Origin of the sequence: Bradyrhizobium algeriense, assembly GCF_036924595.1 — a bacterium.
GTDB classification, from domain to species: domain Bacteria; phylum Pseudomonadota; class Alphaproteobacteria; order Rhizobiales; family Xanthobacteraceae; genus Bradyrhizobium; species Bradyrhizobium algeriense.
Genome location: NZ_JAZHRV010000001.1, coordinates 1773436 through 1827573, shown reverse-complemented (window position 1 = coordinate 1827573; position 54138 = coordinate 1773436). Strand labels below are relative to the sequence as shown.

Below are 54138 nucleotides of genomic sequence, written 5' to 3'. Positions count from 1 at the left end.
CGCCGACGGGCGCGGCATGAACGTCGATAGCCGCCGCGGACGCGTGCAGACATCCAGAGGCTCTTCGCCGGTCGCGGCGAGCCGGCCGAGCCGCGCCGCGCCGAGCGCAGCCCCTACCTCGCCCTCCTCGACGCGGTGGACGGGAATGCCGAGCACGTCGGCGCAGATCTGCGCCCACAGCGCCGAGCGCGATCCGCCGCCAACGAAATCGACCTCCGTAATATTCGAACTGGCGCTTCCCAGCGCATTGAGATTATCGCGCGCCGCAAACGCCACGCCTTCGAGCACGGCCTGTACCATCTCGTTACGCCCGCTCGCGCTGCGAAGCCCGACGAACGTACCGCTCGCCGCCGCATCATTGTGCGGCGTGCGCTCGCCATCAAGGTAAGGCAGGAATTTTACGGGGCTCGGCCGGTCTGCGACGTCGCCCAACGGCGCGAGCAGCGCCGGTGCCGGCGTGGCCATCACATCCGACAACCAGGCCAGCGACGCCGCCGCCGCCAGCATCACGCCCATCTGGTGCCAGCGGCCGGGCAGCGCATGGCAGAAGGCATGCACGGCTGACGCCGCCGCCGGCGCAAACCGGTCGGTGACGCGGAACAAAACGCCCGATGTTCCCAGCGACAGGAAGGCGTCGCCCGGCGCGATGGCGCCAAGCCCGATCGCACTCGCGGCGCAATCACCGGCGCCTCCGGCAACCACGACGCTTTGTGTCATGCCCCAGCGCTGCGCGAGTTCAGGTGAAAGCATCGCGCTTGCCTGGCTGCCTTCGACGAGGCGCGGCATGTGGCTGATGTCGAGACCGGTGGCCTGCAGCAGTTCTTCGGACCAACGGCGCCGGCCGACATCGAGCCATAGCGTTCCCGCCGCGTCCGACATGTCCTCGACGATCTCGCCCGTCAGGCGATAGCGGACATAGGCCTTGGGTAGCAGCACCTTGGCCAGTTTCCTGAACGTCTCGGGCTCGTGCCGCGCCACCCACAACAGCTTTGGCGCGGTGAAGCCGGGCATCGCGAGGTTGCCCGCGATCGCGTGCAACGCGGGACAATGCCGCTCCAGTTCGGCGCATTCGGCATGCGAACGGCCATCGTTCCAGAGGATGGCCGGACGCAAGGGACGGCCGGCGGCGTCGAGCAGTGTCGCGCCGTGCATCTGGCCGGACAGTCCGATGCCGCAGACAGCAGCCGTTTCGCGCGGATGCGCGGCCGCGAGATCATCGACGGCGCCGATCGCGGCATCGACCCAGGCATCGGGGTCCTGCTCGGACCACAGCGGTGCGGGATGCGACAGCGCAAGCTCACGCGCGGCAGTGGCGATAACGGCGCCAGCCTCGTTCACGAGTACCGCCTTCACACCGGACGTGCCGATGTCCATTCCGAGATACACGAACCATCCTCCCTTCCGGCTCTGCGCGGTGTGCGAACTGCGTCGCCTTTCCCGCACGAGAGCCGTCTTGCAATGTCGCCTGTCGTCCGGCCGCTCCGATTACGGCAGATTGTCCCGCATCACGATGTCGATCCGGATCTTCTCCTGCTCACTCAAGATCGGCTCGCCGCGCGCAAGCGCCAGCAGCACCCGCACGGCGGCGCGCGCTTCATGTCCCGGGTTCTGCGAGATCGCGGCATCCATCACGCCCTGCAGCAGCAGCTTGCGTGTCAGCACTGTGACGTCGTGGCCGACGAATACGACCTGCTTGTCGCGCCCGGACTCGATCAGCGCCTTGGCGACACCCGGCGTCCCGGCGCCGACATTGTAGAGGCCGACCATGTCCGGATGATCACGCAGCAGGCGTGCGGTCAGCTCTTCCGAGCGCGCATCGTCGTCGCGGCCTTCGAGCACCGGCAGCACATCGAGGCCTGCGAATTCGGACGCCATCACCTGGTTGAAGCCGAAGATGCGTTCGGCGTGGTCGCGCAGGCCTTGCGAGCCCGCGATGATCGCGACCTTGCCCTGGCGCGCGCGCACCAGGCGGCCAACCAGCGCGCCCGCGGAGCGGCCGGCCGCGATATTGTCGATGCCAACATAGTGGTGACGCCGCGAAGACGGCACGTCCGATACCAACGTCACGATTTCGGTACCGCTATCGACGAGATCATTGATCGCTGCCCGCACGCTCGGATGATCGAGCGCGACTACCGCCACGCCATCGAAATCCCCGGCGAGCTGCTCAAGGCAGTCGGTCAGCACCATCGGATCGAACACGTCGGTTGCGATTACCTCGACCGAAAGACGGCGCGCCGAAAGCCAGCCCGACATCTCGCCGAGATAGGCCTCGATCTGCTGCATGAAGAGGTTCGGGCCCGACGGCATCACGAAGGCAAAGCGCCGCGCACGGCCGCGGGCGAGTTCGGCCGCCGCGACATGCGGCTGGAAGGCGTTACGCTCGATCGCCTCCCTCACGCGCCGCACGGTGTCCGGCCGCACGCCGGGGCGGTTGTGCAGCACGCGGTCGACGGTGGCGAGGCTGACGCCGGCCTGGCGGGCGATGTCCCTCAGCGTCAGCGGCGCGCTCGCGACCTCTTCCTTCATGGCGGTAACCTAGCAGAGGGTTTTTGAGGTACGCAACTCATTTTGAGGCGGAATTTTTACTACCCTGCAGAAGTATCCCTAGAACCAGATCTGCATCGGCAGGCCGTGCACGTCCAATGGCGGCGCCCCCTCCGGAACGCAGCCCTGCGGCTCCCGTGCTGCAATCGCAACCGCGCAGGCGTCCAGCACATCGTCGCGCTTGGCGCCGGTGCCGATGCGTGCCTCGCTCAGCCACTCGTCGATCTCGCGAAAGCCAAAGCGCTTGAGCAGCCTGCGGCGGAGCGCATCGCCCTCCTCCGACTTCTTCGGCGGAAGCGGCTCGCAGCCGTTCATCCGCAGGAAGACAAGTTCAGGATGGACCTCGCGGATATCGCGTGCGGGATGCGCGCGAACGAAGGCGTCGACCTCCGAAATCTTCGGGCCGAGATGCCAGAGCTGCCGCGACACTCGTTTCTGGCCGCGGCCTAGCGCGTCCTTGTTGGCCTTGTCCGGATCATCGAACTCCTGCCAAAGCCAGCGCCGCGCGCCCGTGAAGACGCGCGACGTATGCGGGCGGAGTCTTTCACGCGCGAGTCGATCACAATCACGCTCGCCGTCATCGGTCATGCCGACCGGGATATCGATGCCGGCACGGTGGAACGGGCGCGCCAGCGCATCCACAATATCAGCGTGGAAGGAGATTGTTTGCCGGTTGCCATCGAGGCATACGGCGACCCACCCCTTGCTGAACCCGTCGAGGCCCAGCGCCCTCACCCCAGATTCAATTCCTTGAAGAAGTCGTTGCCCTTGTCGTCGATGATGATGAAGGCCGGGAAATCCTCGACCTCGATGCGCCAGATCGCTTCCATGCCGAGTTCGGGGTATTCGACGACCTCGACCTTCTTGATGCAGTGCTCGGCGAGGTTCGCCGCAGCACCGCCGATCGAGCCGAGATAGAAGCCGCCGTGCTTCTTGCAGGCCTCACGCACCGCGACCGCACGGTTGCCCTTGGCCACCATCACCATCGATCCGCCAGCCGCCTGGAACTGGTCGACGAAGGAATCCATCCGACCTGCGGTAGTCGGACCGAACGCGCCGGAGGCGTAGCCGTCGGGCGTCTTGGCGGGACCGGCGTAATACACCGGATGGTTCTTGAAGTAATCCGGCAGCGGCTCGCCCTTCTCCAGCCGCTCGCGCAGTTTGGCGTGCGCGGAATCGCGGGCCACGATCATAGTGCCGGTCATCGAGACGCGCGTCTTGATCGGATATTGCGACAGCGTCGCCAGAATCTCCTTCATCGGTTTGTTGAGATCGATCTTGACGACCTCGCCGCCGAGCGACTGTTCGACGGCCGGCAGATATTGCGCCGGATTGTGCTCGAGCTCCTCAAGATAGACGCCGTCTTTTGTAATTTTGCCGAGCACTTGGCGATCCGCCGAACAGGACACGCCGAGTCCGATCGGCAGCGACGCGCCATGGCGAGGCATCCGGATCACGCGCACGTCGTGGCAGAAATACTTGCCGCCGAACTGCGCGCCGACGCCGAGCGACTGCGTCATCTTGAGAATTTCCTGCTCCATCTCCAGGTCGCGGAACGCGTTGCCATCCGCCGAGCCTTGGGTGGGCAGCGCGTCGAGATAACGCGCGGATGCAAGTTTTACGGTCTTCATGCAGAGCTCGGCGGAAGTGCCGCCGATCACGATCGCAAGGTGATACGGCGGGCACGCCGCGGTGCCGAGCGTGAGCACCTTCTCTTTCAGGAACGCCAGCAGGCGATCCTTGGTCAGAACGGATGGAGTCGCCTGGAACAGAAAACTCTTGTTGGCGGAGCCGCCGCCCTTGGCCATGAACATGAACTTGTAGGCGTCATCTCCCTCGGCGTAGATCTCGCACTGCGCCGGCATGTTGTTGGCGGTGTTCTTTTCCTCATACATCGACAGCGGCGCCACCTGCGAGTAGCGCAGGTTACGGCGCAAGTAAGCGTCGCGCGCGCCTTCCGAGAGCGCGGCCTCATCGTCGCCGTCGGTGATGACGTTGCAGCCCTTCTTGCCCATGATGATCGCGGTGCCGGTATCCTGGCACATCGGCAGCACGCCGCCGGCTGCGATGTTGGCGTTCTTCAGGAAATCGAACGCAACGAACTTGTCGTTGTCGCTGGCTTCCTTGTCTTCCAGGATCGAGCGCAACTGCTTCAGGTGGCCCGGCCGCAGGTAATGATTGATGTCGCCGAACGCAGCCTCCGACAGCGCCCGCAACGCCTCGCGCGACACGACGAGCATGTCCTTACCGAGCACCTTTTCGACACGCACGCCCTCGGCCGTGATCTTCTTGTAGGGCGTGGTGTCCGGTCCCAGCGGAAACAGCGGCGTATGCTTGTAGGGCGGAACGGGTTTTTGGTCAGGGAAGGCGGTCGGGGCGTTCATGTCGACATCTCGGGTTGGAGCTGGCGGCGGCCAGAACGGCGCCGCGGCGATAGACCCGTTCTAAGCATTTTTCGACCAAAAGGAAGGTTTTGCTTGCCCGCCAGATGCGGCCGAAGCAGGCCATTACGGCCGCCCATCGGCGGTTGAACCGTTCCGGGCCCTCTTCAGACAAATCCGAGATTTCCAATGGTCCCTGAATCGATTGCGAACGTAATGAACTCCGCCATATTGCCTGACGCAGCCTCTCGCCCCATCCGCGCGCCGCGGCTGCTCGGGCTTTATCTGCTTCTGATCATCATCGCTGCCATCGAAGCCTTCGACGGGCTGTCGCACGTGCCGATCCTGTTCGACGACATGTCGAAAATTCCGGGTCCCGGCGTCGGCGGCGCGATCATCAAGGCTTACATTGCGAGCCATCCCCTGCTGGCGCTGGCCGCACTGGCGTTTGCCACCGTCGGCCGGCTGCGTTACGCGATCATCACGCTGGGCGCGCTCGTGCTCATGACCTGGCTGAACTTCATGCCCTCGGTGGTACGACACGGACTGGATTTTCGTGGTGTCTCCGCCTTCGAGACGCCGGTCCGGATCGTCGCGTTTCCGCTGATGGCCGCCTGCGGCATCGCACTTGCCGCACGCAGCCAGCGGCTGGGACTCGCCACCATGCTGGTCAGCATTCCCACGCTGTACAATGTCTTCGCCGTGATCGCCTTCGGGATCGGCGTCATCCTCTACGGTTTCTGAGAAGCAGTTGACTTCCGCGCGCGGCCCTTGCAGGAAATCCGCGCGCGGGGTTCAATGGCGCAAAGGGGCATTCACAATGGCTTTGGGATCACAATTTCGCCGACCAACCTTGCTTGCCGCCACGCTGGCGCTGGTTGCTGTGGTCGGCGCATCGCCAGCGCAGGCCGACCGCTGCGACGATATCGCCAAGGAATTGAAGAACCAGATCGACGGCCTCAAGATCAGCGTCAATACCGGCAACATGATCTATCTGACGCATCCGGCGGCGAAGGAGCTGTCGCTCGGCTGCCGCGGCCGCAACTATTCCAACGAGCTCTACGCCAAGGCGGACCGCAAGCCGAAGCCGCAATTCTTCGAACTGATCGCCTCGGCCGGCGCCATCATTTTCACGATTCCGAAGCCCGATGTTGCGACCGGCTCCTCGCGCTGCATCAAGCGCATGGGCATCCTGCGCGGCGACAAGGTCTCGATGCGCTTCCGCCGGCTCAACATGGAATGCACGCGCACCAAGACCGAGGCTTCGATCGTGGTGACCCGCGGCAAGGACGAGTAGGTGCTATAGCCTTTTCGAGCGAAAGCCTGCCCCGGACTTGATCCGGGGTGGACGCCGGTTCGCGTCAAGAAAACGCGTCAAAACAAGAATCCAGAGCTCCCGGTCCGTTGCATTCTAACGATTTCGCGAGCCGCCCGTTCACCATTGGCCGCGATTGACGGCGTCGGCGCGGAACTGCCGCACGGAATTCACCAATCGTTCGCTTCAAGCCGGCCAGTGTCGGAGGCAACCAAAAGGACGCTTCCGATGAATGTCTCTGCTGTCCCCGCAACGGTGGTGGTCAAACCGCCTGAAGTCCCCGTGTTCAAGGCTCCCGACAAGACCCCCGTCGTGCAGAACGGCGCTGCCGCCGACGGCACCCGCACGCCGAAGCCGACGCTGGTCGCTCCCCTGCCGCCAGGTCAGGGAACACGGATCGACCAACTGGCGTAGCGTTTCACGTTCCGGCCAGGACGAAACCAACGCCGCAAGTTTGCCGGAAAATCGCGCGATCATGCTGTCACGGGCGAATGGAACCCGAGCATGATCGCAAAGCTTCTGCTGCAAAACACCATCGTCGTCATTGCCATGGGCGCGCTATTGTTCGGCGCGGCGGGTTCGCTGGACTGGCCGGCGGCGTGGGTAATGCTGATCGTCAGCGCGATCCTTGGTCCTGCCTGCGGATTGTGGCTAGCCAAGACCGATCCGGCGCTGCTCGCCGAGCGCATGCGACCGACATTTCAGGCCAACCAGCCTACCGCCGACAAGATATTCATGCTGATCTTCTTCCTGGCGCTGTTGCTATGGCTTGTTGCGATCGGCCTCGACCGGCGCGCGAACGCCTCCGACGTTCCGCTGCTGCTGCAGGCGCTCGGCCTTGCGATGTACTTGGCCTCGATCGCCTTCATCATGTGGGTGTTCCGCGAGAATTCGTTCGCCGCGCCGGTTGTCAAGGTGCAGGCCGCGCGCCACCAACGCGTGATCTCGAGCGGGCCCTACGCCTTCGTCCGTCATCCCATGTATAGCGGCGTCATGCTGTACTTCCTTGGAATACCGCTGCTGCTAGGGTCGTGGTGGGGCGTGGCGATCGCGCCGGTGTTCGCCGTCCTGTTCGCCATTCGCGCCCGCATCGAGGAGCGCGCGCTGGTCGAGGGATTGCCTGATTATGCTGACTACGCCGCACGCGTGCGCTATCGTCTGGTGCCCGGACTTTGGTGAAAAAGAGGATGGCGAAGCGGAATGCCCGATAGCAAGACCTACACCGGCGGCTGCCATTGCGGCCAGGTACGATTCGAATGCACCAGCGATCTTTCGATGGTCACCGCCTGCAACTGCTCGATCTGCACCAAGAAGGGGCTGCATTTCACCTTCCTCGACCCGAAGAGTTTTCAGCTCCGCGCCGGCGAGGAAAACCTGAAGGAATACCTCTTCAACAAGCACGCGATCCACCACCAGCTCTGCGTCGATTGCGGCGTCGACGTCTTCGCGCGCGGCAAGAAGCCCGACGGCAGCGATGTGGTGGCGCTGAATGTGAGCTGCATCGACGGCATCGAACTGTCGAAGCTGAATATGACGCCGGTGGATGGACGGAGCATGTGACGGCAACGCCGTCACTCCGGGGGCGCGCAAAGCGCGAACCCGGAATGACGAACTACCCATCCAGCACCTTGTACCTCCGAAAGATCCCGTCCTCGTTGAACGCAATCCTCCGGTCGCTCGCCAGATACGTCTTGATGTTCGGGCGCGCAGCGACGCGGTCGTGCAGTTCGACCAGGCCGGGAATTTCCTTCTCGAACTTCTTCATGCGTTTCGGAAAGGCGTAGCGAAGACCTTCCACGATCTGGAACAGCGAGAGGTCGACGTAAGTCAGGCGGCGGCCGGTGATGTAGGTGCCGCCATTGGCCGCCAGCAGGTCCTCGAAGTAACCCAGATATTTCGGCACGCGCGCCTTCCAGAACTCATCGGTGCGTTTCTTCGCGGGCGCTTTCTGCTCCTCGTAGTAGAGCGACGGACCGAGCGGGTGATGGGTGTCGTGGACTTCCAGCACCAGATCGGCGATCGTGAGCTGCAACTGATGCACCCAGAGTTTGCCGGCCTCCGACTTCGGCGCCAACCCGTGCCGTGATCCCAGATAGAGCAGAATATTGGCGGTCTGCCCGATCACGAGCTTGCCGTCCTTGAGGAACGGCGGTGCGAAGGGCGGCGCTCCCTTCCGCGCTTCCATCATTCGCATCATCGCGGCCATGCCGTTGCCGCGGCGCGCGACGTCGGCGTAGCGGGCGCCCGCCTCTTCCAGCGCGAGGCGGACGTATTCGCCACGGCCCTGAATGCTCGGCCAGTAATAGAGCTCGTAACGCATCGATGATACCTCCGCTGCCGGTTTTGACCGACATAACAAATCATCTTGCGGTTCGTTCGTCACGCCAAACGCGGCGTCCGCGCGACCGTCGCGGCATGAACGCGGCGCCCAGATCTCCACAGCTCCGAATCTGTCCGAATGCGAGCGGGCGTGATAGTTTGCCTCCCGTTCGAAGCATCGATTTTCTCAACACGACAGGAGAATGCGGATGGCGGACAACACGAAGAAGCGCGGCGGGGCCGATCGCGGGCTGATCGCGTTGAGCGAGCCTTACGAGGTCGCTTACTGGTCGAAGAAATTCAAGATCACGCCGGCCAGGCTGAAAGCCGCCGTCAAGAAAGTGGGGCACTCCGCCAAGAACGTGGACGCCTATTTCAAGCTGCAGAAGCACAAGGCCTCCGACCGGGCACGGATCGCGGTGAGCCAGCCCTACGAAGTCAGCTACTGGTCGAAGAAGTTCAGGGTCACCCGTCGGGCATTCGTCGAAGGCCGTCGGCGCCCATCTCGCCAAGCGCAAGGCTGCGAAGAAGGCGAAGAAGAGCGCCAGCAAAACTCCCGGTAAAACGATAGAGAAGCGTGCAAAGAAAAAGGCCGCCTAGCGGCGGCCTTTAACGCAAGGCGCGGCTTGCAGGGATTCGTAGCCCGGATGAAGCGAAGCGCAATCCGGGGCCGCACGCAGGAGAACCCGGGTTTCGCTGCGCTTCACCCGGGCTACGACTTCCCGCTCCTCGCATTGACGTTCGTGAGCTCAGTTCGCTGCGAAGCAATAGAACAGTCCGTCACCGCCGGTGCTCTTGAGGTCGGCCTGCGAGCAACCGCCATCCGGACCGCGCGAGGGGTGCGAGGAGTTCCAGGATTTCGAAGCGTCGTCGTCGCGCAGGCCCATGCGGTCGGAGTGGCCGACCATCGCCGCGCCTTGCGTCGAGCTCGTCCAGTTCTTGCAGGTGCGATCCTCGCCAGCCGCAAACGCCGACCCGTCCGCCTGCGATCCCGTCAGCACGTCGTGACGATTGGGCGTATCGCCGCGGCCGTTGATGACCTCGCCCTTCTCGCTGAGCGCGGTCTGCTTGGTGAGGCCGTTGGCGCCGTGCAACTCGGCGACGTCCTTGGCGACCACCGCGCCCTTGGCATTCTTCCACGGCCCCTTGCCGATGCGGTCGCGCGCATTGACGGCCGGCGTGCCGTCGGCGGCTTGCGTCGAGAGATAGGCGCGCCAGGTCTTGCCGCCCGCTCCGGCTGCCTGCGCCAATGTCTGGCAGTGATTGTCGGCGCCGGCGAGCCCGCCGAGATTGCCGCCATTGCCGATGCCGTTGCTGGTCAGGAAGAAACTGATATCGGCCGATTGCGCCTGCGCGGGCGCGCTGGCGAGGGCCGATAGGGCAGCAAGTCCAAAGCATGCCGGCGAGATGATTCTGGCGAAGCTCTTCATCTGGTTTCTCCCTGTTATTTTTCGTTCGTTGCCATCAACACATCACGGCGACCATTATTCCGGAGCGAAATGAAGCGGGCATTCTGGCAAAGAAAAAGGCGCCGCGGAACGAACCGCAGCGCCTTCCTCGTTACGTTGTGGCGATCAGCTGGTCTGCTGGATCGCCGAGAGTTCCCAATCGGCGCCGCGTCGACGGGCAAAGGTCCACACTTCGGTGGCTTCGATCGGCGTTTCGCTGCCCGAGACCAGGCGGCCGGTGGTGCGCTCCAGGGTCTTGTCGACCAGCGAGAACCGCATCGCCACGCTGGCGAAATCGGTTTCGCCTTCGCGCCAGGCTTCGGCGAGGTCGCCCTGCAGCAGCTTGACGTCGGTCACCTTGTTGACGTCGTTGCGGGCCTTGTTCTCCTCGAGATCCTTGGAGAAGTAGGACACCATCTCGGGCGTCGCCAGCGTATGCAGTTTGGCGACATCCTCGTTCGACCATGCAGCCTGGACCTCGCCGAGCAGACGCTCGAACGCTTCATAGTCGGCCGGCTGGATTTCCAGCTGCGGCTGGCTCGATCCCAGCCCAAAGCCGCCGAGGCCAGAGCGGAAGCTGCTCTGGGCGCCGGGGCCTTCGGCGGCAGGAGCAGGTCCCGTCGCGTAGGCGGAGGCCGGCGTATGGCGGCGCTGCCACCACGACATCGCCAGCCGCACCACGATAACGATCAGGGCGATCTGCAGCAGCAGGCCGATGATCGAGGACAGGCCGCCGAGGCCGGAGAACAGGCCGCCGCCGGTCAGCATGCCGAACAGGCCTGCGCCAAGGAAGCCCATGGCGAGACCGCCAAGCATGCCCCCCATCATTCCGGGCCGGTTGAAGAAGCCGCCCTTGGCGGCCGCGCCGGCAGCCGCCGGTGCGCCCACGCCAGGAGTACCCGGCTGGGTGAAGGTACGGTTCATGGGCTGCGCCGTGCCCGGCGCGGTGGTGGTGCTCGGGGGCGCCGAATAGGTCCTCGATCCCCGCGAACCGGAACTGCCGCCACCGCCAACGCGGGCGTCAGCCGCCGAAATCGAGATCGCCAACGGAACCGCCACCGACATCACGATCGCGATGGTCCGTATAATTCCGCGCGCAGTCAGCGTGAAATTCATGTCTTTTTCCTCATTCCCCGACATTGGAGAAGTGCCCCTAAGATGGGCAGGACCACCCAAAAGTGAAGCCGCCATAGGGACGCATGGCTGCGGCCCTCGGTCGCGGGGATGTGACGATTTAGCCCTGAACCAGCATTAATCAATGGTTTAGGGCCAGCAATGTCAGCTCGCGCAGGATGCGTAGCCGAGAGAACTCGCCCTCGAATGGCGGTTCCTCCGGCGTGCTGAAGCATTTCATACGGGCGGACTTGACAGGCAGATCTCAAGAAGCCGTCATCGTCTCCTTCACCTTCTCGACCAGCGCGCTCAGCGCGAACGGCTTCGGCAGGAAGGCGAATTGCTCGTTTTCCGGCAGGCTCTTGTCGAAAGCTTCTTCGGCATAACCTGAGACGAAGATGATCTTGAGGCTAGGATTGCGCTTGCGCATCTCGCGCAACAGCGTCGGGCCGTCCATTTCCGGCATCACGACGTCGGAGACGACAAGATCGACCGCGCCGTCCTTTTCGTCCAGCGCTTCCATCGCCTCGATGCCGTTGGCGGCCTCGATTACGCTGTAGCCGCGCGAACGAAGGCCGCGCGCATTCAGGGAGCGCAGGCCATCCTCGTCTTCCACCAGCAGGATGGTGCCCTGCCCGGTCAGGTCGGGCCGCGGCTTCGGCGGCTCGGTTCCGGCTTCCTTTGCCGCCCCGTTTGTGGCCTGCGCTTCGGGCTGGGTCTCCAGTTCGGCACGATGGCGCGGCAGGAAGATGCGGAACGTGGTGCCCTCGCCCGGCGTGGAGTCGACGTAAACAAAGCCGCCGGTCTGCTTGACGATGCCGTACACCGTCGAGAGACCAAGCCCGGTGCCCTTGCCGACCTCCTTGGTCGAGAAGAACGGTTCGAAAATCTTGTCGACGATGTCGGCCGGGATTCCGGTACCGGTATCGGAAATGTCGATCCGCACGTAATCGGCGGCCGGCATGCCCTTGTGGGTGAGCTGGGCTGCTTCATCCACCGTCACGTTGGCGGTCCGCACCGTCAGCTTGCCGCCATCGGGCATGGCATCGCGCGCATTGACCGCGAGATTGACGACCACCTGCTCGAACTGCGAGACGTCGACCTTGACCGGCCAGAGGTCGCGGCCATGCACGAGGTCGAGCTTGACCTTCTCGCCGATCAGCCGCCGCAGCAGCATGGTGAGATCGGACAAGGCGTCGCCGAGGTCGAGCACCTGCGGCCGCAGCGTCTGGCGGCGCGAGAATGCGAGCAGTTGCCGCACCAGCGTCGCGGCGCGGGTCGCGTTCTGCTTGATCTGCATGATGTCCTGGAACGACGGATCGGTCGGCTTGTGCGCGTTCAGCAGGAAGTCGTTGGCCATCATGATGGCAGACAGCACGTTGTTGAAGTCGTGCGCGATGCCGCCGGCGAGCTGGCCGACCATGTCCATCTTCTGCGACTGGTTGATCTGGTTTTCCAGCGTGCGCCGCTCGGTAGTCTCCAGCAGATAGACGATGGCGGCTTCGGTGTCGCGCTCGTCCTCCTCGACCGCGGTGACGAAGAACTGCCCCCAACGCTCCTTGGCCCCGTCGAGCATGGCCTCGACGGGGGCAATGTCGCCCTGCCCTTCCGCCGCCTGGTTGATCGCCGCAATCAGAAGGCCGCGGTCGCGCGCGTTCACGGTGCGGAAGATCGACTTGTTCGCTGCGCCGTCCGGGCTGAGGTTCTGCGCCAGCTTGGCGAAGCGCGCGTTGGCACGGACGACAGCGCCGCCGCGGTCCACCGTCGCAATCGCCATCGGCGTATGGTCGAAGAACCGCATGAAGCGGACTTCGGCGGCGCGTTCGGGGTCGGAATGCTCGTCGCGCGTGCGGCTGATCACGAGCGTGCGCGAGGAACCCGGCGAGCCGTCGGCGCCGAAAGCCAGCTTGTGGTAGAGCCGCACCGGCATGGTCCTGCCGCCGCGCATGCGCAGGTCGATGTCGAACACCTCGGTCTTGACCTCGCCGGGCACCGCCACGATCGAAGTCAATAGCGCAGCGCCATCGCCGGAGACGATATCGGTGAGCTTCAGCCCACCCGAACCGATCTCGGCGAGATCGTAATCGAGCCAGTTCGCCAGCGTGGCGTTGACATAGATGACGTCAGCGGCCGGACTGACCGAGAAGAATCCGCATGGCGCGTGGTCGAGATATTCGATCGCGTGCTGCAGTTCCCGGAACACATCTTCCTGGCGCTCGCGGTCCCGCGTGATGTCGGCGATCGACCACACCGCGTATTTTGCTTCGCGCTTGCTCTGGCCGAGCGGACGAACCCGCATCCGGAGCCAGCGTCCCTGCGCACCGTCAGAGCCGGCGATGCGGACCTCCTCCTGCTGCCGCTTGCCTTCGCGGGCGGCCTTGAGCAGGCGGAACACGGCTTCGGAGACGTCCGGGTTGCCGATGAAGACGCGTTCGATGGGGCGCACGTCCTGCGGGCTCGCGGCGCCCGTCAGCGCCAGATAGGCGGCGTTCGAATAGACGACATGGCCCTTCGGGTCGGTCACGGCCAAACCGTCATGGGCATGATCGGCGATGCGGCCCATCACGGGGTCGTCGGCGGCGCGGTCGGTGAAGCGGATGATCCCGGCGGCAAAGGCGAACAGATTGAACAAACCGACCATGGCGAGCAGCGCCAGCACGCCAAGGATATAGGGCTGGGCCTGGGCGCGACCGATGGTCATGAGCGCCACCGCCACCGCCACGATGCCGGCAGCCACCAGCAGCACCAGCACGATGCTACCGCCCCGCCGCGCCGGTTCGTGGGCCGCAAGGGGCCCGGTCGACGGATGGCTGTCAGTTTCGACGGTCATAGGAAGCGGCGTTGCCCTTCGGCAAGGAGTCACGCGCCGGTCAGGATGGCCGGCCGCAGGTAACCCCGCGTTCGGCTGGCGCACCCCTCCTGAGTGCCTGAATCGGCCCCGCAAGCGCAAGCCCATCAGGCAGCTATTTGACAGATTGAAGGCATTTCAAGGCGATTTCCAGCGGTTCCTCTCACATTCTCCGGGCAGCAAGCCCGTTCTTCAGGCCCATGACGTAGCCGATGATCTCGGCGACCGCCTGATAGTGCTCGACCGGAATCTCCTCGTCGATATCGACGGTGGCATAAAGCGCCCGCGCCAGCGGCACGTTCTCCACGATCGGAATGTCGTGTTTCTTCGCGACTTCCCTGATCTTGAGCGCGATGTTGTCGGCGCCCTTGGCGACGCAGACCGGCGCCGACATGCCGCGATCGTAGGACAGCGCCACCGAATAGTGAGTCGGGTTGGTGATGATCACGCTGGCCTTGGGAACGGCGGCCATCATGCGCTTCTTCATCTGCTGTACCCGCAACTGCCGGATCCGGCCCTTGATGTGGGGGTCGCCTTCGGACTGCTTGTATTCGTCCTTGATCTCCTGCAGCGACATCTTCTGCCGCTCGTACCACTGCCGGTACTGGAAGAAGTAGTCGGCGATCGCGACCGCCGCCAGCATCGCCACCACCGCGCCCATCAGATGCAGCGTCAGATTGGTGGTGACGCCGAGAATCGCGGAGGGATCGAACATCAAGAACGATTCCAGGCGATGGCGCTCGGGCCACAGCACCGCCATCATGACGGCGCCGAGCGCGATCAGCTTGAACAGGCCCTTGGCGAAATTCGCCACCGCCTGCTTGCCGAAGATGCGTTTCAGTCCGGCGCCGGGAGATACCTTGCTGAATTTCGGTGTCAGCGATTCCGACGACCATACCAGCCGGTGCTGGATCATGTTGCCGGCGATCGCGGCGAGCATGAGCATCAACAGCGGCACGCCGATGGCGCCGAGCACGGCATAGCCCAGCGTGTTGCCGAGCGCCAGCAGCGCCGCGCCGTCGGCACGAAGCTGGCCCGCGTTGGCGATCAGGTTGCGCAGCGGCGTCAGGATGCCGCCGCCGATCGATCCCGAAAAGGTCGACAATATCAGCGTGGCGCCCGCGATGATGAACCAGGTGTTGACCTCCTGGCTCTTGACGACGTCCCCCTTGGCAAGCGCGTCATCGAGACGTTTTTGCGTAGGGTCTTCTGTTTTGTCGTCGGTATCGTCGGCCATCGCGGCGTCCTAGCATTTTGTTTGAGCATGATTTCCGCGACAACGCGGAACGCGTTTGCGCGGAGATCATGCTCTATTTCAGCGGCGTCAGCTCGTGCATCACGCCGATGAAGTAGTTGAGATAGGTTGCCATCATTCCGGTGAGGACGAAGGCGAAGATCAGGAAGCCAATCATGATCGACAGCGGCACGCCGACGAAATAGACCTGCATCGCCGGCATCAGCCGCGCCAGCACGCCGAGCCCGATATTGAAGACGAGGCCGAACACCAGGAACGGCGCCGAAAGCTGCATGCCGATCTTGAAGGCCGTGGCAAATGCGCGCGTGGCCAGCGCCGCGACGTCGCCGCTCGGCATCACTTCGCCCGGCGAGAAAATCCGGTAGCTCTCGTTCAGTGCCGCGATCACGAGATGGTGGCTGTCGGTGGCAAACAGCAGCGTCATGCCCAGGAGGGTGAGGAAGTTGCCGATCAGCAGGCCCTGTTGCCCCTGAGTCGGATCGACGGAGGTGACAAAGCCCAAACCGAGTTGCTGGGCGATCACCGAGCCGGCCACCGAGAGCGCCGACAGCGTGACGCGCGCGGTGGCGCCGAGCACGATGCCGATGACGATCTCGTGCATCATCAGCACGCCCAACGAACTCATCGAGGTCAGGTCGACCTGGTAGGCGGCGCGGTGCAGCGGCAGGATGATCAGCGTCAGCAGAAGCGCGATCCCAAGCTTGATGCGCACCGGGATGTTGCTCTCGCCGAATCCCGGCATCAGCATCACCATGGCGCCCACGCGGGCAAACACCAGCATGAAGGTGGCGGCAAGGGCCGGCAGCAGGGATATGTCGACGCGCATTCATTCACAATGCATCAACCGCCTATGATTCGCGACGATATCCGCATCATGTGACTGTGCAGCGAATCCGCCATGAACGGCAACGCCAGCAATAATGTCACGAAGATCGCGAGGATCTTCGGCACGAAGATCAGCGTCTGTTCCTGGATCTGGGTCAGCGCCTGGAACAGCGAGACCACGACGCCGACCACGAGTCCGATCACCATCAAGGGCGACGACACCACCACGATGGTCCAGATCGCATCGCGCGCCACGTCGAGGGTTTCAGCACCGGTCATTGTAGACTTCCCTTCTTCCAATTCTCCACCGTCATTGCCTGCGACAAACGCGAAGCGTTTGCGCAAGGGAGCGCAGCGACGAAGCAATCCATTCTTTCTGCCGCCCGATGGATTGCTTCGCTGCGCTCGCAATGACGAAACTCATGACGTCCAAGGGCCGTCAGATCGGCATCTTCATGATGTCTTCGTAGGACTGGATCACCCGGTCGCGCACCGACACCAGCGTCGAGACCGCGACGTCGGTCTCCGCGACCGCCGTCACCACGTCCATGACGTTGGCCTTGCCCGAACTCATCGCCATAGTCTGGGCGTCGGATTTCTTGCCGGCATCCAGCACGCTGCCCACCGCGTCCTTGAGCAGCGCGCTGAAGGACGGGCCGCCGGCGGTTTGGCCGCCCTTCTCGGCACCACCGGATTCCATGATGCGCGAAAGCGCGGCGTAGGCATTTGCTGCAACGGTGGGTGAAGCCATTTTCTATGGTTCCTGTTCAGGCCTTGAGGATGTCGAGCGTGCGTTGGATCATGCGGCGCGTGGCGCTGATGATGTTGAGGTTGGCTTCATAGGACCGCTGCGCCTCGCGCATGTCGGTCATTTCGACCAGCGGATTGACGTTCGGATATTTGACGTTGCCGGCCGCGTCCGCCGCCGGGTTGCTCGGCTCATGCTTGACGCGAAACGCCGACTGGTCGGTCCTGACCTTGTCGAGCGTCACCACCCTTGCGTCAAGCGTGCGGTCGAGCGCTGACGAGAATGTCGGCACCTTGCGGCGATAGGGATTGCCGGCGGCGGTCGGCGCGGTGGAATCCGCATTCGCGATGTTTTCCGAGATCACCCGCATCCGCCCCGCCTGCGCGCGCAACCCGGAGGTCGCGATGCTCATCGAGCGGGCGAAATCGCTTCCATCATCTGCCATGATCCGGTTCTCCTAATCGCGGCGCGTCAGCGTTTTCCGATGGCGGTTTTGAGCAGGCCGAGGCTGCGGGTGTAGAGCGAAGTGGCGGCCGCATAGTCCATCTGGTTGGCCGAGACCTTCAGCATCTGGTCTTCGAGATTGACCGAATTGCCGGCAGGCTTGGTCAGGAAGCCGCTCCTGCCGCCATCGCCCCTGAAACTCTGCCCGCCGCCGGAGACGCTGATATGGGTGGCACTGGTGCGCATCATGCCAAGCGAGCCCATCCCGCCGCCGACATTCGCGCCCTTGTTGTCGAACTTCGGCTCCACCAGGTCGCTCGGCCGGAAATTCGGGGTGTTGGCGTTGGACACGTTTTCGGCGAGCACGCGCTGGCGTTCCTGGTGCCACTGCATCTTGGTGCGCAGCGCCGACAGGATCGGAAGATCGTTGATGGCCATCGAGCCGGTTCCCCGTTAACCTCTGGCCGACGCCGCGAGGTAGGCAGAATTTGCCCGGTGTATGGTTAACGGCTGGTTAAAATTACGCTCGAGCGCCGTCGACATCCGCCAATACCCGCTGACAGCGCCAAAACGAGCGCATTTTCGCCACGAAAACTGCGTTAACCAGCACCAGCCGACGCGACTTGGGGCGCTCAGAAGTCGTTTTGGCTCAAGCGATTCTTGGTCTATTAATTAACCGGACGGCGGCGTTCGCCGTGGGGAATTAAGAAATAAGGCTGATCTCGGGCGTGATTCGCCGTCTCGCGGATCGCTTCGGAGCATGGTCAGGATGCCGGGAACCGTGTTCCCGGAGAACATGCTCGGACAGCAAGACCTAAGACCGCACTCGACGAAGCCAGCATCAAGAGAACGGCCCGTGGCCGGGGACTAAAGAATGCAATCACCTCTGACATTCCTCTTCGCATTCATCGCCGTTCTGGCGCTGATCGGCTTGGCCGCGTGGCTGGTCCGCCGTTTCGCCAATAACCGCATCGGCGCCAACACCCAACGCGGGCGGATGCCACGGCTCGCCGTGATCGACGCCGCCGCCGTGGACGGCCGCCGGCGCCTGGTGCTGGTACGGCGCGACAATGTCGAGCATCTCCTGATGATCGGCGGCCCGAGCGACATCGTGGTCGAACCCAATATCGTGCGTGCGATGCCCAACCGCGATCAAATGGCGCCACGCCCGGCGGTCGGCGAGCAGCCGCCGCGCATCGCGCCGCTACCCGATGCCGCCTGGAACGACGAAGCGGCCAGAGAGGCGGCAAGATCCGATTCGCGATCGACCGAGGCCTTCGATCATCCCGAACCGCAAATGCCGGAGCCGCCGCCGCGCCCCGCACGGCCCTCTTTCGCCGACGAAATCCGCCGCCCCGCGCCGCCGCCGATGCCGGAACGTCGCGGTGATCCGTTGACGGGCTTTGCGCCGGAATCGATCAGCGGCCGCCCGGAATCGGGCCCGCCGCGCCTCGGCCGCAACGAGCCGCTGATGCCACGGCCGCAGCGCGAGTTGCCCAAGGCACCGCCCATCCGTGAGGCACCGCCAGTCCGTGAGGCGCCGCCGGTCCGCGAGGCACAGCAAATCCGCGAGGCATCGCCAGGCCGCGAGACACCACCGTCCATCCGAGAGGCGCTGCCTGTCCGTGACGCTCCGGCGGTTCGTGAGACGCCGGCCCGGGCGCCTGAACGCGCTGCTGCTGCGCCGCCGCCTCCACCCCCTTCGGCCCCCGCGCCGTCAAGTGCCGACCAGAATCTGGCCGAAATGGCGCAGCGGCTGGAAGCCGCCCTGCGCCGGCCGGCCGAACCGGTGGCGCCGCCGGTAGCGCCGGAAACGCCGCCGCCCGCCCGGACCTCCCGCAACGAGCCTCCCGCGCCCACCCCCGCTCCGCAGAAGAGCGGCTTCGAAAATCTCGAAGACGAGATGGCGTCCTTGCTGGGTCGTCCGAAGAACCCTTCGTGAGGCCGGCGACTTCTCCGCGTAGAGTTTTATTTTTCTTAATCCTGACCGCCACCGGATCGCTTGCCGATCCGGCGCTGGCGCAGGACATCAGCATCAATCTCGGCCAGGGCGGCGGCGGGGTCACCGAGCGCGCGATCCAGTTGATCGCGCTGTTGACGGTGCTGTCGATCGCGCCATCGATCCTGATCATGATGACGTCGTTCACGCGGATCGTCGTCGTGCTGTCGCTGCTGCGCACCGCATTGGGTACCGCGACCGCTCCACCCAACTCGGTGATCATTGCGCTCGCGATGTTCCTGACCGCGTTCGTGATGGGCCCCGTCCTGCAGAAGTCCTATGACGACGGCATCAAGCCCCTGGTCGCCAACCAGATCGGGGTCGAGGAAGCGCTGCAAAAGGCTTCGGTGCCGCTGCGCGGCTTCATGCAGAAGAACGTTCGCGAAAAGGATCTGAAGCTGTTCGTCGATCTCTCCGGTGAGCCGCTACCAGCGACGCCGGAAGACCTGTCGCTGCGAATTCTGGTCCCGGCCTTCATGATCTCGGAGTTGAAGCGCGCCTTCGAGATCGGTTTCCTGCTGTTCCTCCCCTTCCTGATCATCGATCTCGTCGTCGCATCGGTGCTGATGTCGATGGGTATGATGATGCTGCCCCCCGTCGTGGTCTCGCTCCCGTTCAAGTTGATCTTTTTCGTGCTGGTCGACGGCTGGTCGCTGGTGGCGGGGAGCCTGGTGCAGAGCTACGGCGGCAACTAGCGGCCGATTCCCAGGGGTTCCACAACCCAATAGGTCAATATTAATTACGTATTTGCCGCGGAGTTTCCTGGCGAATTTAAGGTCAGATTAGTTCCTTCGTGCACAATGGAGGGCTTAGGGCACCGAATTTCGTAGCAAACGCATCACCGGATCAAACGATGGTAGGCCAGTCGATCGGCGAGATGGACGTCGAATACGCCACGACGATTGCCGACCGGGCTATGCGGTTGATGGCCCAGCAGTCAGTTCCTGCCACCCCGACCAATTTTGCGGTCTGGTTCGAATATTCCTTGGGCAATTCGCTGGCGCTGCGAAAGACCATCGACATCCTGATCGCCGGCAAGCGCAAATTCGACCCGGCGATCAACCACGAACTCTACATTACTTATGTGACGCCGCAGTCCAGCCCCGACCCGCTCGGTGACCTTCCCGAGCAGTTGAGCGGCCTGATCGCCACCGCCCAGCAATTCCTGAACACCGCCGTCACCGACAACCAGACCCACATCAAGGCGCTCGGCGAGGTGTCGTCCGAAGCCGCTGGCGCCGCAGATCCCCGGACTATCATTGCGAAACTGGTTGATGAATTGTCAAAGGCGACGTCGCGGGCCGCGACGCTGGAAGCAAATTTCGCCGCCACCTCGGAGGAACTGGACAGCATCCGCGATTCGCTGAAGGCGGCCGAGCAACGCTCCAACACCGATGCGCTGACCGGGCTCGCCAACCGGCACTCGATGGATGAGTTCCTCCGCCTCGCCCAGATCGCGGCGATGGAAAAGGACGAGGCACTCAGCGTCTTCCTGATCGACATCGATCATTTTAAGAAGTTCAACGACGATTATGGCCATCAGGTCGGCGATCAGGTGCTTCGGCTGGTGGCCAAGGTCCTGCAGGAAGGCGTTCGCGAAGTCGATCTCGCAGCCCGTTACGGCGGAGAGGAATTGATCGCGGTGCTTCCGGGAGCCGATCTCGAGGCCTGTACGTCGGTCGCCGAGCGCATTCGCCGCCGCATCGCCGAAGCGCGTCTGACGCGCCGTGCGACGGGCAAGGAAATCGGCAGCATCACGGTTTCGATCGGCGTGGCGCAATTCCGCCTCGCCGAATCCGCGGACGCCATGATCGAGCGCTGCGACCGCGGGCTTTATCAAGCCAAGCGGCTCGGCCGTAACCGCACGGTGACGGAAACCGAACTCGAGCCCGAGGCCGGCGCGGCCTAGCGGGATCGCTCCAGCATCAACGCACCTCCAGCTCTGCCTTGTTTGAAGCGTGAAGAAATTGCTGCACCGCGCTCCGGTGCGGAACTAATGCCGCAATTCCGGCTTATCGTAGACGCCCTACAGCCGGGAGTATTTCATGAAAATCGCAGGGATGATTATGGCTGCTACTGCGGCCCTCAGCATCGTCGGTACGTCGGCGCTTGCCCAGCAAACGCGTACGGGAATGGTGACGAGAATAGACCGGATCAGCGGCACCATCTCGATCAAGGATATGCCTGATGGCACCACCGGCGCGAACGCCGGCGCCGCGACCGAAGAATTCAAGGTCCAGGACGGCGCGCGGCTGAACGTCTTGCACGCCGGCGACAGGGTCACGTTTGCCGTGAGCGACACGGCGGGGACCAAGACCGTTACGAAGATCGACAAGACGGACGCGGTCACGAAGATCGACAAGAAGTGAGACGTTGCCGAAGTGAGATCCAGTCTCGTGATGTCTCGCTTCGCCCGAAAGAGCGAGGCTCGGAGTGCCCATCATACTTTGGGAGTCCGGGCCTCGTACCCTGAACTGCCCCTTCCGGATGGAGCCGCTCGGTACGGAATGCAATGTAGGTAATCCGGCCAGCGTGCCTTGATCTGCCGCAAACGCTCGCCCGACTTCATTCACGGAAAACCGGCACCGGCTTCTTACGGACTAGAGCATGATCCGGAAAAGTGGGTACCGGTTTTCCGAGAAGATCATGCTCAAATCAAAGAGATAGAGCGGGATGACGATTCGAAGAAGAGTCATCACGCTCTAGCGTGGCGGCGCCCGCTCGAGCGAAGCGCGAATTTCGGCGACTGTCTCGTCGCAATATTCGTTCAGTTTCTGGAATCGTTGCTGCAGCGCCCGAAGTTTTCCGGCGCGTTTGGCCGGCCCTTCCCGATCGATATTGAATCTGTCGGCGGGCGATGGGCGGGACGCCGCGGCCGCCAGCGCCGCTTGCATCGATGTGTCGTGACCGTCGCTGGAAGACATCTCTGCACGCCTCACAAATTGGAGTCCGGCCGGAAAAGGTCCGGTAGAATTTCCATGTGATCGCGCGCTGGCGTTGCGAGCTTGCACCCGACAGTGTGTTGTTTGGATGCCCGGCCGGGGTCGATTTGGTGGCAAAAGATGGATGGTGGTGGCAACCCTCGTATTCTTACGGACCTGTTTTTCCACGAATAAGATACAATCGGCAGCCAATTTCGCCGATGCTTTCCTTTGTTTTTTGTTGCTCAGCGATAATTGATATGTCCGCACCGCATTCAGAAACCGCCCTGCCGCCGCGCTGCGAAATTTGCGGGATCGGCACGGTCAGGATCGGGAAGCTGCCCCGAATCGGATTGCGCCCGCTCGTCTACGTCTACAAGTGCGATGCCTGCAACCAGATCACGTCGGTCGAGCCGGAGCGGCAGGAGGAAGCGATCCGTCGCCGCCCGGTGTCGACGCGACGGCCGCGGCGCTAGCTAGAATAGTCCAGTCAAGATAGACCGCACTTAAAAACGCGGATCCCCACGCCGGGCCGGGTTTCTTCCTGGCCATGCCGCATGTAAAGCTTCGGCCAAACTTCTCATAAAGAAGAGGCAGGGGCATGTCCGAGGACTTCATCGACGAACTGCGCAACGTGCTCGACAAGGGCACGGTGCTGGCAGGCGGCGACATCGACGCGCGCTATCATCACGATCTCGCCGGCAATCCGGTGCCGAAGCCGCGCGCGGTCGTCCGCCCGAGAACGACGGAGGATGTCTCCATGTTGCTGCGGCTCTGTCATCGCGAAGGCGTGCCTGTGACGACGCAAGGCGGCATGACCGGGCTGGTGCGCGGCGCGCTGCCGAATCCGAACGAAATCGTGCTGTCGATGGAGCGCATGAACAGCGTTGAAGAGGTCGATGTCTCCGCCGGCGTCGCCATCGCGCAGGCCGGCACGCCGCTGCAAAAGCTCCAGGAGCGGGTCGAGCAGGACGGCCTGATGTTTCCGCTCGACCTCGGCTCGCGCGGCAGTTGCACCATCGGCGGCAACATCTCGACCAATGCCGGCGGCAACCGCGTCATCCGTTACGGCATGACGCGTGACCTGATCCTCGGCCTCGAAGTCGTCACCGCCGACGGGACCGTGCTCAAGGGCCTGCGCAAATACATCAAGAACAATACCGGCATCGACTTAAAGCAGCTTTTCATCGGCAGCGAGGGCATCCTGGGCGTGGTGACGCGCGCCGCGCTACGCGTCTTTCCCGCGCCGGCGGAGCGGCAGGTGGCGCTGTGCGCGCTGCCCTCGTTCGGGCAGGTCACGGCATTCCTGAGGATGGCGCGGGAAAGTCTTGGCGGCGAACTGACCGCCTTCGAGGTGATGTGGAATGCCTACTACCGCCTCACGGTCGAACGCATAAAGGGCGTGGCCGGGCCTCTGCCGACCCACCATCCGTTCTACGTCCTGCTCGAGGCTTCCGGCAGCGACCCCGAGCGCATCCATGCCGACCTCGAGAAACTGCTCGAAACCGCGATGGACGACAACCTGATCCTCGACGCCACGCTCTCGACCTCGAATGCATCGGCCGCCGCGATCTGGCGCATCCGCGATTCCAGCGTCGAGCTTGGCCGCACTTTCCCTTACGCCGCGCGTATGGGCTTCGACGTCAGTCTCGCCATCGACAGGATGGAGGAATATGCGGATACGCTTGATGCACGAGTCAAGGCGATCGATCCACAAGCCTTCACCATCGTGATGGGACACGTCGGCGACGGCAATTTGCATCCCAGCGTGTATCACGAACATACGCCCGAGAAGCACGATGAATTCGAAAAGCTCGTCTACGACATCACCGGCGAATTCGGCGGCTCGATCTCGGCCGAACACGGCATCGGCATCCTGAAGCGGCCCTATCTGAAAATGAGCCGCACCGAAGAGGAAATCGAAACCATGCGCACGCTCAAGCGCGCCCTCGACCCCAAGAACATTTTGAACCCGGGGCGAATTTTTACGGTGTGAAGACGTTTTGGGCGGTCAAGCCTGGCCGGACGCTGGCAACTGCCAGTCACTCCTTAAAATTATACTGCTTGCAGAGGTGGTCGCCGATCTGGACCAGCATGGCGACGCATTCGGGATAACCCGGCTTGGCGATCGTGGCATCGTCGGCCTCGGCGCGGAATTCCCAGCTATCGCCGTCGGGGATCACCGAGATCGCAATACCCTCGGGACATTCGAGATGGGCCTTCAACTCGGCTCGCGCCATCGCAATGAGTTCGGCTTCGGTCTTGGCGGGCTTGCTCATCGTGATGGCGTCCTCCGGCAGGTTGTTTGCCTGCAGGTTGCCGCTTTGACGCGGATCTGTCGAGGGGTGACGGAACGACGCGCCATCTCGTCGCGCTCGCCCTGCCCGCCATCGCGATTGCAGCCGCTGTCGGCGCGACCGCAGCGCGGTGCGTTATTGCGCCGCGCTTGCCGGCCTCGTTTCGGCGATGACCCGCAGCGAAGCGGTTTTGTTCGTGTCCAGCTCCGAGCCGGTCGCGATCGAGTCGGCCGGCGACGACGGTAACTTCTGAATGTGCTTGGTGAATATCCTGATGACCCGGCCTTTGATCACAGGCACCCTGTCGAACATATCGGATGCGATGCCCTCGACGGCATCCCGCAGCGCCAAAAACTGCGCCTGCCTTGCGATGCTCTCCGTACCCTTCACGCCGCCGAGTTCGTCCAATGCGGCATCGCTGATCTGGCACTCGACAATATCGGCTTCGTTCCGCATGGTGAACCTGAACGCCAGGCGTTCATTGTCGTGTCCAATAATTCGGTCCCGGGTCAGCGGCATCGGACGGCCAGTTTTGGACGACTAGTGAGAGACGATAACAGGCAGCACCAGGGCGGCGCTGACGTCCTGCCTAATGCGTCAACTCGTCAAAAATTGGCCGAACCTGCGGCCAAATCCGCTACTTCGCCGGCTTCTTCAGATCAATCCGCCTGATGCCTGATATCGCGGGCAAGGAGCCAGTGTGGACCGGCTCGGCCCCGGACATTTCCGGCGATAGCGGCGCGCGGGCGGTGGCATCCGGGAAGCGGATCTTCATTTCGCGGATGAAGCCGTCGAGCGTGTCGACGCTGGCGGCCATCTTGGCGATCAGGGCGAATTCGGCGCTGTTGGAAGCGGCCGGCTTGCTCGCGGTATCGAATGCAAGCCGGTCGGCCTCGCCGGTCATCAGCGGCGCGTATTTCTCGCGGAAACGCGCCAGGCCGATCGCGTCCCCGGCCAGCGCATAGCCGACCACGGCGCGGATCACGTCGCTCTTCTCGGCGGCGTTGAGCGGCCTGAAGTCGCGCCAGCGGTCGGCGTAATACAGTTCGATCTGTTCGGAAGCCTCTCGCCACTGCCGCGACGCCCAATAAATGTCGGAGCGCAGCCGGATCGCTTCGCGGCCGGCGATGTTGGAGATGATATCGAGCGCCAGATCATGCCGACCGATGTCGCTTTGGGCCCGTGACTCGAGCAGCAGCCGCTGCTGCCGCAGTTCGCCGGAGAGATCGGCGATCCGGGTCAGGCGCAGCGCCGCGATCGCCCTATCCGGCTTGCGGTTGGTCAGGTAGACCATGGCAAGGCGTGCCGCCACCTGCGCGCGCGCGGCTCCCTCCAGCCGCTTGTCGACCTGGTACTGCAGCAGTTCGGCGGCCTGGTCGAGCAGGTCGACCGTAGCCAGCCGGTCCGCGAGGCGCCGGATCATCTCGTCGCCGCGCCGGCCGATCGGCGTCAATTCGCGAAACTCATAGAACATGGCGAGTGCGTCGACCGGCTTCATGTCGTCGCCCTTCGAGCCGACATAGATCTCCGCGAACAAGGCGGACGCCGCATCCTGGCCCTGCCGCGACAGTTCGGAATTGGGCTGCAGCTTCGTCGCGGTCTTGGCGGCTCCGAGCGAGTCGGCATAGCGGCCGGTTTCGGCGTAGATCTGGGCCATCTTGTTCAACGCCCTCAACTCGATCGCGTCGCCGCGCCAGGTGACCGACAACGTCTCCAGCTCGCGCAGCAAATCGGCCTGGCCGAGTTCGCTGCGTTTGTGCCGCAGCAAGGCCTCCAGCAGCCTCGCCTCCGCCGACGCCTGCCGGTCGCGGGACTGCGCCGCGTACCTGTAGGCGTCGAGCGCGTCCTTGTCGTGCCCCAGCGCCTCGGCGAGCCGCCCGCGCAGCACCGCGATCTCGGGCTTCATCTCGTTGGGAATACCGATCACCTCGAGTTCGCTGCGCCGCCGCGAGGCACCGGCATAGTCCTTTACCTCGAGCGAGGCCCGCATCGCGTCCGCGGTGACGATGCGCTGCAGTTCCGGCGGCAGCGCGGCGATCGAGAATTCGGCGTTCTTGAACTTTTCGCGCGCGTCCGCCCATTTTTCCTGACGGGCGAGCGCGAACCCTTTCCACAATTGGGAATCGTAGCCGTTGCCGATCGCAGGACTTGCAAGATCCTTCAGCGCCCGCTCGGGATGGCCGATCAGGATGCTGGCGACCGCATGCACCATCAGCACGGTGGCATCTTCGTTCCCCTGGTTGGTGTCGGAGAGGATGAGGTTGGTCACCCCCCTCGCCTCCTGATACATCCCGCGCGACATGTAGAAATTGGCAAGCTCGAGGCGGGCTTGCGCTTTTAGCTCAGGCCTCGCGGCGGCGGCAGCCTTGATCAACGCATCCAGTTTGGGGAGAAATTTCTCTTCCCGGTTCTTGCGCCATTCGTTGGCGTCGAACAGCGGCCGCACCGCCGCGGTGGCGCGTTCGGCGGCGACGTCGGCGGACGACAGCGTCAACCCGCCGGGCCGTCCAAGCATCACCTTGTCGGCGCCGACCTCGGCGTTGATGTCGTCGGAGTTCGGATGCACGACCACGCCGTGCACGGATTCCAGCAGCGATAGTTCGACGAAATCCTGCCGCTTGATGAGGCCGCGGGTCGGCGGCGGCGCGGTGACGACCAGCAGCGTATCGCCGGCGTCGGGATCGACCAGCCGGTGCATCGCGCCGGGATTGGCCAGCGGCACGGTGACATTGGCGAGCGCGGGATCGGTGATGTTCCGCAGCACCATCAGCGGCAGCGGCGAGGCCTGGCCGCGGTCGGCGAAGGTCAGCGTCCACTCGGCGCCGTTGGCGCGGCCTTCGCTTTCGAGCGAAGGGATCTGCGGCCGGTTAAGGCGGATGCGGATGGCCTGGCCCTTTTCCAGCGGCAGCCGGCTGACATCGCCGATGATGGCGCCGCCCTTGGCGCGGATCGGTTCGATATCGATCGGTTTGGCATGGTCGAACACCAGCCACAGCGTATCGGCACGGCGGAACAGCGCGGCCGGGGTCGGCGTGGCAAAGGAGAACGTCACGCGTAGGCCGTCGCTGTCGCGCCTCGCCTCGATGATGGCCGCCTTGTCCTTGACGCCGCTTTCCGGGGGCGGGCTGGATGCCGCCGGCGCTGGCTGCTTCGGCAACTCCGCGGGAGGTGGAGCCTGGCTGGGCGCCACGGCCTTCGGCGCTTCCGCAGCAGCGGCCTGGACCTGTTCGGCAGGCTGCGCCGCTTTCGCGGCTTCCGCCGGCGACGATGTTTTTTCCGCAGCCGCCATCTTCTCGGCCGCTGAAGCCGCGTTGTCATTGGCCGGCGTCACTTTTTCGACGGCAGGCGTTTTGACCTCGGTCACGGCCGGCGCTTCGGTCGCCTGCCCCGGCTTGATCTCGATCCTGGCCTGCTCGGCAATCATCTCCGAGGTGACGGGCGGAATTTCCGCCGGCTGCTGCAGTGACGGCGATTCCTTCAGGGCCTTGTCGCGCGAAACCCGCGAGGCAGGGCCCGGTTTGGCCGGTACGGCCGGCTTGGCCTCGGCATGCGGCGCGGCCAAAGCGGGTTTTTCCGCCTGCTGGAAGGCGACATCGATCACATAGTTCTTTTCCTCACGGAAGGAATGCACGTCGACCTCGCCGATCAGAACGATGTCGACTGCGGAAGAGTCGACGTCGGCCCGCTGGTTGATCGAGGCAATGTTCGGTGGCGCCGCCACCTTCGCATCCGCCAGGTCGAAATTGAGCACGCTGTTGAACTGCAGCGTCAGCTTCTGATCGTTCAGCACCGACGACACGTTGACGCCGTCGGGCATCTCGAACACGAAGCGGACGAAGGTCGGCTGCACCGAGGCGCGGACACGCACCGGCGGCCTCTTCTTTGCGGCATTGACCGCCATCTGCACGCGAAGCGCGCGCTCGGCGGCCCGTGCCCGGGCCGCCAGTTCGCGAATGACTTCGGCAGGAAGCGAGGGCGGCGGACCGGTCCAGCTATCGGGCAGGAAGTCGACGAAGATCCGCTCCCCCGCCGTCATGGTGTTGACGGTTGCCCGCCGTGCCAGCGATAGCCGGATCGCCGTACCGTCGGGATCGCGCCGCGCCGAGCCGACATAATCGGGAACGGCGTCCGACAATTTGTCGACGGGAATATCCACCGGGCGCTTGAAGTGGATGATGATGATCGAACCCGCAGTCGAAACCTCGGATTCGACGTCCTCGGCCAGTTTCAATACCAGCCGGGCGAAGCCGCCGCCGGACGTGAACGTCGCCTCCCCCCGGACCGGATCGTCGGCCCGGCAGGGCTGCGAAACAGCGATGCCGGCGAGCAGCAGGACAAAGGCAAGCGGCCGGCCGAGGCACAGCCGGGCCGCCCGCGCCAAAGCGCGGCCCTGCGACCCAGTTCCAGCGGCAGCCCTTTGCCCCATCCAGGAAATCTCGCGGCCTCAATGAGTTCTGCGGCGAAGCGCGCTCGCCTGCGGATTTGAATCTTGGATTGGCCGACTTAAGGTTTTGTTAACGTCAACTCATTGATTTCGTTGGAGAGGCGGCCTGGCGCCCGGACGAAGCATTACACGTCGCAGGATGGGTCGGAATCCGGCCCCTTTTCGTGATCATCCGGCACGCCGCAGGCTCGCACGCTGCGGCTCCTACCACAGCGCCGCCCCGCGTCTTGATCTGCATCAATAATCTCACGACGGTTGGAACCAACATCAGCCATCCCGTCTTAGGGAAACAATGGACCCGGGACGCGGGGCCGGCAATCGACAAACCAGCTCCCGGGCCTGCCAAACCTGCCTCAGGCAGCCAATTCGGAGTGCGTGAAAATGGCAACCCAGATCGTGATGGATCGTACCGGTGACACCCGCCATACATTCGACGTCCATGATCGCGCGGAGGTCGAAAAGGCCGAGCGGCGTTTCAGGGATTTGACCGGCGCAGGCTTTACGGCAGCGGTACGATCGGGGCCCGGCGAGCAACGGGTGATCCGCTCCTTCGACCCGACGGCGGAGGAAACGCTGTTTTATCCACGTCTCGTTGGTGGCTGACGGCGGTGACCCAGCAGATCGTCCTGGCGATGTGCTCGTTCGCCCTCGCTTTATTTGGCACGCTGCTGCTTTCGGCGCTTTCGCTGGTCGTGGCGCGATCGGGTACCTGTAGCAGATCGTTCCGCTACGAAACCGAAGCGCGAGCGCTGACCCTGTTGAAGGGCTGGCTCTCGCCGAAGCAGCGCGCCTGCTACGAGCGGTTCCGATATTTCGACGTCACCGGCAGCGATACCGGGACGCGCTATCGGATCCATCATGGCACGCAGACCAACATCGAGGAACTCAGCGGCACGGGCCACCACGTCTGCAAATGGTGCTTCGTTCCGGACGGCGACCTCGTCGCGGGCGATGTCATGCTGGCGCAGAAGATCGCCCTTGAAACCAACGAGCGCGGCGCGCTTGCCGTGGCCCATCGCTCGTTCGTTTCGTCGGGGCCGCGCAGGTTCTGACCGGGTGGCGCCAACGCCCTTTTACCGCGGGGTGCCCGGCACCCCGCGTCAATTGGGCTTTTGCTGCAGGATCTTGCCTTCGATCTTCGGCAGCTCGGCCGTGGACGTGGATTTATCGGTGCCGGCGCGGCGGGCCAGTTCGACCGTCAGCCGCTCGGCCGCTTCCGGCTGCATCAAGCCCAGAATGTCCGACATCTTGCGCGGCGCGATCTGGGAGGCGATGTCGTAGAGCACCGACATTTCCAGCCGGTCGAACACCTTGGCGGCATCCTTTGGCTTCATGCCCTCGTACATCGTGATGATGCCCTTGAAGCGAGCGGCGTCCTGCTCGGCCTTTTGGCCGGTCGCGGTCGATATCTTTGCTTCGGTGGCCTTCATTTCCTCGACGCGGCCCTCGATGCGCTTCTCGGCGGATTTCAAAAGGCTTTCGCGAATTTCAACTTCACGCGCGCGCTGCTCCAATTCCTGGCGCCGCGCCTGCAGCCGCTCCAGGATGGCGCGCTCCGACGGCGACACCGATTGCGGGTTCTGGTCGGGAAACACCACGACGCCGTCGGGCTTCGGCGCGTCGGTGGCGGGAGCGGCCGGCTTCGGCGCCTCTTCCTTTTTCTCCTCCTTCTTGACCGAACCGGTGATGTCGGCGGGATCGGCTTTAGCGCTGGCCGGATAGCCCAGATTGTCCTGCGCCCACGAACGCTTGGCCGGCTGGCTGACCTGATAATCGAACACGTATCCGCCATCGATCACGAGGCCCGCGATCTTCAGCACGGCAAGGCCGAAGATCGCGACCAGCACGACCGGAATGACACGGATGTCGCGAAACGACTTCATGCGGCGAGGCCACTGGCCCTTCTGCGTTCGGAGAATGCTTCAGCCGCCGCGGCAACCGCCTTGGCAGTAGAGACCTTGGGCGCTGCGGGCTCGGCCTCCTGCGAGGGCCGCGCCGCGATCGCGATCTTGGACAGCCGGCGAATGACGCCATCGCCTTCGGCGAGCATGTTCTTCAAGTGCCCCGCCATCTGCGTCGCCGCCGCAAGCTGGCTGCCGAGATTCTCGTTGACGTCGCGCACGGTGTGCTTGAGGCCGCCGATCGCCCGCTCGGCGATTTCGGTTGCGGTGATCAGTTCGGCGATCGTGGCCTTCAGCGAATGCTCGTCCGCCTTCAGCCGCTTCAGCCGCTTGTTGAGCAGCATGCAGTAGCCGATCGTGAGCATCAGCAGCACCGCCACCAGACTCTCGATCACAACGCCAAGGGAATGACTCATTGTGCCTCCATCAACTTGGTTTGCTCGTCGGCCTTCTCGAACATCGCGAAGGTGGTATTGGGCTTGCGCAACTGCTTGGTGACGCGAATGGCGACGCGATCGCCGACACGGCCCATGCGCCCTTCGGTCAAAAGAACATTGCCGCAGCGGACCTGTACCAGCGCTTCAGGGCGCATTTCCAGCGGCAGGGTATCGCCGACCTTCAGCTTCATCAGCTGCTTCAGCGGAATGTCGGCTTCATAGAGCACCGCATCGACCGATATCTCGGCCTGCGCCACTTCGGTCGCGAAATGGCCTTCCCAGATCGGATCGCGGCCGAACTTTTCGCCCATGAACATCTGGAGCAGAACCGGGCGGATCGGCTCGATGGTCGCGTAAGGCAGCAGCAACTCGATATTGCCGCCGCGGTCTTCCATGTCGATGCGCAGCCGCACCAGGATCGCGGCGTTGGCGGGCCTGGAGATCGCGGCGAAGCGCGGATTGGTTTCCAGCCGGTCGATCGAGAACGTCACCGGCGACAGCGGCCGGAACGCCTGCTCGGCGTCGGCCAGCACCACCTCGACCAGCCGCTTGACCAGGTTGGTTTCGATCGTGGTGTAGGGCCGGCCCTCGATCCGCAGCGAGGTCTGGCCGCGGCGGCCGCCGAGCAGCACGTCGATGATCGAATAGATCAGGCTGGAATCGACCGTCGCCAGGCCGAAATTTTCCCACTCCTCGGCCTTGAACACGCTGAGCACGGCCGGCAAGGGAATTGAATTCATGTAGTCGCCGAAGCGAACCGAGGTGATGCGGTCGAGCGAGACTTCGACGTTATCCGAGGTGAAATTGCGCAAGCTCGTGGTCATCAGCCGCACCAGGCGGTCGAACACGATTTCGAGCATCGGTAGACGCTCGTAGGACACCATCGCAGAATCGATGATGGCGCGAATGCCGGAATGGTCGTCGAGATTGACGTCGCCGACGGTGAAGCCGAGCAGATTGTCGATTTCTTCCTGCGACAGAACCCGTTCGCCGGAGTTCTTGTTGCCGAACTCGCGGCCGCCATCCTCGACCATGGCCGCCCATTGCAGCGCCATGCTCTCGGAGAGTTCATTGGCGGCAGCTTCTTCCGCGGCCGCCGCGGGATCCTCGGAATCGAGCGACGCCTCCCACTGGGCGGCAATCGCGTCCTGGTCCATCTGGTCTTGGTTGCCGGCCATGATGCTAGATCCGTTCCATCACTGCACGACGATTTCCTTGAACAACACGGCGCTCACCTGCTGCGGCGCCACCGCGTTGTTGACCCGCTTGGTCAGTTCTTCCTTGAGGCGAAACAGCCCGGCGGAACCGTTGATGTCGGAGGGACGCAGTTCGCGCAGGTAGGTCTGGAACAGGTCGGTGACGCGCGGCAGGCTCGGCTTGATCGCCTCGACCTGCTTCTCGTCCTTGATCTCGAGCACGACCTTGACGCGGAGATATTGCACCCGCTCGCCGGGGGCCCCGACCAGGTTGACCATCATATCGGGCACTTCGACAAATGACGGCGGCTTCGGCGGCGGCGCTTCGGCGTGCTTTTCCTCGCCATGGCCGCGCATCAGGAAGAACCAGCCGGCGCCGGCGCCGAGGATTGCGACGAAACCCGCCACCGCAATGATCAGCTTGAGCTTGCCCTTTTTCGACGATGCGGCTTCTGCGCCGTCTGCGCCTTCCACCTGCTCGTTGTCAGCCATTGCCCCGCCCGCTTCGATTCCGAAAAACGAACGCGGTTGCCACCAGCCTGGGTAACGATGCCCCCACAACGCGAAACAAAAGCCGCCAGCGCACACGCGCTCTACATCTGCAACGCTAGGGTAATAATGGTTAACGGAACCTTTCCATTAGCGCCCAACTAGGAAAAATCTGCCGGGCAAACATGGTCAACAAGACCTTTCTGCCGCCCGCCCCGCGCCCCGAAAAAAGCCTAACCCCTTAAAAATCCAGCATTTCCGTAACTGGCACGGCTTTCGCTGAGTAACTGGCGTGACCTGCCGGCTTGGGAGAGCCCAAAGGTTTACGACGGATCCGGACCACGGGCTTGGGAGAGCCTGTTTCGGATCGATCAAGGGGAGAACCACCGATGGAGAATATGCTTCTCGTCGGACTTTCGCGGCAGATGACGCTGGAACGGCAGTTGGATGTCGTCGCCAACAACGTCGCCAACATCAACACGACCGGCTTCAAGGCCGACCGGTCGCTGTTCGAGGAATATCTGCGCTCGCCGGCGCATGAAGACAATTTCGTGCACGCCGACCGCCGCGTCTCCTTCGTGCACGACCGCGCCACCTTCCACGATTTCGCGCCCGGCCCCTCCGAGCAGACCAAGAACCCGCTCGACGTCGCGATCGACGGGAACGCCTTCCTGGTGGTGCAGACGGCCGCCGGCGAGCGCTACACCCGCGACGGCGGCCTGCAGATCAACAATCAGGGCCAGCTCGTGACCGCGAGCGGCGATCCGGTGCTGGGCACCTCCGGCCCGATCGTGTTCCAGCCCACCGACAAGGCGATCAACATCGCAGCCGACGGCAATATCACGGTCCTCGAGGGCACCGGCAGCACCGACGCGGTCCGCGGCAAGCTGCGGCTGGTCAATTTTGCCGACGCGCAGAAGCTCGTGAAGGAAGGCGGCAACCTCTACTCCGCGGGCCAGGGCGTCGCCGCCCAGCCCGACACCACCGCGCGGGTCCGCCAGGGCTTTATCGAGAAGTCGAACGTCAATTCCGTCCACGAAATGAGCCGCATGATCGAGATCACGCGTACCTACACGCAGATCTCGGCGATGCTGCAACAGCAGCACGACCTGCACCGAACCGCAGTCGAGAAACTCGCCGACGTTCCGGCATAACCGTAAGGCATTGATCGATGCGCGCTTTATACTCAGCAGCGACCGGCATGGCGGCACAGGAACTCAACGTTCAGGTGATCTCCAACAACATCGCGAATATGCGCACCACCGGCTACAAGAAGCAGCGCGCCGCGTTTCAGGACCTGATCTATGACCACGTGCGCCGCGTCGGCGCGCAAGCCTCCGACCAGGGCACCATCCTGCCCGTCGGCGTCGACATCGGCGGCGGCGTCAAGACCGTCGGCACGCCGCGCCTGATGAGCCAGGGCACGCTATCGCCGACCGGCAACGACCTCGACATCGCGATCCGCGGCGAAGGCTTCTTCAAGATCCAGGTGCCCGACGGCACCTATGCCTATACCCGCGACGGCTCGTTCATGATGGACGCGCAGGGCCGCGTCGTCACCGCACAGGGCAATCCGGTGCAGCCAACGATCACGATCCCGCAGAATTCCTCACAGATCACCATCAACGCGCAGGGCCAGGTCACCGTGATCGTGCCCGGCTCGACCACACCGACGCAGGTCGGCCAGATCGGCCTGACCCGCTTCATCAACAAGGCCGGCCTCAACCCGATCGGCGACAATCTGTTCACGGACACGCCCGCCTCCGGCACGCCGCAGGACGGCGTCGCCAACACCGACGGCTTTGGTGACATGCAGCAGGGCAATCTCGAACAGGCCAATGTCGAGGTGGTGACCGAAATCTCCGACCTGATCGCCGCCCAGCGCGCCTATGAGATGAACGCCAAGGTGGTCAGCGCGGCCGACCAGATGATGCAATCGACCGCCAACATGTTCCGCTAAAGGACTGGTCATGATCGCCCGCGCCCTCCTCCTGGCCACAGCCCTGATCGCCGCATCGAGCGCGGCCGCGGTCGCGCAGACCCAGGAAAGCTTCACGAACCGCAATGTGATCGCCGCACCCGTGCTGCGCGCCAACGTGCAGGTGTCGGGCGATCTGGTGCGGATCGGCGACGTCATCGACAATGCCGGCAGCGCAGCGCAGATCGCGATCTACCGCGCGCCGGATCTGGGCACCACGGGCTCGCTGCCGGTCGCGCAGGTGCTCAACACCCTTCGCGCCCATCATGTGATCGGCGTCGATACCCGCGACCTCAGGGAAATTTCGGTGACGCGTCTGGCTCGTACGCTCGAGGGCAAGGATATCGAGTTGCAGATCGCCCGCGCGCTGGAACGCCGCAACGGTCTCGGCGACGCCGCCAATCTGTCGCTGACTTTCGACCGCGACCCCAGCGACGTCAGGCTGGACGCCGGCTTCACCGGCGCCATGCAGGCAGCCATCGTGCGCTACGACAACCGCAACGGCCGCTTCGACGTCACCTTTGAAATCGGCAACGACAACGGCGCCGCCGCGGCCAAGCTGCGTTTCACCGGCACGGCGATCGAGACCGTCGAAGCCACGGTGCTGGCACGCAATGTCGAGCGCAATGAGATCCTGAAATCATCCGACGTGGTGGTCGAGCGTCGCCCGAAAGCGGAAGTCGGCGCTGATGCCGCCGCGCGCGACCGCGCGGTGGGCATGCAGGCCCGCCGCCAGCTCCGCGCCGGCCAGGCGATCCGCACCGCCGATCTCGTCAAACCCGACCTGGTGCAGCGCGACCAGAACGTCATGTTGGTCTACGAGGCGCCCGGAATCTATCTCACCATGCGCGGCAAGGCGCTGGACAACGGCACCGAAGGCGACGTCGTCAGCGTCATGAACGTGCAGTCGAAGCGCACGCTGTCCGGCACCGTGATCGGCCGCGGCCAGGTTTCGATCACGCCGCCGGCGTCACGCCCGGCGCAGACCAGCGATGCCACCTCCTCGCTCGGCACCACACAACCCGCGCCCGTCGCCTTAGCCACCGTCAGTTCGCCAGTCGCTCCAAAAGCCGAGTAATGTAAATGTCAGTCATCCGTCTCAACCGCATCATTCTCACGGGCGCCATGCTGTCGCTGGCCGCCTTGGCCAGCGGTTGTTCCTCGATCGACCGTCTGTCGCAGATCGGCGAAAAGCCGAAGCTGACGGAGATCGAAAACCCGACCACGCAGCCCGGCTACAAGCCGGTGCAGATGCCGATGCCGAAGTCGGAGCAGGCTTCCTACAATGCCAACTCGCTGTGGCGGAACGGCAGCCGCGCCTTCTTTAAGGACCAGCGCGCCGCCCGCATCGGCGATCTGCTAACCGTGACCGTCAACATCACCGACAAGGCCAACCTGTCCAATGAGACCCAGCGCAGCCGCACCGCCAAGGAAGACTCCGGGATTTCCGACTTCATCGGATCCCAGACGATCACGCAGCCGCTCAAGATTTTGCCCGGCAAGATCCTGACCACGGACTCGACGTCGTCGAGCGACGGCAAGGGCTCGGTCAACCGCCAGGAGTCTCTCACCACCAACGTCGCCGCCGTGGTGACGCAGGTGCTGCCGAACGGCAATCTCGTGGTCGAAGGCAAGCAGGAGATCCGCGTCAACTTCGAAATTCGCGAACTGATCGTCGCCGGCATCGTCCGCCCCGAAGACATCCAGAGCGACAACACCATCGATTCCTCCAAGATCGCGCAGGCCCGCATCGCCTATGGCGGCCGCGGCCAGATCACCGACGTGCAGCAACCCCGCTACGGCCAGCAGGTGATGGACGTGCTGCTGCCGTTCTAGTTTTTCTTAGAGCTCCCACACCTCATCGCGAACCTAGGCGCGATGAAGTGTATCAACGCGGCCTCCGCCAGCTCCCCTGGCGGAGGCCGTGGTCGTTTGGCTGAATGTCAGGAATGGAGACATCGCCGTCGCAAATCTCCAAAGGGCATCATGACCTCGGTTCAAAAATCCGGCTCTTCCTCGGTGAGCCGGTTCTGGTGACGCCAATGCTGCCATATGGCCAACCCGACCGAGGCCGCCGCCGCCAGCAGCAGCAGGCCGGAAATCGGTCGCGTCAGGAAAAGCCAGGGATTCGCGTCGGTCATGATCGCGCGCACCAGATTGATTTCGATCTGGTCGCCGAGAATTAAACCTAAGATCAGCGGCGCGAGCGGAAAGCCGAGCTTGACCAGCACGTAACCGACGACGCCGAACAGCAGCAGCACGTAGACGCTCTGCATGATATTGTTGAGCGCGTAGGCGCCGACGACGCAGAGCACGAGCACGACCGGCGCCAGCACCGCCATCCGCACCGAGGTCACGCGCAGCATCAGCGGCATCAGCACGATGCAGATCAGCAGCATGCAGGGGTGCGCCAGGATGTAGGCCGCATAGATGCCATAGGCGATATCGGGGTTTTGCGAGATGAATAGCGGTCCCGACTGAATGCCGTGGATCGTCATCGCGCCCAGCATCACGGCGGTTACGGCGTCACCGGGGATGCCGAATGCCATGATGGTCATCAGCGAGCCGCTGACATTTGCGTTGTTCGAGGCTTCCGAAGCGATGATGCCCTCGGGGTGCCCCTTGCCGAAACGATCCGGCGTTTTCGAGAACTTCTTGGCCTGGTCATAGGCCATGACGCTCGATGCGCTACCGCCGATGGCAGGCAGGATTCCGATAATCAGCCCGACGATCGTTGCCCACGCAAGCAGGAACGGCTGCTTGAAGATTTCCAGGTTCACCTTGAGGTGCGAGAAGCGCTCGAGCCTGACCCCGACCAGCGATTCCACCGCCTGGCCGCGCGGCGAATTGAGCTTCTCCAGATCGGTCATGATTTGCGCGAAAGCGAAAATGCCGATCAGCACGGGGAGGAACGGAAAGCCGCCGCCGATGAACGCCGAGCCGAAGGTAAAGCGCGGCACGCTGCCGATCGGATCGTGGCCGACCACCGTGATCAACAACCCGATGGCGGTCGAGATCAGTCCCTTGAGGAGCGAGGATTCGGTGAGACCCGCTACCATCGCCATGGCGAGCACGAACAGCGAGAAGTACTCCCATGGCCCGAATTCCAGCGCGATCGCCGCAAGCGGCCCGGTGAGGAACACCAGGAATAAGGCGCCGAGCAGGCCGCCCCAGACCGAAGCCCAGACGCCGAGCCAGATGGCACGGCCCGGCTCGCCGTTGCGCGCCATTGGAAAGCCGTCGAACGTGGTGGCGATCGAAGAAGGCGAGCCCGGGATACCAAGCAGACAGCAGGCGATGAGGCCGCCGGTCGATCCGCCGACATAGACGCCGGTCATCGCCGCAAGGCCCGCCAGCGGATCGAGCCCATAGGTGAACGGCAGCACCACGATGACCGTCATGGTGATGGTGACGCCCGGCAGCGAACCACCGATCACGCCGATGAATGTGCCGGCAAACAGCGGCAACAGATATTTCCACTGGGCGACGTTGAAGAGGCCGTTCCAGAGTAAATCGAGCATCAGAAGCCCGTCCAGGCGCCGCGTGGCAGCAGCACCAGCAGGTATCGTTCGAAGACGAAGTAGCTCACCATGGCAGTGCCGAGCGCAATCGCGGCGAGTACACCCCATTGCTGCGCCGTTCGCGGACGGTCCAAAGCGGCCTGCAGCGCGCCGACGAACAAGACCGTGGCGACGCGAAATCCCACAAGCGGCAGCAGCACCACATAGGCGCCGACGATTGCGAACGCGATCACGACCAGGCGATAATTTCGTCGTGGCGCCTCACCCGCGCCGGCTGCGGCCGCCGGGCGGCGCTTCAGGAGGTCCTGCAGAACTAATAGCGCGCTCGCGGCCGCCATGAACGACAGCACGATGGCCGGGTAAAAACCCGGCCCGACCGGAACGATCGGCAGGGACGGAAGCTGGAACGACTTGACCAGGAGGACCAGGCTGATCGCGAGCAGAATCAGCCCGGCAATTCCGTCGCGGCCGATACTCATTTCTTGATCAGGCCGAGATCGGTCATGACGACCTTGTTCTCGTTGTCGATCTTGGCGAGGAACTGCGCATAGTCATTGGCATTGAGGAATGCCACGCGGGTTCCTTGCAGCTTCATCGCCTGGGCGAAACTCGGCTCCTTGGTCGCCTTGGCGCAGCTCTCCTCGAGTTTGGCGCGCACCTGCGCGGGTGTCCCTTTGGGGACGAAGATGCCGCGCGCCACTTCGTACACGATGTTCATGCCGAGGTCCTTGAGCGTCGGCACGTCGGGCGCTTCCGGATCGCGCTTCTCGCTGGCGATCGCGATGTAGCGCAGCAGGCCGGCTTCGACCTTGCCCTTCTGCGTCAGGTTGGAGTCGGTGAGGTTGATGTGCCCGCCAAGCAGCGCGTTCATCCGCGGGGCCAGGCCGTCGTAGGACACGAACTTGAATTTCACGCCGGCCGCCTTCTCGATCATTGCCGGGAAGATGTGGCTGGTCGAGCCGAGCGTGGCGCCCACCGTGATCTCGCCCGGCCGCTTCTTGGCGTCGTCGGCGAGCTCCTGCCAGTTCTTCCAGGGCGTTTTGGAACTTGCGGTCAGCACCGAGGGCGTCGCCGAGACCAGGCAAATCGGCTCGAAGTCGGTGTATTTGACGTCACTGATGCCCGCGTAGAACGTCAGGTGAATGTAATCGTGCACCGCGTAGACCGTATAGCCGTCGGGCGCCGCAGCCTTGGCCTCGCGCGCGCCGGTAGTGCCGGACGCACCGCCGACGTTGGCAACAACCACCGGTTGGCCGATGTGCTTCTGGAGTTCGGCGGCGAACGGCCGGAAGATATTGTCGGTGTCACCGCCCGCAGCCCATGGCACGATCATCTTGATGGGGCGGTCGGGATATTGCGCCATCGCTGGAGCCGATAAGGCGGCCAGCACGCCGACCAGCGCGGCTGCGCCGACCATCGTCACGAATGTCCTTGCCATCCGTCCTCTCCCTGGTCGTTTCGTGGGCCATTCAGGCTCTCTGTCGGGACAATAACAGCCGATCCCCGCAGGGGAAAGCCCTGCGGGGATCGCATGCCCGCTACGGCCAGCAGGTGATGGACGTGCTGTGCCGTTCTGAGTCTTATCCAGAGCTCCCACACTCCATCGCAAACCTAGGCACGATGACATGTATCAACGCGGCCCTCGCCAGCTCCCATGGCGAGGACCGTGGTCATTTTTGAATGGTGCATCGCGAAAATGTATTCGCGCGGTCCGATGTCAGTTCGAACGACGACGCACATGGCGCTTGTCGATGAGCTGGGCGTTGGCGCTGAAGTTGCGATTGTCCGTGCAATAAGCCGTCCGGCCCGAAGCCTGGCACAGCGCGTTGGTCGTGAAGATACACTCGCCCGACCCGCCGCGGAAGTCGTCGCCCTGAATGCAATAAGGGTAATCCTTCGCAGAAGCCGCGCTAAGGCCGGTGAAGAAGACAACTGCCAATGTGACGAGGGCAATAAGTACTATACGCATATTACGCATGTTTCCCTGCCGCGCTAACAGGGCATTCGTAGGTCCGGGCTCAGTTTGGCAGCGTGAGGTATTTCACATTGCCAAGGTCACTGTTGGCGCCAGCACTTGTTGCGGAAGCCGTGGTCGATTTGAAAATCATCGAAAGGATGCAGCGCTGCTCAGGTTTCGTGGGCGTGTGTCGATGCGCAACCCTTCGCCTCGGAACGTTTCCCCTCCCCTCCTCGTTTTTCATCCATCAACCTCGACGGAGGGAACCATGACCCTGGAAGCAAACGAAACCGGCAACCTGATTGGTAGCGACAAGGTCGAGGGAACTGCGGTCTATGGCGCCGATCGCAACAAGATCGGTTCGATCGAGCGCGTCATGATCGACAAGAAGAGCGGCAGGGTGTCCTATGCCGTGCTCTCTTTCGGCGGCTTTCTCGGCATCGGCGACGACCATTATCCGCTGCCCTGGCAATCGCTGAAATACGATACCTCGCTCGGCGGCTACGTCACCGGCGTGACGGAAGCGCAGCTGAAGGACGCACCGCATTACCGCAACGACAACACCTGGAACTGGAGCGACCCGACCAGGGCCCGCGCCGTCAACGACTATTACGGCATCGCGATCTGATCGCGGTCACACCTTGACTTGCGAAGGGCCGCCTCGAGCGGGCCTTCTGCGAACACAGATGCGTGTGCCTGTCAGCAGAGAACTATTCCTGCTGCATTGCGTTGGGGTCTGCGGGAGCCAGAGCAATGGGAAAATTCTTCTTGATCATTATCGCCATCAGCGTCGCCGTTTTGCTGGCGATGAGCGCGTATGTCATCAGCCTGTGACGGCGATGCGCCCCGCGAGATCAAAATGGCGCGGTCGCGTCTCCTCACAAGGTCGCTCAAAAAAGGCAGGCTCCAGCGCCTCTCGGGGGGAAGATAGCGCCGAAGCCTGACAAGGTTACCGTGTGTCTAGCGACACGATTGCATAATTTTCCCGATCGAGAATCGTTCCTGCCTGGACGTCACTTCCTCATGGTTGCGACAGGAGAAGTGGCGGCGGTCCACGGCGCCCGCAGTTCCCGCGCCTTGCGTGGTGGCGTCCTTCGGCGAAAGCCTGAAGTTCCCGGTCGTCGCGCCGATCACGCGTTCTTCGTCGCGGCTCCGCCGGTCGTCGTGCTGTTGTTCATATCGTCGCCGGCGGTCGCCTTCAAAGCCGGTCCGTCGGCCCGCGAACTGCATACGCTCCTGCATCCCTCGTAAGGCGGGTGCGCCGCGAACGCACGCAAGCGCGCCGCGCGCAGTCCCTGCGAGATGACATGTTGCGAATCGTCACGAACGATGCAACGGGCGCGGCAGCGTCGGGTGTGCAAGTTTGTCGCATGGCGGTATTGCCTGAGTGCGCACAACGGCGCGCATACAAGCGGCGCTCAAACGCCTCCGCCAGAACTTCGGTCGGCAGCCATGCCCACCCAATACGATTGGTTAACGAAGCTGCCGGCGGCGACGGGGATCCGTGGTCCTGGCATCCATATTAGCGCCACGCGCCGAATCTCCTTCGAGTCCGGCCAGGTTTTCAATTAACCATTAACTCCCCGGCGACAGCGGCAAGACGAATTCGTCATCGTCTTAAGCCCGTTAAAACCACTGCACGGGGAGCGCTGGCTGATCCCGAGTACCCGTGGTGACCGGCGTGTGGCCTGCCACCAATGCACGGGGCCGAGGGTACTCGGCGGCCCGGCATTCCCTGCGCCCTCTTTCTTTTTTGATGGAACCGGTTAGCATGACCCGGGTGAAATGAGCTGCGGCAACGCGAACACACCCGTTGTCATTCGTCCGCGCCGGGCAGGCGATCGAGTACTCCAGAGACAGCAGTGATGGACACGACAGGGCGCGGCGTACTGGATACCCCGCAAGTGCGGCGTATGACCATCTCTTGTGGGGCAGCGCTTCTCCTCCTCCTCGCGATCCTCATCCCGGCCTCGCCTGCGTTCGCAGAGCCGTGCAGCAGGCCGGCAGCACGCTCCAAGATCGTCGAGACGCTCCCGCTCGCCTCGGAGCAGCGGCCGGTCAATATCACATTCCGCACCCACGCCGACGGTGTGAAACTGTCGCTTGGCCTGAAGTCGAAATATCCCGACGATATGACCATCATTCTGCAGCGTGACTTCGAGCAGTTGAATATCAAGGAAGACCGCTTCGAGGTCTTGCTGCGACTCATGGGGGCGAGGGAACGCCTCTCGGTGCCCTTCACCGCGATCAAGGCATTTTGGGACAAGTCCGACTTAAAGTGCTCGGACAGTTAAAACCTTTATTGTCTTGCAATGAGATAAAGTGGTGACCGCTTCCCGCCATCTCCTGCCTGGGAGAGAAGCCACATGTGCCACCTCTGCGATGCCCGAGAAGCCGTTACTGCACAAGCTACATCACGTCGCCGCTTTCTCGGCCTGACGGGCGGTATCGCCGCCGGGCTCGCTTTTTCGTCCGCCGCGTGGGCCAAGGATAAAAAGCCGCCGCCCAAGCCGCAAAACGTGGTCTCGCCGGATGAGGCACTCGACCGGCTGATGAAGGGCAACGCCCGTTATGTCGAAGGCATCTCACGCCGGCATGATTTCAAGCACGAGCGCGAGGCGCTGGCGGGCGGACAAAATCCCTACGCCGCCATCTTGAGCTGCGCGGATTCCCGTATTGCTCCCGAATACGCGTTCGACAGCGGTCGCGGCGATCTGTTCGTCTGCCGCGTCGCCGGCAATTTTGCCAATGACGACTCCGTGGCGAGCCTGGAATATTCGGTCGCTGTCCTCAACACCCCGCTGTTCGTGGTGCTCGGCCACGAAAGCTGCGGCGCGGTCGATGCGACGATCAAGTCGCTGAAGGACAACACTACCCTGCCCGGCCACCTGCCATCTTTGGTCGCGGCGCTGGCACCAGCGGTGAAGGCCGTTGCAGATCAGCCGGGCGACAAGCTCGTGAACGCCACTCGGCGAAACGTCAGTGATAACGTCGCCAAGCTCAAGGCCGCGGCACCGATTCTCAGTGAGGCGGTCGGGCAAGGCAAGTTGAAAATAGTCGGCGGCATCTATCGGCTCGGTGACGGCAGGGTCGAATTGCTGTCGTAGCCGGACGAGCGTTCACTCCGGCGTCGCCCGCCGTATCAGGGCGCAGAGCCCGGTCATGCGCGCGATCGGATGTTCGACGAACAGTCGGCAGGAAGCGAGCGCTCCCTTCAGCGTATCCGGCGGTGTGGCAGGTTTCAGTTGCGACGCGAGAACCGCGCCATGCGCATACCCAAGCGCGCGAGTCGAAACCGTCAACGCATTCAACCGGCCTTGCCGCTGCAGCGGCGACAGCATGGTTCGCACCAGCGCCAGGTAGGCCGGCCAGTAAGCGAGATGCCGGTACATGCTCGCGATCAGTTGCGGCTCGGTGTCTTCGCCGAAGCAATTCAATTCACCGACCAGCGCCGCCACTTCGGGATCGAGCGCATCCATCGGCGGCAACTCCGGAATTTTGGCGCCGGACGGTTTTGGTGCGGTATCGGCAGCCGTCACGCTATCAGCCGGCCGCGGCTCGTAATGTGCCAGCAGCGCCGAGAGCACGACGAGTGCGAGCGCGTTGGTATATTGATAGCTGTCGAGCACGTCACGAATGAGCGCGCGTTCGGCCTCGTCCACGCCGGCGGCAGCTAAGGTATCTGTGGAGAAGCCGGGCCAGTCAGGCAGCGCGATCGTCTGCCTGACGGCTTCGGCATGCAATGGGGCGTCGCCGAGATAAAGCGGACGGACGGTGGACCACGTCCATTCCAGCGCACCCGGCATGGTCGCAAGGTTGCGCCAGATCAGGTTGACCACGCTGGTGCCGAGAACCTTTCGAATGTCGGCATAGATGTCGGCGATTTCACCCTTGGCGTCAGATTCGAGAACCGACGGAACGCTCTCAGCCATCACACCCACCCGTCCCGGCGCGCTTCGCGCTTCGCCCACCATCTCTCAAAATCATTTATGCTGAATGGTGGGCACGCGGAGCCTGTCGTCGGGCACGCATTCGCGCGACCCGCTGGCTTTGCCCACCCCACAAATCTATGAGGCGTCACCCGAACTTCGCTTCCACCGTGCCCAACCCGTCGAGCTCCATCTTCACGCTGTCGCTCGCATCGAGCCAGACGGTTTTCACAAGACTGCCTGTGAGCACGATCTGCCCGGCATGCAGTCCCTTGCCCTCTTCGGCGAGATGATTGGCGAGCCAGGCCAGTGCGTTGTGGGGATGGCCAAGCACATCGGCGCCGGTGCCGCGCCCGGCTTCCTTGCCGTTGACGATGGCGCGGCCCTTGACCGTGAGCAGGTCCGGCGCCCTGGTGCGCGCCACTGCCTTGCCGAGCACGCAGCCAGCGGCGAAGAAATCATCGGCAACCAGCGTCGGCGCACCCATCGTCTCCCATTTGGCGTAGCGGTCGTCGACGATCTCGATCGCGGGATGGTAGGCCTCGATCGCCTCCATCATCCACTCCGCGGTGAACGGGGCTTCCGACGGCGCAAGATTGCGTGCGAGCCGCACCGCGATCTCGCATTCGACGCCGACACGGACATAATCGCCATAGCGCAGCTCGGCGCCGCTGACGTGAACGCCCTTGGCAAACACGCCACCGGCGCAGGGATGGGGGATGTCGAGATATTGCTGCATCACCGCGCTGGTGCAGCCGATCTTGTAACCGACCAGACTGCCGGTCTGCGGCAGCAGCAGGTCGTGGACCGCGCGTTGAATGCGATAGCCTTCCGCCTCATCGCCGGGCACGAGCTCAGCGGGAAGCGAGGCCAGCGGCGTGCGATTGCGGCGGGCAGTAGCGATGATCTGTGCGGCCGCAAGAATGTTGTCCATCAGCGGCGGCTTTCTGTTGCAAGGCGCAGCGCTGACCGCATGGCGGTCAGCCGCCCGTCAATGTACCCTACTCGTCCCGGTAAACCTTCTCGCGCTTCTCGTGGCGTTCCTGCGCTTCCACCGACAGCGTTGCAATCGGACGGGCCTCCAGCCGCTTGAGCGAGATCGGCTCGCCGGTCTCCTCGCAATAGCCGTAGGTGTTGTCCTCGATGCGTTGCAGCGCGGCGTCGATCTTGGAGATCAATTTGCGCTGGCGGTCGCGGGCGCGCAGTTCGATGGCGCGATCGGTTTCGGAAGAGGCGCGATCAGCCAGATCGGGATGATTGACGTTCTCTTCCTGAAGGGTTTGCAGGGTAATCTTTGATTCCCTCAGGATCTCGTCCTTCCACGCCAGCAGCTTGGCGCGAAAATAATCGCGCTGGCGGTCGTTCATGAAAGGCTCTTTTTCGGAGGGTCGATAATTCTTCAACTTTTCCAAGGCCAGCCCATCTTCACGTGCAAGGCGGGGCGGAAAATTGTCCGTCCGCGCCGGCCTTATATAGCGGCGGGTTGTGACAGACAATATCGTCCGTCCCCGTGGGAGTACCGCCCCCAAGGCCTTGCACAGGCAAAACTATCGGGGCGGCCCACTGCCTTAATATCCGACCGTAAAACGCTGGCGGATATGAGCCGGGCGTTCGATCTCATCGGCGAGTGCAATTGCGAAATCCTCGAAGGAAATCGAGCTTTTGCCGTCGGCAGCGGTCAAAAGCTGGTCGGTCCCGAGACGGAACTTGCCGGTTCGCTCGCCGGCCACAAACAGCGCCGAGGGCGACAGGAAGGTCCAGCTGAGTTCCTTCTCGGCCCGGAGCAGGTCGAGGAAGGCCGCACCCTTCTCGGCTTCCGCCTTGTATACCACGGGAAAGCCAGGGGTGGTGACCAGCCGGACACCGGGGGGCACTTCGAGGCTGCCGGCGCCGCCGACGACGAGGTAGCGGGCGACCTTCGAATCCTTGGCGGCCCCGATCAGCTTGGCCGGATCGCTGACAAGAAAGTGGACCGAACTGATCGCGACGTCGTGGCCGGCCAGCAGCCGGGCAAGGCCGGCCTGGTCCATCACGTCGCCTTTGGTCGGCGTGACGCTGGGCCCGCTTGCGATCTTGTCGGGATGGCGGGCGATGGCGGTCACGCTGTGGCCGCGGCGGGCGAGTTCGGCAGTGATGCGCGAACCGGCATTGCCGGACGCGCCGATGACGGCGATTTTCATGGAAGTCTCCCTTGCGATACGCGAATGTGGTATCCAATGGTGACTAGATAGCGAAAGGGATGTAAGTGTGAAGAGAGCACTTTTGGGTCACCTGATTACGCCGGAGTAACCGCTATGAAAGCCGCCAATTCGAAAACCCCGAACGCCTATGCGGCCGATTGCCCGACGCGCCAGATTCTCGATCGAGTCGGCGACAAATGGGCGGTGTTAATCCTGCTTCTCGTGCGCGACGAGCCGATGCGTTTCAATGCGTTACGGCGGACGATTGAAGGCATCTCGCAGAAGATGCTGAGCCAGGTTCTCAAATCGCTCGAACGCGACGGACTGATCCGGCGGCGCGCGATCGCGACTGTGCCGGTCACGGTGGAGTATTCGATCACGCCGCTCGGCGCGACGCTCGCCGGCGCCGTCGATCCGTTGCGAGAGTGGGCGGAGAATAACCTGAAGGAGGTGTTGAACGCGCAGCGCCGTTACGACGCGGCGCGCAAGGATATCGCGGCGTAAATCTTAGAACTGCCCGGCCTTTGCGAGCTCGACTTCAACCCGCAGCTCGATCTCGGACAATACCGCGTCGAGGCCGGGATCGCCGGAGGAGGATTTCAGATTGGCCGCGGCGTCGCGCAGCCGGTTCACGGTTGAAGCATCGAGATTGCCGGAGAGCAGCCCGATCTTGAGTTCGTCGAGCACGTCGAGCGCGCCCCTGCCCCGCGCCACCGAACGCTTGCGGCGCTCGGTCGGATCCTCGACGCCCTGCAGCGCGAGCAGCGCATCGATGTTGCCGGCGGCCTTGGGTGCTGCGGCCGAGCGCAACTCTTCGGGTGCAGCCGTCGTCTCCGGCAGCGAGAAGCCGGTCGAACTGGTTCGCCGCGTGTGGGTCGCGGGCGATCCAAGCGTGGTGCCGTTCGGTCCGTAGATGCGCATCGTGGTGATCTCGCCGTGAGAGTCGGGAGACCTTCGCCTTCTTATGGTTAATGATGCGTAAATGGCCCGGCAAAATCTGCCGACGTGCGGCAGTTTCGCCCTTCATGGTGAAGTCGCCGCAGCACCATGCCTCCAGCGAACATCCAGAAATATCAAGGTCTTGCATCAGAAACGCGACGTGGCACGGCGTTCGCATAGTTAATGCTGGATCGCCGTCATGGGAGTGGCGCAAGCGGTCCGGTGAAGACCTCGAGGGGAGCACAGGATGCCCGGCATCCGTTCGGCAAGACTGATTTGGGTGGCCTGCGCCGCGCTGCTGGCGCTGGCGTTAGCGCCCTCGCCTGCGGGTGCGACGTCGCGGATCAAGGATCTCGCCAATATCGAAGGCGTGCGGCAGAACCAGCTGATCGGCTATGGCCTCGTGGTCGGCCTCAACGGCACCGGCGACACGCTGAACAACATCCCATTCACCAAGCAATCGCTGCAGGCAATGCTGGAGCGCATGGGCGTCAACATCCGCGGCGCCACCATCCGCACTGGCAACGTCGCCGCCGTCATGGTCACCGGCAATCTGCCGGCGTTCGGGACTCAGGGCACGCGGATGGACGTCACGGTATCCGCGCTCGGCGACGCCAAGAACCTGCAGGGCGGCACCCTGCTCGTCACTCCCCTGCTCGGCGCCGACGGCAACGTCTATGCGGTCGCCCAGGGCTCGCTTGCGATCTCCGGCTTCCAGGCCGAAGGCGAGGCCGCCAAGATCACCCGCGGCGTGCCGACCGTCGGCCGCATCGCCAACGGCGCCATCATCGAGCGCGAGATCGAATTCGCGCTCAATCGCCTGCCCAATGTCCGGCTGGCGCTGCGCAACGCCGATTTCACCACCGCCAAGCGCATAGCGGCAGCCGTCAACGATTTCCTCGGCGTCAAGACCGCCGAGCCGATCGATCCCTCCACGGTGCAGCTCGCGATCCCCACCGAATTCAAGGGCAACGTCGTCGCTTTCCTGACCGAGATCGAGCAATTGCAGGTCGAGCCGGATCTCGCCGCCAAGATCGTCATCGACGAACGTTCCGGCATCATCGTGATGGGCCGCGACGTCCGCGTCGCCACCGTGGCGGTGGCGCAAGGTAATCTCACCGTAACGATTTCCGAAAGCCCGCAAGTCAGCCAGCCCAACCCGCTGTCGCGCGGCCGCACCGTGGTGACGCCGCGCACGGGGGTCAGCGTCAGCGAAGACGGCAAGAAATTTGCGGTCGTGAAAGACGGCGTCTCGCTGCAGCAGCTCGTCGACGGCCTCAACGGGCTTGGCATCGGCCCGCGCGACCTGATCGGCATCCTGCAGGCGATCAAGGCCGCCGGCGCGATCCAGGCCGACATCGAGGTGATGTGATGGACACGAGCCTTATCAATGGCATCGGCGCCTACACGAAGAAAAAAGCTTCGCTGATCAACGGCCGCAACGATCCGCAACTCGCCGACGCGCTGAAGAAGATTTCGCCTGAGGCGCAGAAGAAGACGCGCGCCAAGGCCCAGGAGTTCGAGGCGATGTTCCTCAACTCGATGTTTTCGCAGATGACCACCGGCGTCAAAGGCGAAGGGCCGTTCGGCGACACGACCGGCACCGGCGTCTGGCGCTCGATGCTGACGGACGAATATTCGAAATCCTTTGCCAAGTCCGGCGGCATCGGCATTTCCAACGACGTCTTCCGCTCCTTGATCCTGCAGCAAGCCAACCGCGCCGGCTGATCCAAAAGGAAAACCCGACATGAATCAGCGTCCTCAGGCCAGCCCCGCACGTTCACCGGCATCCGCACCAGCAAGAGCGATCTCCACGCCGCCGGAAGCGCGCAAGCTCGCGGAAGATCTGATGGACGTGATGACCGGCCTGCTCGGCATCATCGAGAAAGAAACCGAACTGGTTCGCGCCGGCAAAATCCCCGAAGCGATGCGGCTGGAAGAGCAGAAAGGCGAGTTGTCGGGCCGCTATATGGTGGCGGTCGAAAGCCTGAAGAACGCGCAAAAATATCTCACTCAGGTCTCGCCGGAACTGCTGACCACGCTGCGGCGCCATCACGACACCTTCCGCGCCATGCTGCAGGTCAACCTCACGGTCCTTGCGACGGCGCATGCGGTGTCCGAAGGCATCGTGCGCGGCGTCAACACCGAGATGCAGCGCAAGAACATCCCGAACACCTATACAGCCTCGGGACAGCGCGCGACGCCCGGACCACGCAACATTACGCCGCTCACGGTCAGCCGCTCGCTGTGAGCGTTCCGGTGCTTCTAAAAAATAGGAGCAATTTTAACTAAAAACTGCCGCGGATTTCAGCGCGAAATTCAGCGCATTCTCTAACATTGTATTGAGGGGTGTTGGGGCATAGTTGCGATTCGAGAGGGGTTGGGATTTGACTCGAAGCAAGCCAGGAGGCTGCCGTGAGTACAGATTTCAGCATCAAGCCGGTGGGGGCACCGGTTGCCGCGCCGATTGTGCAGCCCGTGAGCGAAGCGGCGCATAAGGCGGTGGCGACAGAACTGCCGGCGGCGCAAAGCGTCACGGCGGCAGATGCGAGCGCACGTGCGCGCGTGGAGTCAGATGCGGTCAATGCTTCCAGATCGCGTCAGGTGGTTTTCGATCGCGCAGCTGCCTCGATCGTCTACCAGGTCGTCGATACCAGGACCAGCGTGGTGGTGCAGCAGTTTCCCGATGAAGCGGTGCTGCGCCGTCGCGCCTATTTCCACGCCCTCGACCTGACCAAGGGCGCGCCGACGCGCGCTCTCGCCACCGACCGCAAGGCTTGACGCACGAACCGTCAGGCCTTGCCTGACAGGCCCGCGGCGAGGTTGCAATTGATGTCGATCAGCGACTTCAGTTTCGCCGGATCCGGGTTCAGCTGCATGTCGACCGTCTGCTTCATCACGAACACGCCGAGATTGGCGATGTTCTGACGAATTTCCAGCGGTTGCGGGTTGTCGTTGGTCTCGACCGCGCTCATGAAGATCGACCACAGCCGGCGATTGAAGAGCAGCGCGTTGTGCATGTTCTTGTCGGGGCCTGCCCAGTTGGCCTGGACATCCAGAAGCTGTCTCGCAGCCTTCAGCAGCGCCTGCGCCTCGATTTCACGGGGAGATGCCGTTGCATGTGACGTACGCGCGTAGGCCTGGGCTGCATTGGACATTCACGACCTCGATGGGAGCGGCTCGCAGGACCGCTGGGGGACTTCAAAACTGCCCAACTTTCATACAGTTCGTGCCTTTAAATGTGGTTAGCAACGGTTACCAAATGTGACGGGGTATCGGCATGTCGGGACCCTTGCTCGCGCTGCACGGCACCAAGGCTGCACGGCACCAAGAAAGAACGGCGGAGTTTCCCCCGCCGCCCCAGTGATGTTGATCGCGCCGAAGCGAAGGCCGCAACAATCAGACCCGATCGACCGGCGCCGAGTTCAGGGCGGACTGCCCGGTGGCGGGATTGGTGGTCACTGTCTTGATCGTGCCGTGGCCTTCCTTCGACATCAAGAATTTGGAGTCGCCCATCCTGAAGGCGTTGTCCTTGATCAGGATGTCCTGGTATTTGATCGGACCGTTGCCGCTCTGATATCTCACCTTCCCGCGAAATCCCTGCACGTTGGACACCGAGAAGGAAAACTTCTCGCCCGTCGAATAGGTCCCCTTCCAGGTCCCTTCCCACTGCGTGGCATCGACAGGGACATACTTCGTATGCGACGGAGGCGTCGGGGGCTTGGACGTGTAGCCGGCTGCAAGAGTGCTGAAGATATCACCCATAGCTGAACCTTCCTGCTTGATGCCCGTTGCTGTTCAGGCGCGGCCGCCGAGGCCGGCCGCGAGATTGCGGTTGATCTCGATCAGTGGCTTGATGTGCTCGACCTGCGGGCTGATCTGCAGCGCCATGGTCTGGCTCAGAACGAAGATACCGAGGTTGGCGATGTTCTGTCGCACTGCCAACGGTTGCTGGTTTTCGTCGCGCAAGACGTCGCTGAGAAAGATGGCCCATAGCTTGCGGTTGAACATCAGCGCTTCGGAGATCTGTTCGCTCGTCGCGTTTTCGTTGGTGACGATAGCCTGCAACTTGTTCGCCGCCTTCAGCAGGGCCTGGGCTTCGATATCACGGGGGGAAGAGGTGGTGTTTGCAATACGTGCGTAGGCATTGGCGGCAGCACTAGACATTCGTCACCTCAGCAACTCCTCTTCCAGTTTGATAAGCTTGCGGATTTCCTTTAACGAATTGTAGAGTTGGCCGCTTAAAATTAGCTTACTTGCGTCCTCGATCTGCGGCCTGAAGCTCGGCACCGCCTCCAGCAAATCCTTGACGAAGCCCATATAAAGCTCCTGGTACTTCGGGATGTCCTTTTCCAGGTACATCATCTGCGCGCAGAGATAGAGCCGCTTCACCGGGGAATTGGCTGTCTCCGCCGTCAGGATGTCCTTCTCGCGCAGGATCGGCGCTGCGCCATCGATCAAAAAGTGGGCTCGCGTCTCCGAATTGGTGATGACGCTTTCACCGATGATGATCCGCTCGAACGGCTTCAATTCAACCTTCAGCGCCATCGCCTTATCCCTTGCAAACCGCCGCAGCGCGGCGCGCGTGTCCGGAAACAGTTACACGAATCACCATGAACAATACCCGAACATTCGAATGCAAAACTGCATCAAAAAAAAGGCCTTTGCTTCATCAACGGAGCAAGTTTCGGGCGTCGTCCGTCGGCTCCATCGCGGTTTCAAGGAAAAGCGGCGGGGCCCTGCCCCGCCGTTTTGATGGCTCGAAACGCTTCTCCGCTTATTGCAGGAGCTTGAGCACGCTCTGCTGCGACTGGTTGGCGAGCGCGAGCGCGGAGACCGCGATCGACTGGCGGGTCGACAGCGCCTGGCTGTTGGCCGCCTCCTCGTTGGAGTCGGCCAGGGTCAGGTTGGACGAACCGGTCTGCAGCACGTTGATGATGTTCTTCGCGAAGTCCTGGCGGATCTGCACGATCGAGAGGTTGGCGCCGAACGCCGAGGCCTGCGAGCGCAGCGTGCTGCTGGCGTTGTTGAGCGCCGTCAGCACTTTGCCGGTCAACACGTTGTCGATGAAATCGGTGCCGGCGGCGAGCGGTGCAAGGCCGAGGCCATTCGGGTCGAAGGTGACCCCCGCGATCGTCAACGTCGACTTGCCGGTTTCGTTGAAGATCAGCTTCAGCGAGTTGCCGTCCAGGAGGTTGATGCCGTTGAACGATGCATCCTGCGCCGTGGTCTTGAGCTGCTGGATGACCTGGTTGTACTGGCTGACCAGCGTGGCACGCGCGGTTTGCGACACCGCGTCTGGAACCGCCGCAACGATCGCACCGCCGACGCCGCCGCCGAACGCGTTCGCGCTGATGTTGATTGCGTCCAGCGCCGTCGGCGCAGTGGGGCCCGCGGTGCTGGTGATCACCTGGCCTGCACCGTCGTTGGTGGACGTGAATGTCAGGTTATCGGCGCCTGTGATCGAGGCCGACAGGTTGACGCCCGCCACTGCCAGCGCCGTGTTGAGCTGGTCGAGAGTTTTGACGGTCGCCGCCTTGGTCGTGGGATTGAAGGCCGAGGCAGCCGTGCCGATCGTGATTGTCGCGGCGAGGCCCGCGGAATTGGTGAACGTGTAAACACCACCGTTGAGCGCGCTGGTCGTGAGGTCGGCGGCAGTCGCCGGACCTGCCGGGGCGGCCCCGGTGCCCGCACCGAGGTACTGAATGTTGGATTTCGTGCTGTAGCCTGTGGGCTGCTGCAGCGCCTGGTTGGCGATTGACTTGGCGGTATCGACCAGCTTCTGCAGCGAGGTGATGCCGGTGTTGGCGGCCTGCAGCACCTGCACGCCGTTGCCGATGCTGTCGAGCAGATTGCTGATGTCGCCGGCGCGGGCATCGAGGCCGGCCGCGGTGAAGTAGTTGGTCGGGTTGTCGAGCGCGCTGTTGACCTTCTTGCCGGTGGCGAGGCGGGTCTGCGTGGTGGCGAGCAGATCGGCGGTGCCCTGCAGCGAGAGCAGGTTCTGGCGGACTGCCGCCGTCAGGACGATATCGGACATATTCAACGCCTTCCTCAAGTGTGCGTCGCCAGCGCCTTCTCCCGCGCCGACGGGCTACATGACTTCACCCGAGTCCGTTATGAACAAAAGCCTTTAAAATGTGGTTAACCGCACCTTATCAAGCATGGTTAAAATACCCGATACGCCGCTCGCGCCCGTTTCAGGCATTGTTTCGGGCGATCTGATCCCCCTCTTGTCGCGACGGCGGCTGCCGGACCCCGGACACAAAAAAACGGCGGGGCCGAAGCCCCGCCGCCGTGATAGGTTGAATGCGTCGCCGAAATCAGCGCAGGAGCTGAAGAACGCTCTGGTTCGACTGGTTGGCGAGCGCGAGCGCGGAGACCGCGATCGACTGGCGGGTCGACAGCGCCTGGCTGTTGGCCGCTTCCTCGTTGGAATCGGCCAGGGTCAGGTTGGACGACCCGGTCTGCAGCACGTTGATGATGTTTTTCGAGAAGTCCTGACGGATCTGCACGATCGAGAGGTTGGCGCCGAAGGCCGAAGCCTGCGAACGCAGCGTGGTGCTGGCGGTGTTGAGCGCCGACAGAACCTTGTTGGTGGCGGTGTTGTCGATGAAGTCAGTGCCCACGACGGCCGAGGCCAGGCCGAGACCGTTCGGATCGAAGGTCACGCCCGCGATCGTCGAGGTCGACTTGCCGGTTTCGTTGAA

At 63.2% G+C, this 54138-nt stretch carries 64 protein-coding genes (2 of these 64 cut by a window edge); 27 read left to right on the top strand and 37 right to left on the bottom strand.

The window, feature by feature from the left end:
- The 4 genes from xylB to V1286_RS08775 form a co-directional block, all read right to left on the bottom strand.
- On the bottom strand, positions 1-1386 hold the 5' portion of the coding sequence (xylB, locus tag V1286_RS08790; protein WP_334478946.1) for a xylulokinase. The gene continues 69 nt to the left of window position 1, outside the view; only the first 1386 of its 1455 coding nucleotides appear in the window; its start codon is at positions 1384-1386; its stop codon lies off the left edge, out of view.
- Between the two features lie 99 nt (positions 1387-1485).
- Positions 1486-2529, bottom strand: coding sequence for a LacI family DNA-binding transcriptional regulator (locus tag V1286_RS08785; RefSeq protein WP_334478945.1), 1044 nt, complete (start codon positions 2527-2529; stop codon positions 1486-1488).
- A gap of 78 nt (positions 2530-2607) precedes the next feature.
- Entirely contained in the window at positions 2608-3282 is a 675-nt protein-coding gene (locus V1286_RS08780; RefSeq protein ID WP_334478944.1) for a DUF429 domain-containing protein, read from the bottom strand.
- Positions 3279-4931: a fumarate hydratase gene (locus V1286_RS08775; RefSeq protein WP_334478943.1), complete on the bottom strand. Its 1653-nt coding sequence runs from the start codon at positions 4929-4931 to the stop codon at positions 3279-3281. Before V1286_RS08775 ends, V1286_RS08780 begins: the two co-directional genes overlap by 4 nt.
- A 186-nt stretch (positions 4932-5117) precedes the next feature.
- On the opposite strand from V1286_RS08775, the gene V1286_RS08770 reads away from it, so the two are divergent.
- The 5 genes from V1286_RS08770 (at position 5118) to V1286_RS08750 (ending at position 7803) form a co-directional block, all read left to right on the top strand.
- Positions 5118-5672, top strand: coding sequence for a hypothetical protein (locus V1286_RS08770; protein ID WP_334478942.1), 555 nt, complete (start codon positions 5118-5120; stop codon positions 5670-5672).
- Between the two features lie 76 nt (positions 5673-5748).
- Positions 5749-6225: a hypothetical protein gene (locus V1286_RS08765; RefSeq protein WP_334478941.1), complete on the top strand. Its 477-nt coding sequence runs from the start codon at positions 5749-5751 to the stop codon at positions 6223-6225.
- Positions 6226-6471: 246 nt separating this feature from the next.
- Positions 6472-6657: a hypothetical protein gene (locus V1286_RS08760; RefSeq protein WP_334478940.1), complete on the top strand. Its 186-nt coding sequence runs from the start codon at positions 6472-6474 to the stop codon at positions 6655-6657.
- Positions 6658-6747: 90 nt separating this feature from the next.
- Complete coding sequence (locus V1286_RS08755; protein WP_334478939.1) at positions 6748-7422, top strand: methyltransferase family protein; 675 nt, start codon at positions 6748-6750, stop codon at positions 7420-7422.
- A gap of 21 nt (positions 7423-7443) precedes the next feature.
- On the top strand, positions 7444-7803 hold the full coding sequence (locus tag V1286_RS08750; protein WP_334478938.1) for a GFA family protein: 360 nt from the start codon (positions 7444-7446) through the stop codon (positions 7801-7803).
- A 52-nt stretch (positions 7804-7855) separates the two neighbouring features.
- On the opposite strand, the gene V1286_RS08745 is transcribed toward V1286_RS08750, so the two are convergent.
- Complete coding sequence (locus tag V1286_RS08745; protein ID WP_108519846.1) at positions 7856-8563, bottom strand: glutathione S-transferase; 708 nt, start codon at positions 8561-8563, stop codon at positions 7856-7858.
- A gap of 208 nt (positions 8564-8771) precedes the next feature.
- On the opposite strand from V1286_RS08745, the gene V1286_RS08740 reads away from it, so the two are divergent.
- Positions 8772-9125: a DUF3606 domain-containing protein gene (locus tag V1286_RS08740; protein WP_334478937.1), complete on the top strand. Its 354-nt coding sequence runs from the start codon at positions 8772-8774 to the stop codon at positions 9123-9125.
- A 186-nt stretch (positions 9126-9311) separates the two neighbouring features.
- On the opposite strand, the gene V1286_RS08735 is transcribed toward V1286_RS08740, so the two are convergent.
- From V1286_RS08735 to flgB, 9 genes are all read right to left on the bottom strand, one after another.
- On the bottom strand, positions 9312-9992 hold the full coding sequence (locus tag V1286_RS08735) for a lectin (protein ID WP_334478936.1): 681 nt from the start codon (positions 9990-9992) through the stop codon (positions 9312-9314).
- Between the two features lie 144 nt (positions 9993-10136).
- Positions 10137-11150, bottom strand: a complete 1014-nt coding sequence (locus tag V1286_RS08730; RefSeq protein WP_417021118.1) for a Tim44 domain-containing protein — start codon at positions 11148-11150, stop codon at positions 10137-10139.
- Between the two features lie 238 nt (positions 11151-11388).
- Positions 11389-13953, bottom strand: a complete 2565-nt coding sequence (cckA, locus tag V1286_RS08725) for a cell cycle histidine kinase CckA (RefSeq protein WP_334478933.1) — start codon at positions 13951-13953, stop codon at positions 11389-11391.
- Positions 13954-14134: 181 nt separating this feature from the next.
- Positions 14135-15208, bottom strand: a complete 1074-nt coding sequence (gene flhB, locus V1286_RS08720; RefSeq protein WP_334478932.1) for a flagellar biosynthesis protein FlhB — start codon at positions 15206-15208, stop codon at positions 14135-14137.
- Between the two features lie 73 nt (positions 15209-15281).
- A complete protein-coding gene (gene fliR / locus V1286_RS08715; protein WP_334478930.1) occupies positions 15282-16052 on the bottom strand; it encodes a flagellar biosynthetic protein FliR in 771 nt (256 codons plus the stop codon).
- 14 nt (positions 16053-16066) lie between these two features.
- Positions 16067-16330: a flagellar biosynthesis protein FliQ gene (gene fliQ, locus V1286_RS08710; protein ID WP_025588824.1), complete on the bottom strand. Its 264-nt coding sequence runs from the start codon at positions 16328-16330 to the stop codon at positions 16067-16069.
- A 160-nt stretch (positions 16331-16490) separates the two neighbouring features.
- Positions 16491-16802, bottom strand: a complete 312-nt coding sequence (gene fliE / locus V1286_RS08705) for a flagellar hook-basal body complex protein FliE (protein ID WP_108519765.1) — start codon at positions 16800-16802, stop codon at positions 16491-16493.
- 16 nt (positions 16803-16818) lie between these two features.
- Positions 16819-17244 carry a flagellar basal body rod protein FlgC gene (gene flgC, locus V1286_RS08700; protein WP_334478929.1) on the bottom strand — a complete coding sequence of 142 codons (426 nt, stop codon included), beginning with the start codon at positions 17242-17244 and terminating at the stop codon, positions 16819-16821.
- A gap of 26 nt (positions 17245-17270) precedes the next feature.
- Positions 17271-17681, bottom strand: coding sequence for a flagellar basal body rod protein FlgB (gene flgB, locus V1286_RS08695; protein WP_108519767.1), 411 nt, complete (start codon positions 17679-17681; stop codon positions 17271-17273).
- Positions 17682-18117: 436 nt separating this feature from the next.
- Here flgB and V1286_RS08690 point away from each other — a divergent pair, with 436 nt between their 5' ends.
- The 4 genes from V1286_RS08690 (at position 18118) to V1286_RS08675 (ending at position 21611) form a co-directional block, all read left to right on the top strand.
- Entirely contained in the window at positions 18118-19185 is a 1068-nt protein-coding gene (locus tag V1286_RS08690; protein ID WP_334478928.1) for a flagellar biosynthetic protein FliO, read from the top strand.
- The gene (fliP, locus tag V1286_RS08685) at positions 19182-19937 is read left to right on the top strand and encodes a flagellar type III secretion system pore protein FliP (protein ID WP_334478927.1); all 756 of its coding nucleotides are present in this window, start codon (positions 19182-19184) and stop codon (positions 19935-19937) included. The genes V1286_RS08690 and fliP overlap by 4 nt, the downstream gene beginning before the upstream one ends.
- A 230-nt stretch (positions 19938-20167) precedes the next feature.
- Complete coding sequence (locus V1286_RS08680) at positions 20168-21151, top strand: GGDEF domain-containing protein (protein WP_334489587.1); 984 nt, start codon at positions 20168-20170, stop codon at positions 21149-21151.
- Between the two features lie 136 nt (positions 21152-21287).
- Positions 21288-21611, top strand: a complete 324-nt coding sequence (locus tag V1286_RS08675; protein WP_108519770.1) for a copper-binding protein — start codon at positions 21288-21290, stop codon at positions 21609-21611.
- Positions 21612-21944: 333 nt separating this feature from the next.
- Here V1286_RS08675 and V1286_RS08670 read toward each other — a convergent pair whose 3' ends face one another.
- A complete protein-coding gene (locus V1286_RS08670; protein WP_334478924.1) occupies positions 21945-22166 on the bottom strand; it encodes a hypothetical protein in 222 nt (73 codons plus the stop codon).
- A gap of 257 nt (positions 22167-22423) precedes the next feature.
- Here V1286_RS08670 and V1286_RS08665 point away from each other — a divergent pair, with 257 nt between their 5' ends.
- Entirely contained in the window at positions 22424-22639 is a 216-nt protein-coding gene (locus V1286_RS08665) for a hypothetical protein (protein WP_334478922.1), read from the top strand.
- Between the two features lie 125 nt (positions 22640-22764).
- Positions 22765-24159, top strand: a complete 1395-nt coding sequence (locus V1286_RS08660) for an FAD-binding oxidoreductase (protein ID WP_334478921.1) — start codon at positions 22765-22767, stop codon at positions 24157-24159.
- 46 nt (positions 24160-24205) lie between these two features.
- Here the strand turns inward: V1286_RS08660 and V1286_RS08655 are convergent, their stop codons facing one another.
- The 3 genes from V1286_RS08655 to V1286_RS08645 all read right to left on the bottom strand — a co-directional run bounded on the left by V1286_RS08655 (position 24206) and on the right by V1286_RS08645 (position 28886).
- On the bottom strand, positions 24206-24442 hold the full coding sequence (locus V1286_RS08655; RefSeq protein ID WP_108519774.1) for a hypothetical protein: 237 nt from the start codon (positions 24440-24442) through the stop codon (positions 24206-24208).
- Positions 24443-24595: 153 nt separating this feature from the next.
- The gene (locus V1286_RS08650; RefSeq protein ID WP_334478920.1) at positions 24596-24979 is read right to left on the bottom strand and encodes a DUF1488 family protein; all 384 of its coding nucleotides are present in this window, start codon (positions 24977-24979) and stop codon (positions 24596-24598) included.
- A gap of 118 nt (positions 24980-25097) precedes the next feature.
- The gene (locus tag V1286_RS08645; protein ID WP_334478918.1) at positions 25098-28886 is read right to left on the bottom strand and encodes a tetratricopeptide repeat protein; all 3789 of its coding nucleotides are present in this window, start codon (positions 28884-28886) and stop codon (positions 25098-25100) included.
- 399 nt (positions 28887-29285) lie between these two features.
- On the opposite strand from V1286_RS08645, the gene V1286_RS08640 reads away from it, so the two are divergent.
- Together V1286_RS08640 and V1286_RS08635 are read left to right on the top strand one after the other, a co-directional pair.
- Positions 29286-29507 (top strand): hypothetical protein, encoded by a 222-nt coding sequence (locus V1286_RS08640; protein WP_334478916.1) that lies wholly within the window; start codon positions 29286-29288, stop codon positions 29505-29507.
- A 5-nt stretch (positions 29508-29512) separates the two neighbouring features.
- Positions 29513-29956 (top strand): hypothetical protein, encoded by a 444-nt coding sequence (locus tag V1286_RS08635; RefSeq protein ID WP_334478914.1) that lies wholly within the window; start codon positions 29513-29515, stop codon positions 29954-29956.
- 48 nt (positions 29957-30004) lie between these two features.
- Here the strand turns inward: V1286_RS08635 and V1286_RS08630 are convergent, their stop codons facing one another.
- Genes V1286_RS08630 through fliL form a run of 4 tightly spaced genes read right to left on the bottom strand, consistent with a single transcriptional unit; the run spans position 30005 to position 32930 of the window.
- Positions 30005-30787 carry a MotE family protein gene (locus tag V1286_RS08630; protein ID WP_334478912.1) on the bottom strand — a complete coding sequence of 261 codons (783 nt, stop codon included), beginning with the start codon at positions 30785-30787 and terminating at the stop codon, positions 30005-30007.
- Positions 30784-31221 (bottom strand): DUF6468 domain-containing protein, encoded by a 438-nt coding sequence (locus V1286_RS08625; RefSeq protein ID WP_334478911.1) that lies wholly within the window; start codon positions 31219-31221, stop codon positions 30784-30786. Before V1286_RS08625 ends, V1286_RS08630 begins: the two co-directional genes overlap by 4 nt.
- The gene (fliM, locus tag V1286_RS08620) at positions 31218-32420 is read right to left on the bottom strand and encodes a flagellar motor switch protein FliM (RefSeq protein ID WP_108519780.1); all 1203 of its coding nucleotides are present in this window, start codon (positions 32418-32420) and stop codon (positions 31218-31220) included. The genes V1286_RS08625 and fliM overlap by 4 nt, the downstream gene beginning before the upstream one ends.
- 18 nt (positions 32421-32438) lie before the next feature.
- Positions 32439-32930 (bottom strand): flagellar basal body-associated protein FliL, encoded by a 492-nt coding sequence (gene fliL / locus V1286_RS08615; RefSeq protein ID WP_334478909.1) that lies wholly within the window; start codon positions 32928-32930, stop codon positions 32439-32441.
- A 386-nt stretch (positions 32931-33316) separates the two neighbouring features.
- On the opposite strand from fliL, the gene flgF reads away from it, so the two are divergent.
- From flgF to flgH, 4 genes are read left to right on the top strand one after another with little or no spacing between them, the layout of a single operon-like run.
- A complete protein-coding gene (gene flgF / locus V1286_RS08610) occupies positions 33317-34081 on the top strand; it encodes a flagellar basal-body rod protein FlgF (protein ID WP_334478908.1) in 765 nt (254 codons plus the stop codon).
- 17 nt (positions 34082-34098) lie between these two features.
- Positions 34099-34887: a flagellar basal-body rod protein FlgG gene (gene flgG, locus V1286_RS08605; RefSeq protein ID WP_334478907.1), complete on the top strand. Its 789-nt coding sequence runs from the start codon at positions 34099-34101 to the stop codon at positions 34885-34887.
- 10 nt (positions 34888-34897) lie between these two features.
- A complete protein-coding gene (flgA, locus tag V1286_RS08600) occupies positions 34898-35983 on the top strand; it encodes a flagellar basal body P-ring formation chaperone FlgA (RefSeq protein WP_334478906.1) in 1086 nt (361 codons plus the stop codon).
- A gap of 5 nt (positions 35984-35988) precedes the next feature.
- Entirely contained in the window at positions 35989-36741 is a 753-nt protein-coding gene (gene flgH / locus V1286_RS08595; RefSeq protein ID WP_334478905.1) for a flagellar basal body L-ring protein FlgH, read from the top strand.
- A 161-nt stretch (positions 36742-36902) separates the two neighbouring features.
- On the opposite strand, the gene V1286_RS08590 is transcribed toward flgH, so the two are convergent.
- The 4 genes from V1286_RS08590 to V1286_RS08575 all read right to left on the bottom strand — a co-directional run bounded on the left by V1286_RS08590 (position 36903) and on the right by V1286_RS08575 (position 40404).
- The gene (locus V1286_RS08590) at positions 36903-38426 is read right to left on the bottom strand and encodes a tripartite tricarboxylate transporter permease (RefSeq protein ID WP_334478904.1); all 1524 of its coding nucleotides are present in this window, start codon (positions 38424-38426) and stop codon (positions 36903-36905) included.
- Positions 38426-38905, bottom strand: a complete 480-nt coding sequence (locus tag V1286_RS08585; protein WP_334478902.1) for a tripartite tricarboxylate transporter TctB family protein — start codon at positions 38903-38905, stop codon at positions 38426-38428. The genes V1286_RS08590 and V1286_RS08585 overlap by 1 nt, the downstream gene beginning before the upstream one ends.
- A complete protein-coding gene (locus tag V1286_RS08580; RefSeq protein WP_334478900.1) occupies positions 38902-39864 on the bottom strand; it encodes a Bug family tripartite tricarboxylate transporter substrate binding protein in 963 nt (320 codons plus the stop codon). Before V1286_RS08580 ends, V1286_RS08585 begins: the two co-directional genes overlap by 4 nt.
- A gap of 279 nt (positions 39865-40143) precedes the next feature.
- Positions 40144-40404 carry a DUF3551 domain-containing protein gene (locus tag V1286_RS08575; RefSeq protein WP_334478899.1) on the bottom strand — a complete coding sequence of 87 codons (261 nt, stop codon included), beginning with the start codon at positions 40402-40404 and terminating at the stop codon, positions 40144-40146.
- A 247-nt stretch (positions 40405-40651) separates the two neighbouring features.
- Between V1286_RS08575 and V1286_RS08570 the strand changes: the two genes are divergently transcribed.
- From V1286_RS08570 to V1286_RS08555, 4 genes are all read left to right on the top strand, one after another.
- Positions 40652-41011, top strand: a complete 360-nt coding sequence (locus tag V1286_RS08570; RefSeq protein ID WP_334478898.1) for a PRC-barrel domain-containing protein — start codon at positions 40652-40654, stop codon at positions 41009-41011.
- 395 nt (positions 41012-41406) lie between these two features.
- Complete coding sequence (locus tag V1286_RS08565; RefSeq protein WP_334478896.1) at positions 41407-41634, top strand: hypothetical protein; 228 nt, start codon at positions 41407-41409, stop codon at positions 41632-41634.
- A gap of 614 nt (positions 41635-42248) precedes the next feature.
- Entirely contained in the window at positions 42249-42677 is a 429-nt protein-coding gene (locus V1286_RS08560; RefSeq protein WP_334489585.1) for a ClpXP protease specificity-enhancing factor SspB, read from the top strand.
- 72 nt (positions 42678-42749) lie between these two features.
- A complete protein-coding gene (locus V1286_RS08555; protein ID WP_334478895.1) occupies positions 42750-43490 on the top strand; it encodes a carbonic anhydrase in 741 nt (246 codons plus the stop codon).
- A gap of 12 nt (positions 43491-43502) precedes the next feature.
- Here the strand turns inward: V1286_RS08555 and V1286_RS08550 are convergent, their stop codons facing one another.
- The 4 genes from V1286_RS08550 to V1286_RS08535 all read right to left on the bottom strand — a co-directional run bounded on the left by V1286_RS08550 (position 43503) and on the right by V1286_RS08535 (position 46492).
- A complete protein-coding gene (locus V1286_RS08550; RefSeq protein WP_334478894.1) occupies positions 43503-44315 on the bottom strand; it encodes a hypothetical protein in 813 nt (270 codons plus the stop codon).
- 145 nt (positions 44316-44460) lie between these two features.
- Positions 44461-45246, bottom strand: coding sequence for a 2-keto-4-pentenoate hydratase (locus V1286_RS08545; RefSeq protein WP_334478893.1), 786 nt, complete (start codon positions 45244-45246; stop codon positions 44461-44463).
- 67 nt (positions 45247-45313) lie between these two features.
- Positions 45314-45679, bottom strand: a complete 366-nt coding sequence (gene dksA, locus V1286_RS08540; protein WP_092509290.1) for an RNA polymerase-binding protein DksA — start codon at positions 45677-45679, stop codon at positions 45314-45316.
- 201 nt (positions 45680-45880) lie between these two features.
- Complete coding sequence (locus tag V1286_RS08535) at positions 45881-46492, bottom strand: NAD(P)-dependent oxidoreductase (RefSeq protein WP_334478891.1); 612 nt, start codon at positions 46490-46492, stop codon at positions 45881-45883.
- 114 nt (positions 46493-46606) lie between these two features.
- On the opposite strand from V1286_RS08535, the gene V1286_RS08530 reads away from it, so the two are divergent.
- Entirely contained in the window at positions 46607-46996 is a 390-nt protein-coding gene (locus V1286_RS08530) for a winged helix-turn-helix transcriptional regulator (protein WP_334478889.1), read from the top strand.
- A 3-nt stretch (positions 46997-46999) separates the two neighbouring features.
- On the opposite strand, the gene V1286_RS08525 is transcribed toward V1286_RS08530, so the two are convergent.
- Positions 47000-47413, bottom strand: coding sequence for a flagellar assembly protein FliX (locus V1286_RS08525; RefSeq protein ID WP_334478888.1), 414 nt, complete (start codon positions 47411-47413; stop codon positions 47000-47002).
- A gap of 265 nt (positions 47414-47678) precedes the next feature.
- On the opposite strand from V1286_RS08525, the gene V1286_RS08520 reads away from it, so the two are divergent.
- The 4 genes from V1286_RS08520 (at position 47679) to V1286_RS08505 (ending at position 50212) form a co-directional block, all read left to right on the top strand.
- Positions 47679-48803: a flagellar basal body P-ring protein FlgI gene (locus V1286_RS08520; protein WP_334478887.1), complete on the top strand. Its 1125-nt coding sequence runs from the start codon at positions 47679-47681 to the stop codon at positions 48801-48803.
- Complete coding sequence (gene flgJ / locus V1286_RS08515; RefSeq protein ID WP_108513185.1) at positions 48803-49159, top strand: flagellar assembly peptidoglycan hydrolase FlgJ; 357 nt, start codon at positions 48803-48805, stop codon at positions 49157-49159. Before V1286_RS08520 ends, flgJ begins: the two co-directional genes overlap by 1 nt.
- A gap of 19 nt (positions 49160-49178) precedes the next feature.
- A complete protein-coding gene (locus V1286_RS08510; protein WP_108513186.1) occupies positions 49179-49682 on the top strand; it encodes a hypothetical protein in 504 nt (167 codons plus the stop codon).
- A 164-nt stretch (positions 49683-49846) separates the two neighbouring features.
- Positions 49847-50212 (top strand): hypothetical protein, encoded by a 366-nt coding sequence (locus V1286_RS08505; RefSeq protein ID WP_334478886.1) that lies wholly within the window; start codon positions 49847-49849, stop codon positions 50210-50212.
- An 11-nt stretch (positions 50213-50223) separates the two neighbouring features.
- On the opposite strand, the gene flaF (V1286_RS08500) is transcribed toward V1286_RS08505, so the two are convergent.
- From flaF (V1286_RS08500) to V1286_RS08475, 6 genes are all read right to left on the bottom strand, one after another.
- The gene (gene flaF, locus V1286_RS08500; RefSeq protein ID WP_334478885.1) at positions 50224-50589 is read right to left on the bottom strand and encodes a flagellar biosynthesis regulator FlaF; all 366 of its coding nucleotides are present in this window, start codon (positions 50587-50589) and stop codon (positions 50224-50226) included.
- Between the two features lie 241 nt (positions 50590-50830).
- Complete coding sequence (locus V1286_RS08495; RefSeq protein WP_334478883.1) at positions 50831-51196, bottom strand: hypothetical protein; 366 nt, start codon at positions 51194-51196, stop codon at positions 50831-50833.
- Between the two features lie 33 nt (positions 51197-51229).
- Positions 51230-51598 (bottom strand): flagellar biosynthesis regulator FlaF, encoded by a 369-nt coding sequence (gene flaF / locus V1286_RS08490; RefSeq protein WP_334478882.1) that lies wholly within the window; start codon positions 51596-51598, stop codon positions 51230-51232.
- A 3-nt stretch (positions 51599-51601) separates the two neighbouring features.
- On the bottom strand, positions 51602-51979 hold the full coding sequence (flbT, locus tag V1286_RS08485; protein ID WP_334358984.1) for a flagellar biosynthesis repressor FlbT: 378 nt from the start codon (positions 51977-51979) through the stop codon (positions 51602-51604).
- A 229-nt stretch (positions 51980-52208) separates the two neighbouring features.
- A complete protein-coding gene (locus V1286_RS08480) occupies positions 52209-53468 on the bottom strand; it encodes a flagellin N-terminal helical domain-containing protein (RefSeq protein ID WP_334478880.1) in 1260 nt (419 codons plus the stop codon).
- 283 nt (positions 53469-53751) lie between these two features.
- On the bottom strand, positions 53752-54138 hold the 3' portion of the coding sequence (locus V1286_RS08475) for a flagellin N-terminal helical domain-containing protein (RefSeq protein ID WP_334478878.1). The gene runs 855 nt beyond the window's last position; the window shows 387 of its 1242 coding nt (coding positions 856-1242); its start codon lies off the right edge, out of view; the stop codon is at positions 53752-53754.

Coding starts and splice junctions, on each gene's coding strand:
- V1286_RS08750 (WP_334478938.1), top strand. CDS start 7,444: ATGCCCGATAGCAAGACCTACACCGGCGGCTGCCATTGCGGCCAGGTA.
- V1286_RS08530 (WP_334478889.1), top strand. CDS start 46,607: ATGAAAGCCGCCAATTCGAAAACCCCGAACGCCTATGCGGCCGATTGC.
- V1286_RS08565 (WP_334478896.1), top strand. CDS start 41,407: ATGGTTGCGACAGGAGAAGTGGCGGCGGTCCACGGCGCCCGCAGTTCC.
- V1286_RS08765 (WP_334478941.1), top strand. CDS start 5,749: ATGGCTTTGGGATCACAATTTCGCCGACCAACCTTGCTTGCCGCCACG.
- flbT (WP_334358984.1), bottom strand. CDS start 51,979: ATGGCGCTGAAGGTTGAATTGAAGCCGTTCGAGCGGATCATCATCGGT.
- V1286_RS08650 (WP_334478920.1), bottom strand. CDS start 24,979: ATGCCGCTGACCCGGGACCGAATTATTGGACACGACAATGAACGCCTG.
- flgH (WP_334478905.1), top strand. CDS start 35,989: ATGTCAGTCATCCGTCTCAACCGCATCATTCTCACGGGCGCCATGCTG.
- flaF (WP_334478885.1), bottom strand. CDS start 50,589: ATGTCCAATGCAGCCCAGGCCTACGCGCGTACGTCACATGCAACGGCA.
- V1286_RS08575 (WP_334478899.1), bottom strand. CDS start 40,404: ATGCGTAATATGCGTATAGTACTTATTGCCCTCGTCACATTGGCAGTT.
- V1286_RS08785 (WP_334478945.1), bottom strand. CDS start 2,529: ATGAAGGAAGAGGTCGCGAGCGCGCCGCTGACGCTGAGGGACATCGCC.
- V1286_RS08525 (WP_334478888.1), bottom strand. CDS start 47,413: ATGCGCATCTACGGACCGAACGGCACCACGCTTGGATCGCCCGCGACC.
- fliE (WP_108519765.1), bottom strand. CDS start 16,802: ATGGCTTCACCCACCGTTGCAGCAAATGCCTACGCCGCGCTTTCGCGC.
- fliL (WP_334478909.1), bottom strand. CDS start 32,930: ATGGCTGACAACGAGCAGGTGGAAGGCGCAGACGGCGCAGAAGCCGCA.
- V1286_RS08775 (WP_334478943.1), bottom strand. CDS start 4,931: ATGAACGCCCCGACCGCCTTCCCTGACCAAAAACCCGTTCCGCCCTAC.
- V1286_RS08735 (WP_334478936.1), bottom strand. CDS start 9,992: ATGAAGAGCTTCGCCAGAATCATCTCGCCGGCATGCTTTGGACTTGCT.
- V1286_RS08740 (WP_334478937.1), top strand. CDS start 8,772: ATGGCGGACAACACGAAGAAGCGCGGCGGGGCCGATCGCGGGCTGATC.
- V1286_RS08755 (WP_334478939.1), top strand. CDS start 6,748: ATGATCGCAAAGCTTCTGCTGCAAAACACCATCGTCGTCATTGCCATG.
- dksA (WP_092509290.1), bottom strand. CDS start 45,679: ATGAACGACCGCCAGCGCGATTATTTTCGCGCCAAGCTGCTGGCGTGG.
- V1286_RS08690 (WP_334478928.1), top strand. CDS start 18,118: ATGCAATCACCTCTGACATTCCTCTTCGCATTCATCGCCGTTCTGGCG.
- V1286_RS08590 (WP_334478904.1), bottom strand. CDS start 38,426: ATGCTCGATTTACTCTGGAACGGCCTCTTCAACGTCGCCCAGTGGAAA.
- V1286_RS08550 (WP_334478894.1), bottom strand. CDS start 44,315: ATGGCTGAGAGCGTTCCGTCGGTTCTCGAATCTGACGCCAAGGGTGAA.
- fliM (WP_108519780.1), bottom strand. CDS start 32,420: ATGGCCGGCAACCAAGACCAGATGGACCAGGACGCGATTGCCGCCCAG.
- V1286_RS08630 (WP_334478912.1), bottom strand. CDS start 30,787: ATGAAGTCGTTTCGCGACATCCGTGTCATTCCGGTCGTGCTGGTCGCG.
- flhB (WP_334478932.1), bottom strand. CDS start 15,208: ATGGCCGACGATACCGACGACAAAACAGAAGACCCTACGCAAAAACGT.
- V1286_RS08645 (WP_334478918.1), bottom strand. CDS start 28,886: ATGGGGCAAAGGGCTGCCGCTGGAACTGGGTCGCAGGGCCGCGCTTTG.
- V1286_RS08535 (WP_334478891.1), bottom strand. CDS start 46,492: ATGAAAATCGCCGTCATCGGCGCGTCCGGCAATGCCGGTTCGCGCATC.
- V1286_RS08675 (WP_108519770.1), top strand. CDS start 21,288: ATGAAAATCGCAGGGATGATTATGGCTGCTACTGCGGCCCTCAGCATC.
- cckA (WP_334478933.1), bottom strand. CDS start 13,953: ATGACCGTCGAAACTGACAGCCATCCGTCGACCGGGCCCCTTGCGGCC.
- flgC (WP_334478929.1), bottom strand. CDS start 17,244: ATGGCAGATGATGGAAGCGATTTCGCCCGCTCGATGAGCATCGCGACC.
- flgF (WP_334478908.1), top strand. CDS start 33,317: ATGGAGAATATGCTTCTCGTCGGACTTTCGCGGCAGATGACGCTGGAA.
- V1286_RS08510 (WP_108513186.1), top strand. CDS start 49,179: ATGAATCAGCGTCCTCAGGCCAGCCCCGCACGTTCACCGGCATCCGCA.
- V1286_RS08745 (WP_108519846.1), bottom strand. CDS start 8,563: ATGCGTTACGAGCTCTATTACTGGCCGAGCATTCAGGGCCGTGGCGAA.
- V1286_RS08585 (WP_334478902.1), bottom strand. CDS start 38,905: ATGAGTATCGGCCGCGACGGAATTGCCGGGCTGATTCTGCTCGCGATC.
- V1286_RS08625 (WP_334478911.1), bottom strand. CDS start 31,221: ATGAGTCATTCCCTTGGCGTTGTGATCGAGAGTCTGGTGGCGGTGCTG.
- V1286_RS08560 (WP_334489585.1), top strand. CDS start 42,249: ATGGACACGACAGGGCGCGGCGTACTGGATACCCCGCAAGTGCGGCGT.
- flgB (WP_108519767.1), bottom strand. CDS start 17,681: ATGGCCATCAACGATCTTCCGATCCTGTCGGCGCTGCGCACCAAGATG.
- flgA (WP_334478906.1), top strand. CDS start 34,898: ATGATCGCCCGCGCCCTCCTCCTGGCCACAGCCCTGATCGCCGCATCG.
- V1286_RS08730 (WP_417021118.1), bottom strand. CDS start 11,150: ATGTCGGGGAATGAGGAAAAAGACATGAATTTCACGCTGACTGCGCGC.
- V1286_RS08640 (WP_334478916.1), top strand. CDS start 29,286: ATGGCAACCCAGATCGTGATGGATCGTACCGGTGACACCCGCCATACA.
- V1286_RS08680 (WP_334489587.1), top strand. CDS start 20,168: ATGGCCCAGCAGTCAGTTCCTGCCACCCCGACCAATTTTGCGGTCTGG.
- V1286_RS08660 (WP_334478921.1), top strand. CDS start 22,765: ATGTCCGAGGACTTCATCGACGAACTGCGCAACGTGCTCGACAAGGGC.
- V1286_RS08760 (WP_334478940.1), top strand. CDS start 6,472: ATGAATGTCTCTGCTGTCCCCGCAACGGTGGTGGTCAAACCGCCTGAA.
- flgG (WP_334478907.1), top strand. CDS start 34,099: ATGCGCGCTTTATACTCAGCAGCGACCGGCATGGCGGCACAGGAACTC.
- V1286_RS08555 (WP_334478895.1), top strand. CDS start 42,750: ATGTGCCACCTCTGCGATGCCCGAGAAGCCGTTACTGCACAAGCTACA.
- fliQ (WP_025588824.1), bottom strand. CDS start 16,330: ATGACCGGTGCTGAAACCCTCGACGTGGCGCGCGATGCGATCTGGACC.
- fliR (WP_334478930.1), bottom strand. CDS start 16,052: ATGCGCGTCGACATATCCCTGCTGCCGGCCCTTGCCGCCACCTTCATG.
- V1286_RS08670 (WP_334478924.1), bottom strand. CDS start 22,166: ATGTCTTCCAGCGACGGTCACGACACATCGATGCAAGCGGCGCTGGCG.
- V1286_RS08570 (WP_334478898.1), top strand. CDS start 40,652: ATGACCCTGGAAGCAAACGAAACCGGCAACCTGATTGGTAGCGACAAG.
- V1286_RS08580 (WP_334478900.1), bottom strand. CDS start 39,864: ATGGCAAGGACATTCGTGACGATGGTCGGCGCAGCCGCGCTGGTCGGC.
- V1286_RS08480 (WP_334478880.1), bottom strand. CDS start 53,468: ATGTCCGATATCGTCCTGACGGCGGCAGTCCGCCAGAACCTGCTCTCG.
- V1286_RS08545 (WP_334478893.1), bottom strand. CDS start 45,246: ATGGACAACATTCTTGCGGCCGCACAGATCATCGCTACTGCCCGCCGC.
- flgJ (WP_108513185.1), top strand. CDS start 48,803: ATGGACACGAGCCTTATCAATGGCATCGGCGCCTACACGAAGAAAAAA.
- V1286_RS08655 (WP_108519774.1), bottom strand. CDS start 24,442: ATGAGCAAGCCCGCCAAGACCGAAGCCGAACTCATTGCGATGGCGCGA.
- flaF (WP_334478882.1), bottom strand. CDS start 51,598: ATGTCTAGTGCTGCCGCCAATGCCTACGCACGTATTGCAAACACCACC.
- V1286_RS08665 (WP_334478922.1), top strand. CDS start 22,424: ATGTCCGCACCGCATTCAGAAACCGCCCTGCCGCCGCGCTGCGAAATT.
- V1286_RS08770 (WP_334478942.1), top strand. CDS start 5,118: ATGGTCCCTGAATCGATTGCGAACGTAATGAACTCCGCCATATTGCCT.
- V1286_RS08495 (WP_334478883.1), bottom strand. CDS start 51,196: ATGGGTGATATCTTCAGCACTCTTGCAGCCGGCTACACGTCCAAGCCC.
- V1286_RS08520 (WP_334478887.1), top strand. CDS start 47,679: ATGCCCGGCATCCGTTCGGCAAGACTGATTTGGGTGGCCTGCGCCGCG.